This is a genomic window from Paenibacillus phocaeensis (genome assembly GCF_900021165.1).
Lineage (GTDB): Bacteria > Bacillota > Bacilli > Paenibacillales > Paenibacillaceae > Fontibacillus > Fontibacillus phocaensis.
Map to the genome: position 1 here is coordinate 1 of NZ_FCOQ01000008.1, position 57671 is coordinate 57671.

The window sequence follows — 57671 nt, forward strand, 5'->3', positions numbered from 1 at the left end:
TAAGTTAATCAAGAGCAAGCTCCTAATTAACTCCGCTCGACTTGCATGTATTAGGCACGCCGCCAGCGTTCGTCCTGAGCCAGGATCAAACTCTCCAATAAAGGATGGAAGGAATCTCGAACCCGAAGGCGCCGAGGTCTTCCATCTAAGGTGTTTGACTTGCTCATTTAAACAAACTGACGAGATTTAAAATCTCAGTTTATTACTCACTCGTTGTTCAGTTTTCAAAGATCAACTTCGTTCTTTCGTTCGTCGCTGCGTTTCAGCGGCGACTCAAATAATATAACACGTTGAGAAAAGAATAGCAAGCACTTTTTTATTAAGCATTATTCCAAGGTGACCTGCATCTCTTTCTCAGTGATTCCTCCTAAAACTTCTAGTAGTTTTGGGGACATTTAATATACCACAGATCACTATCCGGGCTCAAGTCCCTTCACCTGGTGAGTTTACAAAAATGCAGAACAGGGGGAGCTACTCTCCCCCTGCCTCGAAGCTTTTATGCGTTAATCCACGGATTCCGCCGTCCATTCGTTTTGCTGGAACGTGCCCGTTTCTTTGGTGCGGCCGTTCCCGTTCCGGATTTGCTTTGCTTTTTCGAGGTTGATGGCGAGTCAAGGCTGCCCGATATTTTTACGTTTTTTTTTGAAGAAGCTGGCGTTTTTGATTGGGGTTCCGTTTTTTGGAGGCCGATCTCTTCCGTCCCCTCACCGGCAACTGCAGCCTGTGCTTCGCGATCAAAATGTCCCTTCATGTTTTCGAGCCCGCCAACCTCACCCTTCAATGGCTCATTCGCAATTGGAGCTTGGTTGATGGCCTGTGAATAGGAGGGATACCCTGGCATCATTGAAACAGAATAAGAAGCCGGCATTACTCCGTTCGGAGACCCGGGGATCGGTCCAGGATGCCCCCAATCCATCGTCTGAGGATAGAATGTGTTGCCATACGATTCCGGGGATCCCCCCTGCGGGAAAGTCCCGTACGGTTGATATCCTGCATTGGGCATACCACCCAAATTAGGCATCTGCGAGATCGGCGCGTTTACGTTCGAAATTCCCGGGTACTCCCCTTCGGTCGGCGATACTGCGGTTGGCTGTTGTGGAATAAAGGTATTGTCGTGATAAGCCGATACGGGTTCAGCTGCAATCGGGTATTGATAAAATGGAGGATAGGCCTCTGGCATCGCATATGGATACGGGGACGGCCCCGAGCATCCGCAAGGCGACGGAGTGTAGCCCATGGCGGGAAGTATAGACGGAGATTGCTGCGTTTGATGGAACTGCGGCATCACATGGCTTGGATAGGAAGGCTGGGCATGCAAGTTTGGCTGTACATTTGGCCCAAAAGCGTAAGGACTGACTCCCGTCGGTTCACCTTTCATTGGCTCATATCCGTAAGGACTGACTCCCGTCGGTTCACCTTTCATTGGCTCATAACCATAGGGGCTGACTCCCGTCGGTTCACCTTTCATCGGCTCATACCCGTAGGGGCTGACTCCCGTCGGTTCGCCTTTCATCGGCTCATACCCGTAGGGGCTGACTCCCATCGGTTCGCCTTTCATCGGCTCATACCCGTAGGGGCTGACTCCCATCGGTTCGCCTTTCATCGGCTCATACCCGTAGGGGCTGACTCCCATCGATTCACCTTTCATCGGCACATTCGCAGCCGGGCTGACGTTCGGCGGTCCGTAATTCGCAGGGGCGAGATTTACCGGTTCATAGTGATAAGGTCCTACCTTCATCGGTTCATGCTTTTGCGGTTCGTAATGAATCGGCTGGAGCTTGGTGGTTTCGTATTGGATTTGCTCCACTTCGACTTTGATCTCCATCGGCACCGTCTTTGGCGGCTCCACGTGCACGGGTTGCTGCTTCGGCGGCTCCGGCTTGACAGGTTCCACTTTCTTCGGTTCTTCCTTAGGTTTCTTCGTTTGAATCGGCTCTACATTCGGCATCTCCACATTCGGTGGCTTCGGCGCAGTCATCTCCGGCTTGACGCCCGTAGGGGCTTTCGTTCCTGTGCCTGCAATAGGTGCCGTGTTTTTCTTGCCGGTTTGTGCCGGCGACAGCCCGGTATTCCCCGCCGACGGATTCTCGCCTCCATCCGCCGGCGCTCCTGAACCCGTGGGAATATTCACGATATCCCCCACCTTCAATTGGTTCGGATCGCTAAGCTGGGGATTGGCCGAGATCAGGGTCTGCAAAGGCAACCCCCAAGCTTTGGACAGCTTCCACAACGTATCCCCCTGCTTGACGACGTGCTTGTAGATGTTGCCCGGTTCGCCGCCGATCGGTACGGCCATGGCCGGAATCTTCACCTTGTCGCCGACGTTCAACTGATCCGGATTCGCGATCTGCGGATTGGCTTCGATCAATTTTTCCAGAGGCACGTTATACTTTTTTGAGAGCTCAAACAAAGTATCGCCACTTTTCACAATATGGATTTTCACGCGATAAAGACCTCCTAGGTTTCTTCTCCGGTACGTGATGATCGCCCGGGGCCCATTTATTACATCCTATGCAGAAGCCCGGTTTTTGACATCCTGGAAAAGAAAAAATCCTATCTCCCTCCAAGATCGAGGAAAATAGGATTCATACTTGCGTCTATCCGATGTTTTACCAAACTTTCAATCCGTCCTGATCCACGATCGCACGGAACTCCTCCAACAGCTTCAGCGTGATCGGGCCGGCATGTCCTTCGCCAATGATACGGCCGTCGACTTCGCGTACGGCGATAACCTCAGCAGCGGTTCCCGTCAGGAACACTTCGTCAGCGACATAAACATCATGCAGCGTAAACGGCTGTTCCTGGATGGAATAGCCTTTTTTGCGGCAAATCTCGATAATCGCCTGACGGGTAATCCCGTCCAAAGCCCCCAAATAACATGGCGGGGTGGTGATCATCCCATTTTTGACGATGAAAATATTGTCGCCCGAGCCTTCGGTCACGTACCCTTGGGCGTTCAACATGATCGCTTCGCCCGCTCCGGACAAGTTCGACTGGATTTTCACCAAAATGTTGTTCAAATAGTTCAGCGATTTAATTTTCGGATTCAAGGCGTCGGGGATGTTACGGCGCGTCGATACCGAAACGGTTTTCAACCCGGTCTTGTAGGCTTCTTCCGAATAGATCGCCAGTTGCTCCACAATAATAATGACCGAGGCCTTCGGACAGCGGTTCGGATCTAAGCCTAAGTTGCCGGCACCGCGGGAAACAATCAGACGGATGTAACCGTTGCGCAGTTCATTGCGGCGGAGCGTCTCGACAAGCGCATCCTCCATTTCCTGATACGTCAGCGGAATGTTCAGCATGATCGATTTAGCCGAATCGTACAGACGGTCCAAATGCTCCTTACATTTAAAGATATTCCCGTTATAAATGCGGATGCCCTCAAAAATACCGTCCCCGTACAAAAAACCATGATCATATACGGAAACTTTTGCTTGATCTTTAGTTACGAATTGTCCATCTAAATAAATCCATTGCTCTGCCATTATTTAGGCACCTCCGCTTTATGTTCTCCAAACGATAGGCTGGGATAACTCCCCAGCACGCGTACTTGACATCCCAACGCCTCGATCTCTCCAATCGCTGAGCTAAGCAGCACCGCGTCAATGGATTCAAGCACATCCATAATAAAATAGTAATTGCCGAGCCGTTTCTTGGTGGGGCGCGACTCGATGCGCGACAAGTTCAGTTTGCGCCACGCAAACGCCGACAATACCTGATGCAAAGCCCCCGGGAAATCCTCCGGCAGCGTCACCAGCAGGCTCGTTTTGCGCTGGGAAGCCGGGATCGCCGGGTCAAGCGGCGAAGGGCCGATCAGAACAAACCGTGTGTAGTTGTTGTCGTGGTCCGTCACTTGGCGAGCCAAGACATCCAACCCGTGCTGCTTGGCGCCGAGGGCCGTGCCGATCGCGGTCCAGCCTTGTCCCGGATTCTTCTTCACCCATTCTACCGCTTCCGAAGTGCTGCCCGTATGCTCCAATTCCGCCTTCGGCATACGCGTGCGGATAAATTGGAGGCATTGGGCCATCGCGACCGGATGGGACAATACCTTCGTCACTTTGGCGTAATCGAGTTCTCCCGGTTGGTCCGCCGATTGAAACTCCTCCCGCTTGCCGATTAAATTCTGGATGGACGGGTACACCCATTCCATCTGCATCGGAATATCCACCTCATGAACTAGCCAATCCATATGCAGGCTGACGGAGCCTTCGATCGTATTCTCCATCGGGATCACGCTGTAATCGCTGTGGCCGCTGGCCGTAGCCAGAAACACATCGGAAATCTGCTTGAAATGGAGCAACTCTACCGGCTCGTCACCGAACAGGTGCAGCGCCGCTTCATGGGATACCGAGCCTTCCGGCAACAATGCTATTCGTTTCATCTTTATGCTATTCACTCCCCAGCTTCATCCAACCTTCTCGTGTGCTCCAAATCCGTTAAGCCTGAATGGAATCCAAAAATGAACCTTCATTCTCCATAGTAAGCTCCACAGCCCCCGTTGTGCAAGGTTGCAGCCGCATCGTTTGTGCAGGAATGCCTTGCTCCCCCAGCACCTCCAACAAGAATGCCTCAAGCCGATCGTTCGCTCCCTGGCGGCGATCCGTCAGGCAGAGCAGCGTCGGCCCGGCCCCGCTTAAGGCGGCGCCTAACGCTCCGTGAGCCGTCGCTTCCTCCAGGATCCGCGTCATGCCCGGCACAAGCGAAGCCCGGTAGGGCTGATGCAGCCGATCGCGCATGGCGGCCGGGATCAAGTCCAGCCGCCCGGCGGCCAGCGCCGCCGTGAGCAGGGATGCGCGGCTGACGTTGTACACCGCATCCTGCAAGCTAATCTGCTTGGGCAGCGCCTCGCGCGCCTTCGACGTAGACAGCTGAAAGTCGGGGATCGCCACAAGCACCTCCAGGTCCGCCGGCGGCTCAATGCGGAGGACATCCGCATGCAGTCCGTCCCAGACGGCGGAGATAATTCCGCCGAACAGGGAAGCGCCAACGTTGTCGGGATGCTTCTCCAGCGCCGTGGCCATGTCGAACAGCTTCGCCTGGCTCAAGGGCGAGCCGATCAGCAGATTGGCGGCAAACAGCGCCCCGACGATCGCCGAAGCGCTGCTGCCTAGCCCCCGGGTCAGCGGAATCTCCGATTTCATCGAGATTTCCAGCTCCGGCAAGGTCACGCCGGCTTCTTCAAACACCGATTGCGCGACTTGGTACACCAGATTGCTTTTATCAAGCGGCAGCCCTTCCAAGTTCCCGCCGTGCAGGCGGAAAACCGTGGAAGCGGCCGGTTTCATTTCAATCCAGCAATAGAGATTCAGCGCCATGCCGAGGGTGTCGAAGCCGGGCCCTAAATTCGCCGTGCTTGCCGGTACCTTAACCCGAACCCCTTCCCGGCGAATCATGCCCGCGCTCCTTGCAGCTTAGCGATCGCATCCAGTACCGCTTCTTCCGTGTCTTGCACGACGAGCGGCTCGCCGCCAATACTCTTGATGGCGATGTTCGGGTCCTTCAGACCGTGCCCGGTCAATACGCAGACGACCGACTCGCCGCCTTTGAAATAGCCTTCACGATGCAATTTATATACACCGGCGATGGAAGCAGCCGAAGCCGGCTCCGCAAAAATACCTTCCTTCGCAGCGATAGTGCGATACGCGTCAAGGATCTCCTCGTCCGTGACATAGTTGATCTGCCCGCCAGACTCCTCCGCTGCCGCGACGGCCGTCTTCCAACTGGCCGGATTCCCGATTCGAATCGCGGTCGCAATCGTCTCCGGCTCCAGGATGGGCTCGCCTTTCACAATCGCCATCGCGCCTTCGGCTTCAAACCCGACCATCCGCGGAAGGGAAGCTGATTTGCCGCGCTCGTGATACTCCTTGAAGCCTTTCCAATAAGCCGAGATATTGCCGGCATTGCCGACCGGAATAGCCAACACATCAGGCGCCTTACCCAACTGATCGCAGACCTCGAACGCCGCCGTTTTCTGGCCCTCGATGCGGTACGGGTTCACCGAATTCACCAGCGTGATCGGATGTTTGGCGGTAATGTCGCGCACGATTTCAAGCGCGCGGTCGAAGTTCCCTTCGATGGCGATCACCTTCGCGCCGTAGATCATCGCCTGGGCCAGCTTGCCGAGGGCGATGTTGTTGTTCGGAATCAGCACGATGCAGTCGATCCCTGCCCGGGCGGCATATGCCGCTGCTGCCGCTGAAGTATTCCCTGTGGAAGCGCACATGATCGTCCGGCTGCCTTCCTCGACCGCTTTGGCGACGGCCATAACCATCCCGCGGTCCTTAAACGAACCGGTGGGATTTAACCCTTCATATTTGAAATACAGGTCCAGGCCCAGCTCCTTCGACAGGTTCTCTGCGCGAACCAGCGGGGTATTTCCTTCCTGCAGCGTCAGTTTCGGCGTCTTATCGTTGACCGGCAAATATTCCTTGTACGTTTCCAGCAATCCGAGATATCTCATGCAAAAATGACTCCTTTTATCTGATTTAGGTTTTATCCCTCTACGCGGTACACGCTTTTGATGCGATGAATGACGTCCAGCGATTCGAAATGGGCCAGGACCTTGTTCATGCTGGCTTTGCTGGCGTTGTGCGTCACGATCATGATCTCTGCGCCGTCCAGGCTGGTGTTCGGTGACTGCACAACCGATTCCAGGCTGACCTCGTATTCGGCGAATACCTGGGTGATTTGGGCCAGAACACCGGCTTTATCATCGACGTGAAGCAACAGGAAGTTTTTGAAGGCGATTTGTTCATCCGTCTTCAGCTTCTTCGGCTTATAGGGAACGATCGCCTTCAAGCCGTTGACGCCAAGCTTGAGGTTCTTGACCACGGCGACCAGGTCCGCGACTACGGAGGTTGCCGTTGGCATCTCCCCGGCGCCCGCACCATAGAACATCGTCTCGCCAACCGCTTCCCCGTGCACGTACACCGCGTTGTAAACGCCGTTAACGGCCGCGATCGGGTGTGTCTTCTTCACCATCGTCGGCTGTACCGTAATGCTGAATTCGTCATCCTGCCGTTCGGCGATGCCGAGCAGCTTCATCTCGTATCCGAGGCGCTTGGCATATAAAATATCTTCCCTCGATACCGAAGAAATCCCTCGGACATGCACATCGGCCAGCTCTACGTTCGTGCGGAAGCCCAAGGTCCCAAGAATGGTCATCTTGCGGGCCGCATCCAGTCCCTCTACGTCGGAGGTCGGGTCGGACTCCGCATAACCCAACTGCTGCGCTTCCTTCAGCACATCCTCGTAGGAGGCGCCTTCCTGGCTCATTTTGCTCAAAATATAATTGGTCGTTCCGTTGACGATCCCCATGATTTTCATAATCCGGTCGGAAGAGAAGCCTTCAATCAATGTGCGGATGATCGGAATCCCGCCGGCCACACTGGCTTCGTAAAATACGTCGCATTGATGCTCCATCGCCTTGTCCAGAATCTCCGAGCCGTACAACGCCATCAAGTCCTTGTTGGCGGTCACGATATGCTTGCCGCGCTCGAGCGCCTCCAAGATATAGGCTTTGGTCTGATCCACACCGCCCATCACTTCCACGATGACGTCGATCTCCGGATCGCGGATCACCGACCAGGGATCCTCCGTCAGCTTGCGCGGATCAACCTCGATGCTGCGCGGTTTGGCTAACGTCTTAACGGCGATTTTCTCGATGACGATCGGTGACCCAACCTGACTGCTGAGATCCTCCTGATGTCCTTCCAAGATTCGGACGACGCCGGTCCCTACCGTGCCGAGTCCGAGCAGTCCTACCTTCACAGGCTTCACAGCCGTCCCCTCCTGTTATCCAATAGCGGGTGTTCCCGTTTGGCTTCTTCTCTTATCCTTGCCCAACGATCTGAGTTCTTCTGACCCCCGGGATGCCTTGCAGCGAGTTCAGTATTTCATCCAGCTCCTCGGTTAATCGCGAGGTTTCTACAGAGATCACCACATTGGCTTTGCCCTGCAGCGGAATGCTCTGATTAATCGTCAGGACGTTGCCGCCGGAACCGGCGATCAGCGCGAGCACCTTCGACAAAATTCCCGACCGATGCTCCAGATCAAAGGAGATGGTCACAATGCTTTCCCGTTCGATTTGATTTAATTGATGAATGCCGTCCTTGTATTTATAAAAAGCGCTGCGGCTCAACCCCACCTGAGCAACGGCCTCGTGAACCGTCTTCGCGTCGCCGGAGGCAAGCAGCTGCTTCACCTGCAAGGTCTTAACTACCGCTTCAGGCAAAATATCTTCACGAACCAAATAGTAGTGTTCCTTCACGAACGTCCTCTCCTTAGAGACTCTTGTTTTCGTATAGTGGACATTATAACGGAAATGCGGCAGGGTGGCAATGTTTTTTTGTCCCGCTCGATAGAAAAAAAAGCACCCGAAAGGTGCTCTTTTCCCTTAATAGTAATAGCTGCTGCCTTCCACGAATTCAAACTCGAAGTCTCCGATGCGAACCGGTGTGCCGTCCGTGGCGCCCCGCTTGCGCAGCTCCTCGTCGACGCCCATATGCCGCAGCGTGCGGGCAAGCTTCAGAATCGCATCATGGGAATTCAACTGCATTCGTTTCATCATCCGCTCGATTTTCACACTTTCCACCACAAACGTCTCATTTTCGCGGCGGATCGTAAAGCCTTCGTCCTCCGTGTTGTCCAATTTGAAAATTTTGCGCTCTGTCAGCTCGGTCACTTCTTCGATGGCCGGCGCTTCCGGGATTTGCTCCAGCAAATCGGATACCCGGTACAACAGCTCCTGAATGCCCTGACGGGTTAACGAGGATATCGGCATGATTTCCAGATCTCCGCGCACCTTGGCGACCTCCTCGCGGAATTTCTCCAAATGCTCCGCCGCTTCGGGCATATCCATCTTATTGGCCGCTACGATCTGCGGGCGTTTCTCCAGATCCGCATTGTATTGCCGCAACTCATCGTTGATCTTCTGCCAATCGTCAAACGGATCCCGACCTTCCGAACCGGCCATATCGACGACATGAACGATCAACCGTGTCCGCTCCACGTGCCGCAAGAACTCATGCCCCAGGCCAACGCCTTCATGAGCGCCTTCAATCAGTCCGGGCAGATCGGCCATCACGAAGCTGCGCCCGTCGCCCACATCAACAACCCCAAGATTTGGGGTGATGGTCGTGAAATGATAGGCGCCAATTTTCGGCTTGGCTGCCGATACGACCGACAGCAACGTCGATTTCCCAACGCTCGGGAACCCGACCAGTCCAACATCGGCCATGACCTTCAGCTCCAGCACAACCCAGCGCTCCTGGCCTTCTTCCCCATGTTCTGCTAACTCGGGCGCCGGGTTGTTAGGCGTGGCGAACCGGATGTTGCCCCGCCCTCCGCGACCGCCGCGGGCCACAACAATCTGCTGTCCGTGACGCGTCAAATCGGCGAGCACCTCCTGGGTGTCATCGTCAATCACAACGGTTCCCGGGGGAACTCGCACGATCATATTCTCCGCATTCGCCCCATGCTGGCTTTTGTTCCGGCCCTTCTCCCCGCGCTGCGCCTTGAAATGCCGCTGGTAGCGGAAGTCCATCAGCGTTCTCAGGCCCTCGTCGACGCGGAAGATCACGTCGCCGCCTTTACCGCCGTCGCCGCCGGCCGGGCCGCCCTCAGGCACGTACTTCTCCCGGCGAAAGGCCACGAGCCCGTCTCCGCCGTCGCCTCCCTTAACGTAAATTTTCGCTTTATCTACAAACATGCGTTCACCTCGTTTATTTTTCCGCAAGGCACCCGAAGTCGCAGCGAACCGCTCTCCGCGTCGCCCCGGTCCGCTCGTACCCGAATTCCCGTAATCCCTTCATCGATATGCCGGGCGAGTGCCTCCGGATTCCCTACGGAACCAACCTGCTCAAATCGTACCAGCACTTCGCTGTCTTCGCGGCACATCGACATTTTTAATTGCAACGTCTCTCCCCAGGAAGAACGTCCGTTAAACTGAAACACCCGTACCGTCTCAACGATGGCTTGCGTCAGTTCTTCCGCCTCTTCCAACGTAAGCAAGCTGTCCAGCTGCAGTTCATCTTCAATCTCAACCTCCAGCTGTATCGACCTGTTCACCTCACGGAACGATTGCAGATAGAAGACCAATGCGGGAATGCCAAGCCTGGCAATCTTGCTCTCTACGGCCATTCTTGCTTTTATTCTTTCCACGCAATCGGCCAGTTTATCAATTTTCCGCAGTTGGATATATCCGTACAAGATCTGCAGATCGTTCATCCAATCGTGGCGATGATGGCCCAGCGTGGCGGTGGCTGTGCGTTGGACCGATTCCAGCAAGTGCTTCCGCTCGGTTTCGGCCGTCTTCCGAAGATGCCGAACATAACCCCAAAACAACGCGAAAAGAGCTCCGCACAGCAGAACCTGTCCGATCGGCGATTTCAGGAAATAAGCAAGTGTCAGGCTAACGGCCGCCAGCAGCACGAACATTGCCCTCACCATGAACCGATGTTTCATATTTTCCCCGTTCCTCTAACAAATTGGGCGGACCCAAGCTCCCACCCTGGCATCATTACCCAGTATAACATACCCAACCCAAGTTCGCTCTCGTTAAATATGTAAAAAAAAGACAAGCCCTGACACTAACGTGCCAGGGCTCTTGCTTATACACTCTTAAGCTTCGACTGTAGCCGCTACAGGAGCGGTTTCCACAGGGTAGACGCTCACTTTTTTGCGATCGCGACCCCAACGTTCGAATTTCACAACGCCGTCCACTTTGGCAAACAGCGTGTCGTCCGAACCGATGCCTACGTTCGTGCCTGGGTGAATTTTCGTTCCGCGTTGACGAACGAGAATGCTTCCGCCCGTTACAACTTGACCGTCAGCCCGCTTTACGCCAAGGCGCTTCGCGATGCTGTCGCGTCCGTTCTTCGTGGAGCCTACGCCCTTCTTGGAAGCGAATAACTGGAGATCCAATTTCAACATTGTAGTCTACCTCCTTCTTCAAATAATGACGTCCTGTATCTGAATATACTTCCCGTATGATTCTTCGATACTCTTCAGCATAACGACAAGCGAGGCAAGCAGCAATTGCGCTTGTTCTTCGGCTTCCGCCCGGGTCACAGCAGGAAGATTCGCGCTGAGAAAGCCGTTCTTCATCCTGGAGTCCATCACAATGCCCGTCAACGCTTCGATCGAATTGACCGTTCCTACGGTCACGGTCGATACGCCCGCACAGACGATGTCCTCACCAGCCTTGGCATAACCCGCATGGCCTTCCACCTCAAAACCTGCGATGCCGTTATCCTTCCGACGCAATATGGAGACGATAATCAAATTATCGCACCTTCTTACGCTTGGATTTTCTCGATCGTTACTTTCGTGTAAGGTTGACGATGACCTTGCTTCTTGTGGTAGTTCTTCTTCGGTTTGTATTTGTATACGATCACTTTTTGGCCTTTGCCGTGCTTCTCGACTTTCGCCGTTACACTAGCGCCGGATACCAATGGAGCTCCCGTTACCAATCCATCACCTTTCGATACTGCCAACACACGGTCGAACGTTACGCTTGCACCGTCTTCTGCGTTCAATTTCTCGATGTAAAGCACATCGCCTTCTTGAACACGGTATTGTTTACCGCCGGTTTCGATAATTGCGTACATTTGCTTGCACCTCCTCATGTCTCAGACTCGCCTGATTCAGGTGCCGGTAGACGCCAAGGTCCAACGGACTTGTCAACCCGATCGGAGCGGTTGCAGCATGTGCACAAGCTAACTTATGACACATACCCTAATATACTATCATGGGCCCTGCAAAAAATCAACTGATTACCGTGTTCTCTTCCCGCATTCTTTTTCGTGTCATTTCCAGCAATCCAAGCTTGGTCCAGCCCAAGATATGATGCTGCGTCCGATCGCCGGACATCGCCTGCTCCAGCCGTTCGCAGACGGCGGATCGGTGCTCGTCGCTGGCCATGTCGATGAAATCGACGATAATAATGCCGCCGGTGTCCCGCAGCCGGATCAACCGAGCCATCTCTTGCGCAGCCTCCAGATTCGTGCGAAATACCGTGTCCTCCAGGCTGTCTCCCCCGGTGAACTTGCCGGTATTCACATCGATAACCGTCAGCGCCTCTGTCGTATCCCACACCAGATAGCCGCCGCCCGGCAGCCAGATTTTCCGCTGAAAATCCTTCTCCAGCTGCGGCTTTACATCATAATGATCAAACAAAGGCACGGCGCCCTCATGTACGATGATACGCGGGTTCTCTCCCGGCAGCATCGCCTGCAGGAAGGCAAGCGCCTCCTCAGCCTGTTCTGGACCATCCATAATCAGCTCGTCCGTTTCCGGGCTGTACACGTCCCGCATCAGTCGCTGGATCATGCTCAGGTCCTGGTGCAATACAACCGGCGCCGCAGCAAATTTCGCCTTCTCCAGAATGGCGGCCCACTGCCTTCGCAGCAGCTCGAGATCTTCCGCGATCGCTTCGCCGTCCTCTTCTTCGGCGACCGTCCGCAAGATCAGCCCTTCCTCTTCACTGCGCAGTTCCTCTCCAAGCTGCTTCAGGCGGTATTTCTCCTCCTCCCGCCCGATCTTCTTGGAAACGGCAACATAACCGGCCGTCGGCATGTAAACAATCCAGCGTCCCGGCAAGGAGTAGTGGGTCGTCACCCGCGCTCCTTTATTTCCGATCGCTTCCTTTACAACCTGCACAACAAGCTCTTGGCCTGGCTTCAGAAGCTCGGCGATCGACGGCTTCTGCTTCGGCTGCTTCTCCAAATGGGGGTGCAACACGTCGTCGATATAAAGAAAAGCGTTCTTTTTTTGTCCGATATCCACAAAGGCGGCCTGCATGCCCGGAATGACATTGACCACCTTGCCTTTAATAAAACTGCCAACCAGTCCTCTGCTCTGTGAACGCTCTGCCGCATACTCCACCAGTTTGCCGTTTTCCAGAAGCGCGATCTCGGTAGAGCCGGGTCCGCAGTGAACAATCATCCTCTTCATGATCTCACCCTTCATACGTTCGTCATTCCATGATCATGAACTCGCATTATCAAGTAACATGCCCGTTCCATTATATCACGACTTTTGCGCTTCAAGCCCCGGAACTCCCCTGTAAGAAAGAGGAAATCACCCGCTGTTCCGGCACGACCGCCACAATGTTCCCCTGGTGGTTCATCACATAAACGAAATGGTATTTTTCTCTTTTAAATAGACGCAAAATATGATCCAAAGGTTTCGTTTTCTCGGCAATGATCGGCAGGGCTAAGGAGCCATTAAGCAGATGTCTGGAGAAGCTGCGGTCCCGGTTCACCAGAAAACGCAAAAAACGATAGGGAATGTTCCGATAATCCATCAGGTTGGAATAGAACAGAAACAGGCCGATCATCAGCAGGTTTAACTGCATTCCCCCGAGCCCGAGCAGCAGCGGCAAGCAGGAATAACCGAGAAGCATGAGGCTGAACAGCAGACTGATGCGATAAGACCAAGTCAGCGTGGCGTAATAAGGCAAGGCCAAACTGCATATCGCCTGTGAAATTTTCCCGCCGTCGAGCGGCAGAATGGGGAGCAGGTTAAATAAGGCAATGAGCAGGTTGCTCTGGATAAAATAGTCCAAAAACGGCCCGTCCCATAATCCGGCAGCATGGAGCAGCAGCGAAGCGCCGATCAGTAGAACGTTCTGCAGCGGCCCCGCCAAAGCGATGGCGATTTCCCTTCCGGCCGTCAGATCCCCTGCGTCCTCCATGACCGCTACCCCGCCGAAGGGAAGCATTTGCACGGACAGGACCTTAATGCCGTACATGCGGGCGGCGAACACATGGCCCATTTCATGAATGAATACGATCGCGAACAAGGCTAGCAGCTCCAGAAAGTGACCGGTCAGCACCGACATCAGCATGATGATAACAAAGAAAGGGTGGAAGGAAATCGCGATGCCGCGCCATTTAATCAAACGGAATCACATCCGCCGGATCGATATACCGGTCATCTTTTTTCATCGCAAAATAAAGCGTAGGCAAGGGCGATTGCGTTCGCGGCGGAAGGCTGCCCAGAACATCGCCTCCTTCCAGCCAGTCCCCTTTTTCGACGGAAATCTGCTCCAAATGTCCATACACCGAGACGTAACCGCCAGCGTGTTGGACCGTAACGGTCTGGCCGGTGACGGCATCCCGAGCGATGCGAAGCACCCGTCCGGTTTCAATGGCTTTCACCTGCGAGCTTCCCGCATCGGGGATAATTTCCACCCCCTTCAAGCTGAGCGCAAAAGGGCTGGCCAAACTTCCGGAAATCGGTGGAGAGAAGCCGGCCGCCCCTCCGACCCGGAGGCCCTGATCTTCCTTCGTTTGGAATATCGGAATAAACGACGGGGCCCCGCCGAAATAACGCTCATACCAAGCCTGGGCGGCCTGAAAATCCATCTCCACGGTCAGCGACTTGGCTATAAAGGCACGGATCGGCGTTGACCAGGAAGGCTCATAGCGATTGATCCCCCAGATTGCCGCAAATAGAAGCGCGCTGATGACCAGTCGGACGAACATCGCAGACCAGAACGTAGACCGTCTCTTCGGCCCGGGAACGCCGGGTTCTTCATTCCGGCTTCCATAGGCGTTCCCGTAGGGATCTTCCCAGCGGCCTTGTCCGCGTTTCCACAACAGCTCGGGGTCGGGTTCGGATAAGGTGATGTCCGCACGTTCTCCCTTCACCTTCCGTCCCGCTTGATCCCTGTGCGGAATCGCCGCATGGCCTGGTACCGATTCCCATCCATGTTCCGTCCGCCGCGGCCCCGGGCCCGCAGCATCTTCCAGGGTCAACTGGCGGATCCGCTCGGCTCTCCGTTTCTTGACATTTGATTTCACGTCCATTTTCTCATCCCTCCGGTCCGATCCACGGTTTGTCCTTGGCTTGTACTTCATACTTATGAACCAGAAGGATGGAATATGAACAAGCTCCTGCCGCGAACGGCTTCGGCTCAGTCTAAACATTGTCCACGCATGACTCAACCACTCCCGAGCTCTTGAAGAAAATAGCGGTGATTTTTCACCTCTATTGGTTGGACAACGCCTTCCGCAACGCCGACCAAAAAAACCGATGCCCTCCGGCACCGGTTAATCCTATTCCACCTTATATTTCTCCTGATGCAGCTTGATGCTGAACACCAGTCCGATACATACCATATTGATCAGGAGCGAGGTTCCCCCGTAGCTGATGAACGGGAGCGTAATCCCGGTGATCGGCATCAGGCCGATCATCATCCCGACGTTCTCGAAGATTTGAAACAGGAACATCGCCACGATCCCGACGATGATGTAAGCTCCCCGTTTATCAATGCAATGCAGCGCGATTAAGATCATCCTATAGATAAATAAGAAATAGAGCAGCAGCAGCACCGAAGCCCCAATGAACCCAAACTCCTCGCCAACGACAACAAAGATCGAGTCCGAATACGGATAAGGCACGAATTTCTTATTCTTCAACTCGCCTTTCATGTAGCCGTCGCCGAGCAGTCCCCCGGAGCCGATCGCGATCTTGGCGTAGTTCGATTGGTGTTTGTCGTCACTCGAAGCTTGATCCGGGTTGATAAACGTATTGATCCGCTGATACCAATGCAGCTTCTGATGTTTCCCTAAGTAGTCCTGAATCTGCGTATTATAGGTGTTAAACAACGTGACGAACAGGATCAATGCCGCCACCGCAGCGGTCAATGCAATCAGAACATGGCTGTACCGGGCATTGCCGATCCAGAGCATGCCAACCAGTACCACCAAATAAATGATCGCATTTCCCAAGTCCGGTTGAATCAGTACCAAAAAAAACGGCAGCAGCGTCACCAGCGTAATCGGGATGATGTCGCGCCGGAATTGAAGCGGTTGGCCCATTCTTTTGCCTAGGAGATATCCCGTTGTCAGGATCAGGATCACTTTGACCAGTTCAGCCGGCTGAAATTGCAGCCCGCCGATCCGGAACCAGCTGCGCGCCCCGTTGATTTCGGGGGCAAACAGGTACACCAGTACCAGCAGCACGCAGCCTGCCCCGTAAGCAAACCAGCTGTAACGAAGCAGGGTACGATAGTCCACGATAGCCATGCCGAACACAACCACAAACCCCAGCAAATAAAATAGGATCGTCTTGACATCATACCCCTGGAATTCCGTCTCATAGGGAGCGATGGCACTGTGCACCAGGAGGGTACTGAACAGCATAAACAAAGCGAGGATCCCTACCATCAGCCAGTCCACTTTTCTAAGTTTGAAGAACAACGGTTATCCACCCATTCCAAAAAACTTCTTGAAGCGCGTAAATACGCCCTTCTTCTGATCCAGCAGCATCAGCGGCACGGTATCCCCCAAGATCCGCCGCGCAATGTTGCGGTAGGCGATCGCTGCCGAAGACTCGGGATTCATCACCGTCGGTTCACCGCTGTTGGCCGCTTTGATGACCTGTTCGTCGTCCGGCACAATCCCGATCAGATCGATGTTCAAGACCTGCAGGATCCCTTCGATATCCAGCATATCCCCGGCCTTCATCATGTTGATCTTGATCCGGTTCACAACCAGCTTCGGCGAATCGATATGCGAGTTCTCCAACAGGCCGATAATCCGGTCCGCATCACGTACGGCGGCATGCTCCGGCGTCGTAACGACGATCGCCTGGTCAGCTCCGGCAATGGCGTTCTTGAAACCTTGCTCGATCCCAGCCGGGCAGTCGATAATGACGAATTCAAACTCCTTCTTCAGCTCCAGGATGATGTCCTTGACCTGCTCTGGCGATATCGCGTTTTTGTCTTTCGTCTGCGCGGCCGGCAGCATATACAGCTCATCGAACCGTTTATCCTTCACCAGCGCTTGATTCAAACGGCAGCGGCCTTCGGCAACATCAATCAAATCATAAATGATTCGATTCTCGAGCCCCATGACCACATCCAAATTTCGCAAACCGATATCCGTATCCACTAAACAGACTTTTTTCCCCAGCAGCGCAAGCGCCGTTCCGATATTGGCCGAGGTGGTCGTTTTGCCGACCCCGCCTTTGCCGGACGTAATTACGATAGCTTGTCCCATGATTCACACCCCTTTAAACACGTTAAGGTCCGGTCTTACCCGGGTCATATGAATGATTTTGTCGATCTGCATCTTTCCTTCCCGTAGAAAAGCGAACTCCATGCTCGTTTCCCGGTTCTCCCATTCATCCGGAGGCCGGCTGATCGTTTCCGCTATTCGCAGCTGCGTTGGAGACAGATACGAGGCCGCAATAATCGAATTCTCGTTCCCCTCAAACCCCGCATGGGCGATGCCCCGCAGTGCACCAAGAATGAGAATATCGCCGGTACAGCGAATCGTTCCCCCGGGATTCACGTCCCCGATAAAGAGCAGATTGCCTTCATGATGCAGCACCTGCCCCGAGCGGACAATCCCCGCCATCGTTGTTAGCGACCCGGGCGCATCCGCGCGTACGATTTCCGGCATCTCGAAGGAGCGGACAAGTAGATTGCCTTTTTGCTTCAATATATCAAGAATCATTTCTTTCTGATCCTCGGTGACGAGCCGCATCCCGAGCTTCACGTCGACGTGGATGATCGGCCCGGTCAAAATATGTTGATGGCTAAACTCCAATTTATACTTCAATTCCTCCAGAAGACTCGAAAAGTCGCACTTGTCGTCCAGCAGGAAAACCAGGCCATCTTTTACGCCTTTAATCGTCACGTGGTTGGATTTCACTGTCATTAGCCTGTCCCTCCCCCCTAATCAATTCGCGCCGGAGCGGGAAAGTTCCTGCTTCCGGCAAGCAAAATAAGCGGGAAGTCAAGCATTCTCCTCGGGAGAGCGACGGCGGGTGATCCTTTCGAGCTGTCGCCGCAGCGGCACGTAAATCGCCAGGGCAAATACGAACTGGACGAACACGTTCGGGATAATGTGATTTTTCAACGCCCATGTATACGGCTGATGAATCAATTCAAACAGTGAATAGGTGCCGAACAGAATCGAATCCAGCAGCAGGCTGCCGAGCAGCACGACGATCATCATCAGCGGCAGAGGTGCCCGCTGGTTGCGGGACAGGAGCCCGAGCAGATAACCGGACAATCCCATGGCGAAGGAATAGGTTCCAATCAGTGCGCCGTAAAAAACGATATCGTGCAGCATCCCAAACACCAGGCCAAGGATAAGCCCTGTGTGCCGATTCTCATAAACGGAGAAATACAGAATAACTACGTAAACCAAATGCGGAGCGATCCGCGACTGCCAAGCCGATGGAACCAGCCAGGGAACCAGCGTCCCCTCCAGAATGAACAACAGGAACATCAGCAGGAACAGAATTATTTTGCGTCTGTTCACTCGCCATCACCTTCCGGGGTAAACACGATAAATAGTTCCTTCCAGTCGGTAAAGTTAGCGGCCGGTTCCACTGTAGCGGTATACGTCAATCCGTATTCGCCAACCTGGATCTCTTTCACGGTGCCGATCACCATTCCGCGAGGGAAAACACCGCCGATTCCGGAAGAAACGATCAGATCCCCCGCCTTCAACGGCGTGGCGTCTTCGATGCGCGTCATGAGGAACATCCCCTGCTCGCGATCAAACGTCTCGATCATGCCGAAAACGTCGTTCTCCTTCCCCTGGGCCGTAACAGCGATGCCGTTGGAGTTCGGGTCCTTGGCGTCCATTGAGGTAGCGAGCCGGACGGTAGACGTAAAGTTGCTGACATGGCTGATCACGCCAACCAAACCTTTTTCGGAAGAGACTGCCATCCCCTCCTTGACGCCTTCCCGTGCCCCAAGGTTGACGACGATCGTGCGATTGACGGGGTCATCATTGACGCTGACCACTTGGGCGATCTTCCAGGTGTAATCGTAGATCCTTTTCTGGGCTTCCGTAAAATCAAGCTTATCCTGCAACCGTGCATTTTCTTGAGCGATCCAGTTATAAGTCGCCTTGTCCCGAGTATAGTGCGCCAGCGCGATCTTGAGCTGTTCGTTCTCCTCCTGCAGCGCGCGGAGGTTCGAAATATCTTCAAACAAGCCCGCTACATAGCTAGCGGGCTTGTAAAACACGTATTGCACGAAGCCAACCGTGTCCTTGATGAATTTCTCCGGCCAGGACAAGTTGGTTCTTGGCCCCAGCGTAAACCCCATCACCGCAATAAACAAAATAAGTCCCATCAACAAAATAAATAATCTTTTGTTGCCAAGCAGCTTAAACAGTTTTCGCACCCTCCAACCATACATTTTTCTTGGAAAAACGGCTTAGGCCGTCCATTTCAGGACGGCGCCGCTTTAATATCAGGGGTGCCTTCTCCCGCGCGAAATTATCGTCTGGAACGAAGGGCTGAACTACTTTTCGATTTGAATAAATGAATATTATCCAAGGCCCGGCCTGTGCCGATCGCCACGCAATCCAGCGGATTCTCCGCCACGATGACCGGCATCCCGGTTTCGCTGGCCAGCAGCTTATCCAGGTTGCGCAGCAACGCGCCGCCGCCGGTCAACACGATTCCCCGGTCCATAATATCCGCGGCCAACTCCGGCGGACATTTCTCCAAGGTCACCTTCACGGCGTCAACGATAGCGCCGACCGTATCGCTTAACGCATCGGAAATTTCGTCGGAGGTAATCGTAATCGTCTTCGGCAGCCCCGTCACGAGATCGCGTCCGCGGATTTCCATCGTTTCGACCTTCTCGAGCGCAAGCGCGGAGCCGATATCCATTTTGAGCTGCTCGGAAGTTCTCTCGCCGATCATCAGATTATATTGGCGTTTGATGTATTGAATGATCGCCTCATCCATTTCGTCGCCCGCCACACGGACGGATTTGCTGGTGACGATCCCGCCAAGGGAGATGACCGCAACTTCCGTCGTCCCGCCGCCGATGTCTACGACCATACTGCCGGTCGGTTCCCAGACGGGCAGATCTGCGCCAATCGCTGCGGCGAAGGGCTCCTCGATCGTATAAGCTTCACGTGCGCCCGCTTGCTTCGTCGCGTCTTCCACGGCCCGCTGCTCAACGGCCGTAATCCCCGACGGAACGCAAACCATTACGTTCGGGTGGCGCTGAAACAGCGAACGCTGCTTTTGTGCCTGACTGATGAAGTATTTAATCATCGTTGCTGTGGTATCGAAATCCGCGATCACGCCGTCCTTCATCGGACGAATCGCCCGGATGTTGCCGGGAGTTCTCCCGATCATTTTCTTGGCGGATTCGCCGACGGCCACAATGTTCTTTGTATCGGTATGAATCGCTACGACCGAGGGTTCGCGGACGATAATGCCCTTGCCTCTCGTGTATACCAGCGTATTTGCCGTTCCTAAGTCAATTCCCAAGTCTTTTGTAAAGCCACCTAACATGCTGCTTCTTCCTTTCCTTCTGTATCTAACCCATTATATTAGAGGTTGTTCAAAAAGTCATCTTCCGATCACGAAGTTTCATCAGTGAAGCGAATGCGGCGGCGAATCTTGAATTCAGCCGGAGCTTCCGTTGCTCACGTAGATCCGTCTACGCTCCGCTACTCACCCCCTAGCTTCATCCAATCTTCTTGGTGCTCGAAACCTGACTTGTTGAACCTTCATTGAAACGGTTGTTCAAAAAGTCATCTTCCGATCACGAAGTTTCATCAGTGAAGCGAATGCGGCGGCGAATCTTGAATTCAGCCGGGGCTACATCAAATCCCGCTCCTTCAAGCTGACGAACTTTCCATCCCCGATGACGATATGATCGAGCACGTCGATGCCTACGATATCCCCCGCTTCGCACAGCCTTCGCGTCATCCGGATGTCCTCCGGACTTGGCGTGGGATCGCCGCTCGGATGATTGTGGGCACACACGACGGAAGCGCTGCTGCATTTGATCGCGGCGCGGAACACCTCGCGCGGATGAACGATCGAGGCGTTCAGGCTCCCGATGGAAAGGGTCTCCTGGGCTATAATATGATTCTTCGTATTCAAAAAAAGACAAACAAAATGCTCCTTCTGCAAATACCGCATTTGTTCCATCAACAGTTCGGCCGCATCCTGAGGACTGCGGATGATGCCTTGCTCCGGCAGCCGTGTCTTGGCCAGCCGCTGCCCCAGCTCGATCCCCGCCTTCAGTTGGATCGCTTTGGCCGGGCCGATGCCTCTTAGCTTGATCATTTCGTCCAGGCTGACATCAACCAGCCCGCGAAGACCACCCAAGCCCGCGAGCAGCCGCTGCGCCATATGAACCGCTGACTCCTGGCGCGTACCCGTGCGAAGCAGAATGGCCAGCAACTCGGCGTGGCTGAGCGCACCTGCTCCATATTTGATCATTCGTTCCCTTGGCCGCTCCTCAGAGGGAAGATCGCGCAGCATATAGGGAGTCTGTTCCATCGTTATCCCCCGCTTCCGAATAATATTAGGGCCGTGTCCGGAGCTTCCGGCCGACCGTCCTAAGTTCGGAAGGATATGCTTTATCACTTCCCAATGTGATGAACTGCCATCGCTAGCAGGCCTTGCATCCCGTCTAGAGCACCTGAATATCGAAATCGCTCAGGATGTCCACGAGCAGCGACAAAGGCAAGCCTACGACAGTAAAATAACAGCCCTCGATCCCGGTTACAATCGTAGCGCCCAGTCCCTGGATCGCATACGCCCCGGCCTTATCCAACCCTTCACCACTGCGGGCATAGGCCTGGATTTGGGCTTCGGACAACGCCTTCATCGTGACGATGGTCGCCCGGTAATCTACATGGCGTCGGCCGGTTAAGGCGTCTACGCAAGCCACGCCGGTATACACCTTGTGCTCTCGTCCTTGCAGGCTGCGCAGCATGTCCGCCGCCTCTTGCACATCCCGCGGTTTGCCCAAGACATCGCCGTCTCGGACTACGATGGTATCGCTCCCGACAATCACCGCATTGCGGTCTGCTGCCGGATCCAGCCCACGGTGTACAGCATCCGCCTTGCGCCCGGCAAGCTCCATCACGATTTGCTCCGGCGATAATGACGCTTCGTAAGACTCGTCCGAATGGCTGGGTACCACCTCAAACGGAACCGCCAGAGATGCGATTAATTCACGCCTGCGAGGTGAAGTCGAGGCTAGGATAATCCGGCGCAAATGTGCGGTATCCAATGCGGAACTCTCCTTTGTAAAAGACGATTTCATGTCCTGAATGGTTACTAGCCTAGATTAGTAAAAAATGGATAGGAATTCGACAGCGGATTGCTGTCATCCCCGCCATTTTTTGACACTAACCTATTATAAGATTATTATGGCCCCGGGCGCAAACACAAAAAAGACAGGGGGAACTTTTACCAGTCCCCTGCCCTGCTTTACTTCGAAGAGTCTGATTCTCAGGCTCCGGTATCAACCAGCGACTGCTCTGCCATGATGAACCGCATCATCTCGTTTTGGACTTCCCAGAGCAGCGTTTTTGCGCCGCTTTTTTGGAATTCGCCCATCGCCTCGACCGCCCCGTTGATCGCTTTCTCCATTTCGCCGGCCAGCGGCGCTCCCGCCGATGACCATTTCCCGCGAATGGCCGAAGCGCTTTCCGTCCAAGCCTGATGTTTGGCGCCCAACTGTTCCAGTTCCGCATGTTGCTGCGGCTGCGCTTCAGTGAGCAGTGCTGCAGATGCGGTGCTAAGCAGACGAACCAGCTCCGCGCTTTGCGCCATAAATCCCTCTAAGGCCTCTGGCTCCCCGGCAAATTCAACGTTGGCTTCTTCCGGGAAGGAGATCTCATGCAAGATGAGGTTAACGCCCGCGGCCTTGAGTTGGCCGCTCAACAGTTTTGACTGTTCGCGGTCCGGCGAGACCCCTGCGTACACCCGTTTCTCATCGACGGTATCCCGGGCGGCGGCAATGCCCGAGGCCTGCAGCTCCTCCTGCGCCAACTGCACGCCTTGCGCCGTGCTGAACACGCCATATTGCAGGAAATAATACGTTTGCTCCGGCAGCGCAACACGGATGAGCGGGAGGTTCTCTTCCGGTTCGGTTACCGCCTCTTCAATCTCACCCATGGCCGGCAGGCTTGCCGCTTCTCCGCTGTCGGCTTGCTGCGCCCCGCCGATCCCCGGAAGAGGGAGTTTGACTTCCTGATTAAATAAGGAAAGCACGACGAATCCGAACAGTGCGCCCGTAACAATGGCTCCGGTCAAGGAGCCGGCGACCTTCCACCACGAGGTTCGGTGCGGGCGGGAATAGTGGGGCGGAGTTTCCTCCAAATATTCGGTTTGCCACGGGTCTTTGCCGTAGATTTCCTCCCAGTCGTCGGCAGCAGGGCCGGCATCTTCCGCAGTAGGGTTCAAATCTCGATCCGCCGGGTAAATCTCTAGCGCATCCGGTTTCCGATGGTTGCGGTCCATCCCGCCCGGGAATACGGTCAGTCCCATTCCCGTGTGATCCGTAAAAGGATCGCCCCATTCCTCCAACGTTTCGACCGCTCGATATCGGGTTGTCGTCTCCCGTCTGGGCGTCTTATCGATTTCCTGCGGCAGCTCCGGTTGGATTTCCCGGCCTTCCCCGTCAAACCGGAATGTCATTTTCGCTTTGTTCACGGTCCGCACGCTCCTTGTCCATTCTTCTACCCTATCCATATGAGCGCGAACCGCCTGATATGCCAAGCCTGCAGGTCAGCAAGCAAAGTTCATGAAGCAACGGCAAAAACGGCCCTCCCGGGTACCAATACCCGGAAAAGACCGCTTCATCCGCTTCGATTTCATCTGCAGGATTTAACTGGACAACCCTTTGGTCAGCTCATATCCCACTTTATAGATGTCGCCTGCGCCCATCGTCAGCACAAGGTCGCCAGGTTTGAGCCGATGCTGCAAATCGGCAAGCACCTCCTGCTTCGATGGCAAATAACGAGCGCCGGCATTGCTGTTCTCCTTGATCAATTCGACCAGCTTGGAGGAATTCACGCCTTCAATGGCCTTCTCGCCCGCCGGCGAATAAATATCCGTGATGATCACTTCATCGGCTTCTCCAAATGCCCGGCTGAACGCATCGAGCAGGAAGAAGGTCCGCGTGTAGCGCTGCGGCTGGAATACGGCGATGATTCGCTTGCCCGTCGCTTTGGCCGCTGCGATCGTCGCCTGGATTTCCGTCGGATGGTGAGCATAGTCGTCGATAATCAGGATGCCGTTCTGTTCCCCAAGCACCTGGAAGCGGCGCTTCGCTCCATGGAAGTGACGCAACGCCACCGCGATCTCATCGAAAGGAATGCCTGCTTCCATACAGACGATGACCGTGGCCATCGCGTTGTAGACATTATGGCGGCCCGGCACCGACAGTTCCACCGTACCAAGCTCCAAGTCACCCTGCTTCATTTTGAAGATGACGCAGCGGTCGCCAAGATCGATCTCATGGGCCGTGTAGTCACATCCCGATTCGATGCCGTACGTAATGACCCGGCTCCGAACCTGCGGCAATAATTCCCGTACATTGTGATCGTCGCCGCAAACCACGGCTTTGCCGTCCGGTTTAATCTGGTTCAGGAACTGCACGTAGGCTTCCTTCAGCCGACTGAAATCCCCGCCGTAGTTCTCCAGATGGTCCGCCTCGATGTTGGTCACTACCCCCAGCGATGGGTAGTACTGCAGGAAGGAACCATCGCTTTCGTCGGCCTCCGCAACCACGCATTTTCCTTGCCCGGCTTTGGCATTGGTGCCCATGTCCATAATTTCCCCGCCGATAATGTAAGTCGGATCGGTTCCGCAATGTTCCATAACCAGCGCGATCATCGATGAGGTCGTCGTTTTCCCATGGGCTCCGGCCACCGCAACCCCCGTCCGTTCATTTAATAGCCGGGCGAGCATCTGCGAGCGGTGCAGCACCGGAATGCCTTGCTCTTGAGCCTCCAACCGCTCTACGTTGTCCTTCGGCAGCGCCGTCGAATATACGACGAGGTCTGCTCCATGAACGTGTTCAGCGGTATGGCCAATGTAAATTTTCGCCCCCTTCGCAGCGAGCTTCTCCGTCAACTCTTGGGAGGCAACGTCCGATCCCGTGACGGTATAACCCATTTCCAGCATCACGCGGGCAATGGCGCTCATGCCATAACCGCCGATACCGATAAAATGTACATGCTGTTCGGTCGTATTCAACAAAATGGTCACCAGCCTTTTTCAGAATCGGTTTGATGCAAAAGGGTCGCCCGCACGTCCGAGATCAGATACAACGTGCCGGTTACCACCCCAAGATCGTCCCGTTCCGTCCGTGACTCCAAAAGCGTAAGGGCTTTTCTCCAGTCACGTTCCACGATGATTTCCAAATCCGCCTTTGCTTCCGTCCCCTGTAGTTCGGCCACGAGTTCGTATAATGCATCGGCGTCCATTTTCCGGCGAAAATCGGGCTCGGTGAGAATAAGCGTATCCACTATTGGTAATATATGCTTCAAGTAGCCGTGATGATGCTTATTGGCCAGCATCCCCATCATCAAATGCAGCTTCCGGTATTGAAAGGCCTCCGGCAGGCTTTGCGCCAGCGAAGCGGCACCTTCCGGATTATGCGCACCGTCCAGTACCAGACGCGGCTCTTCCCGCACCACTTCCAGCCGTCCTGCCCAAAAAGCAGTGCGAAACCCGTCCTGCACCTGCTCATCCTCAAGGAGGAACGCCATATATTGACGCAGCACTTCCAGCACCATCATCACGCCCGCGGCGTTCTTGCATTGATGTTCTCCAAGCATACGGATCGTCAAATTCACGTCCCGGAAGGGACCCTTGAAATGCAATTGCTGTTCCCTGGCATCTACTGCAAGCCGCTCGTACCCAAACTGCTCGCCCATCAAATAGAGGGTTGAATGCTTGGATGCGGCCGTTTCCTTCAGCACAGCGACCGCCTCGGGCTGCTCGACGCAGCTGATTACCGGCACACCCGCCTTGATAATGCCCGCCTTCTCACGGGCAATTTGTTCAATTGTATCGCCAAGGACATCCATGTGATCGTAGCCGATATTCGTAATCAAAGAGACGATCGGAGTCACGATATTGGTCACATCCATCCTTCCCCCAAGACCGGTCTCCCATACTACAACATCGGGGTAACACATTTCCGCAAAATACAAAATCGCGATCGCCGTGCTCACTTCGAACATGGTTGGAGATCCCAGTTCGGTCCCGGCGATTTCCTCCACCAGCGGGGCCACACGATTCGCCAGCTCCAGCAGCGCGGTCTCGGGAATATCCTCCTCGTTATACTGGAATCGGTTGGTGAACTTCGTGATGTAAGGGGACGTATACGTCCCCACCTGATAGCCGCATTCACGCAACGTCCGGGTCAAAAAAGCGCAAGAGGAACCTTTGCCATTCGTCCCCGCTACGTGAATAAACTTCAGCCTCCGCTCGGGATGGCCCAATTTGTCCATCATCCGTTCGATCCGTTCCAATCCCGGCCGAATGCCAAACGGCAGCAGCCCGTTAATCCAATCGACCGCTTCAGCGTAGCTGTTCAACGGCAGCGGCCGTATTCCTTCGTCTGTACGATCCCCCATGTCTGTCACCTTCATCATTTACTCAACCCTTCAGCTCCGCGATCCGGGCCAGCACCTTGTCGCGTTTCTCGGAATAATCGGCCATCTTGGCTCGTTCTTCCTCGATTACCTTGGCCGGCGCTTTGGCCACAAAGCCTTCGTTGGCCAGCTTCTTCTCAACGCGTTCCACTTCCTTGTTCAGGTTGTCGAGCTCTTTCGTCAGCCGTTCGATTTCCTGGCTGATGTCAATCAGGCCCGACAGCGGCAGGAACAACTCGGCCCCGGTCACGACAGCCGTCATTGCCTTATCCGGAACCGCCGCATTCAGCGCTGCCTCATACTCCGAGGTGTTGCAGAACCGGCGAACGTAATGCTCGTTGCGTGCCAACACCTCCAGCACTTCCGCGCTGCCCGGCTTAATCACCAGCTCGATCTTTTTGCTCATGGGCACGTTCACTTCCGCGCGGATATTCCGCACGGCGCGGATGACGTCGATCAGCAGGTTCATTTCTTGAACAGCGTCCGGCGCTTCCAGCGAAGGCTCGTATTCCGGCCAAGCTGCCAGCATAATCGTCTCGCCGTCATGCGGCAAATGCTGCCATATTTCCTCGGAAATAAACGGCATAAACGGGTGGATCATGCGCAACGTCCGATCGAGCACATAGGCAAGAACCGATTGGGTTTTCTTCTTGGCCGCCGCATCTTCCCCGTACAGAGACAGCTTGGCGAATTCGATATACCAGTCGCACAGATCGTCCCAAATGAAGTTGTACAGCAGCCGGCCGGTTTCTCCGAATTCGTAAGCATCGATCAGGCGGGTGATTTCCTTGGCGGTCTCGTTCATCCGGTGCAAAATCCAACGGTCGGCCGTCGACAGATTACCGCTGATATCGATATCCTCAAACGCAACGCCTTCCAGGTTCATCAGGGCGAAGCGGGAAGCATTCCAAATTTTGTTGGCGAAATTACGCGCTTGCTCAACACGCTCCCAGCGGAAACGCAAATCCTGACCCGGCGTATTGCTGGTAGACAGCATGTAGCGCATCGCATCCGTGCCGTATTTCTCAATAACCTCCAATGGATCAACGCCATTGCCCAGCGACTTGGACATTTTGCGCCCTTCGCTGTCGCGAACTAGACCGTGCATCAGCACGTCCTTGAACGGTACCTCGCCGGTAAATTCCAGCGAAGTAAAGATCATCCGGGCCACCCAGAAGTAAATGATGTCGTAACCGGTCGAAAGCACTGACGTCGGGAAATAACGCTTGAGATCCGCGCTGTTCTCATCCGGCCAGCCGAGTGTGGAGAACGGCCAAAGCGCAGAGCTGAACCACGTATCCAGCACGTCTTCATCTTGTCTCAGATCGTCGCGACCCAGCTTGGCCCGCGCTTCTTCCTCACTGCGGGCGACCACCATTTCACCGGTCTCGTCGCAATACCAGGCCGGAATGCGATGTCCCCACCATAATTGACGGGAGACGCACCAGTCGCGTATGTTCTCGATCCAGTTCAAATAAATTTTCTCAAACCGATCCGGCACGAAATTCACGCCGTTCCCCGATTTTTGGGCTTCAATCGCCTTCTCGGCGAGCGGCTTCATCTTCACGAACCATTGGGTCGACAAATAAGGCTCAACCACCACGCCGGTTCGCTCACTATGGCCGACTTGATGCACGTGATCCTCGATTTTGATCAGCACGCCCATCTCCTGCAGGTCCTTGACGATTTGCTTGCGGCATTCGCTGCGATCCAGGCCTTGATATTTGCCGGCTTCGCTATTCATCGTCCCGGTCTCATCCATGACGTTGATCTGCGGCAGATTATGGCGCAAGCCGACTTCAAAGTCGTTCGGGTCGTGTGCCGGTGTAATCTTAACGGCGCCGCTGCCGAACTCTTTCTCAACATACTCATCCGCAATAATCGGGATTTCGCGGTCTACGATCGGCAGACGGAGCGTCTTGCCCACCAGATGACGGTAACGTTCATCCTCCGGATGAACGGCGACAGCGGTATCGCCAAGCATCGTTTCGGGACGTGTTGTCGCCACGGTGATGTGGCCGCTTCCGTCGCTCAACGGATACTGAAGATGGTACAGATGCCCATTGACCTCTTTGTACTCCACTTCGATGTCAGAAAGCGCGGTACGCGCCGCAGGATCCCAGTTGATAATATATTTGCCGCGGTAAATCAAACCCTTCTCATAGAGCTTGACGAACACCTCGCGAACCGCCTGAGACAATCCCTCGTCCAACGTAAACCGCTCGCGCGAATAGTCGAGTGAAGCGCCCATCTTGGCCCACTGCTCATGTATCGTTTCCGCATACTGGTCTTTCCAGGCCCATACTTGTTCGAGGAACTTCTCGCGCCCGAGGTCGTACCGCGACACGCCCTGCTCTCTAAGCCGCTGTTCCACTCTCGTTTGGGTGGCGATTCCGGCATGGTCCATTCCGGGCAGCCACAAGGCATCATAACCCTGCATCCGCTTGGTACGGGTCAAAATATCCTGCAGCGTCAAATCGAGCGCATGCCCGATATGCAGCATTCCGGTTACGTTGGGCGGCGGAATGACGATCGTATAGGGTTTGGCATCCGGGCGTTGTCCGGCCTTAAAGAAGCCGCTCTCCAGCCAATAGCGGTACCATTTCTGCTCCGCCGCTTTCGGATCGTATGTCGTCGGCATCTCCGCCGACGAGGGTTGTTGACCTTGATTTTCTGTCATCCTCTTCAACCTCCGTTACAAATAAGCATAGCCTTGGCGATCCCAAGATCGCCGTCTGGCGCCATCGCCTTAGCCCCTTCGGAGCCCAAGCCTAACGCCTTTTACCTGCAGCATTAGAAAAACAAAAAAAGCCCTTCGTCCAAAGGACGAAAGGCTTTGCTTTCGCGGTACCACCTTTGTTTCGCACATCGGCATTCGGCCTATCAGGCAACCGATCCAAAATATGCGACACTCATGCAGATAACGGTTGCTGCCGATCCGTTCTAACCCCATATGCCATGCGGCTCAAACGGACAACTCCCGGGCGACTTCGGCCAGCTACATATCCTGCGGAATCTCTCAGCCATGGGTTCCGCTCTCTGAAGGGTATGCTGTCTACTCTTCCCGTTCCAAGTCTTTGCCATAGATCTTATTACTTTAATCTATATTATCATAACTTGGAAAGGAACGGGAGTCAACAATCCGCCTTTTTTCGCGGGTTAAGCGTTAAGGAATGTACAAAATTTGCCCCTCATTCACCTGGTGCTCAGGCAGTCGGTTATACAGCTGCAGCTCCCGTGAGCTCAAGTGGTAGCGTTGGGCGATGTCGTCCAGCGTTTCTTCGCGCTGCACGATGACCAACCGGACTTTGCGGAATGGAGTTTGATCTTCGCTGCTGATGAACAGGTTCTTCCATCGAAGTTCTTCTCCTTCTCCTTGTTCTCCGCTTGCGCTCAAGCCAAGCAGCTCCGAGGTTTCGTCCGGCGTCCCCTCGGTTACCCGCGAGGAGGAGGAGATCAGCTTCGTCAGGCCGAAGCTCTCTCTTCCGCTCTCGTCGCCCTTTTTGGCACCCAATGCGATCTTCATTTCCTTCTTCTCTTCAGGCTGGGCATTCGGCCCTTGATCGGCTTCAGAGACCACTACCGTCTCGGCATCCGCTTCGCCTACCGCTTCATTTGGTGCAGCAGCCGCTTCTTCGTTCGCTTCATTCGAAGCGGGTTCCAGCTCCGCCGCCTCGACCCCTAAAGCTTCGCTGGCACGTTCATTCAGCTCGAAGTCGTTCGAAGGGCGGACCTCTTCCTTAAACCATATATCCGCGTCTGACGCCTCTGCGGAATCGGCAAAAGTTTCCACCGCGGCGCCAAAGTCGGCAGCGGATTCCTTGTCCGCCCATGGATTGGACTCCTGGAAGGCGGAGACATCCTCCGTCCAGGCCAGAACCTCCTGCGGCTCGTCCGCATTTCGTTTTTGTGCGTTGAGCACATCCTCCGGAAACGCCTGCCAGGAAGCGAATTGAGGAACTTGCGGAACCCCTTCTTCCTGCGGTTCCAGTTCCGATACCGCCTCGGGCTTGGCTCCTTCTGCTTCTTCAGCTTCGCGGGTTAACGAGTTCCAGGAAAATACCGGCTCGTGACGGATTTCGTCCGCGAGCAAGGGTGTCGCCGTCGTCGATTCAACGGGATCAAAGTCTTCCGGCTCCGAAGCGGCTAAATCCGTTTCCGATTCCGGTTCGTCTCCCCGGATTGCGGATACGACATGTGCCGTTGTGAACTCCCGATCCTTCCAAGCCTCTTGCTCGGACAGCAGGGAGGACGTTTCCACGCCCTGAAGCGACAAGACCCCCGTAATGTTTAGACTGCGCGAGCTGAGCAGGTCGACGTCGAAATTTTCGATTTCCACGGTGATATCCTCCAACCGGTTCACCCGGCTAAGCGGTATCGTAATTTCAACGGGAATATAATGCGCAAGCTCCCTCGTCTCCCCTTCTCCCCGGTACTGCCCCGACAACAGCAAATGGCCGCGCAGCGCGGCATACTCCTCCCCGGGAATCACCTGGATTTTCGGATAAAGCTCAATTTCCTCCAACTCTTCAATGCCGATCACATCTTCAGAAAGATGGATGCGCTCGTAAATATCAAACCTGAGACCATAGGATTGATCAGCCAACACGTTACCTCCTTTCAGCATATCCAGACCTGATTAAAAATCGATGGATCATGATCGAAATCATCCTCGTTTAATCTATATGCTTTAAAAAGGAGTGCATGCCTGCTTTTTGCCTCCGCGGCGATCACACTGCACTGTTCTACCGGCACGCCCGTTAACGGAGGCGCTCACGCAAACGAATCAGATCCGGGGGCCAGGGATCGTCGATCTCTACCGTTTCTCCGGAGAGCGGATGCGGGAACAACAGCCGCTCGCCATGCAGCGCTTGGCGCGGCAGCCATTTCGCGCTTCCGCCATATAGCGAATCGCCTGCAAGCGGGTGACCCGCCGCGCTTAGATGGACGCGAATTTGATGGGTCCGGCCGGTCTCCAGAGTCAGCCTCACGAGGCTGATTTCGTGCCGCGGATAGACCTCCAGCAGCTCCACGTGCGTGATCGCCGGCTTGCCGCCGGGGGATACCCGGCGCCGCTGGGGATGATGCCGGTCCCGGCCGATCGGCTGGTCGATAACCTTAAGCCGAGGGCTGACGATGCCCTGCACGAACGCGATGTAGGTGCGGCCGATTTCCTTGCGGCTCATCGCTTCGTCCAGCTTCAACTGAGCGTATTCATTTTTGGCGAACAGCACAGGCCCGGACGTATATTCATCAAGCCGGTGAATATGGGCTGCGGCGATCGGCTCGCCAAGGTTGGCATACCATCCGGCTACGCGGTTGGCAAGCGTGTCCGACGAAGCCGCTGTCTCGCGGGCAGCTCCCCTCGCATTCTCGCCGCCGTCCGGATGGACTTTTAGCCCTGCCGGCTTGTGCACGACAAGGCAAAAATCATCCTCGTATAACAGTTGAAGCTCCGCCTCATGCGGAGCATACTGCGAAGCTCTGGGCGGAAAGGCCCGCAATCGCAAGCGGTCCCCGGCAAGCTTGATCCCGCCTTCCGCGAGCAGCTTGCGTATGAGCTTGGGAGGAGCCTGCAGCCCCTCCCCCAGCCAAGCTGCCGCTGCATCCAGGCGGTCTTGCCCTTCGCGCACAGACAGCTTGCCGGGCATCAGCTCGAGCCATTCGCCGCGCCGCATCCAGGTCAGCTTGGCGCTCACAGCTTTTGCAGCGCCAAGCGATGCGCTTCGACGGTTAATTCGATATCTTCGTCCGTATGCACGCCGGAGACGAACATCCCCTCGAACTGCGATGGCGCCACGTTGATCCCCTGTTCAACCAATGCCGCGAAGTAACGGCGGAACAGGTCGAGGTCACTCGTTTTGGCCGTATCATAGTTGATAACTTTCTCCTCGGTAAAAAACGGACAAACCATCGAACCCACACGATTGATCGTGCACGGAATCCCCCGTTCTTTGGCGTTGCGTGCCAACCCTTCTTCAAGTTTCGCTGAAAGGCGCTCCAGCCGATCGTACACCTCCGGCGTGAGCAGCGACAGCGTCGTATAACCGGCAACCATCGCCAGCGGGTTCCCGCTCAGCGTCCCGGCTTGATAAATCGGCCCGTTCGGCGCGATTTGCTCCATGATTTCGCGTTTCCCGCCGTACGCTCCAACGGGCAGCCCGCCGCCGATGACTTTGCCGAGGCAGGTCAAATCCGGCGTAATCCCGAAGCGTCCTTGCGCACAGTTCAAATGAACGCGGAAGCCCGTCATCACTTCGTCGAAAATCAGCAAACTGCCATATTGCTCGGTAATACGGCGAAGTCCTTCCAGGAATCCCGGCAGCGGAGGGACAACGCCCATGTTCCCGGCCACCGGCTCAACGATGACGCCGGCGATCTCCTCGCCGAAACGCTCAAATGCCAATTCGACAGAGGCCAAATCGTTATACGGTACCGCAATCGTATTCGCGGCGACGCCCTCCGGCACCCCGGGGCTGTCCGGCAGCCCTAGCGTAGCGACACCGGAACCCGCCTTGATCAGCAGACTGTCGGCATGGCCGTGATAGGAACCTTCGAATTTCATAATTTTACTGCGGCCGGTATATCCCCGCGCCAAGCGAATCGCGCTCATCGTCGCTTCCGTTCCCGAGTTGACCATTCGCACGACATCGATCGATGGAACCCGCTCTGCGACCAGTTGGGCCATTTGCGTCTCCAGCAGCGTGGGCGCTCCGAAGCTTGTCCCTTTGGCGGCCGTCTCCTGCAGGGCACGAACCACTTCCGGATGAGCATGCCCCATAATCAGCGGGCCCCAGGAACCCACATAATCGATAAAGCTGTTGCCGTCGATATCATAAATCCGGGAACCGCTCCCGTGCTCGATGTACATTGGCGTTAAGCCTACGGATTTAAACGCCCGCACCGGGCTGTTGACCCCGCCGGGCAGAACCCGCTTTGCTTCCTCGAAAGCCTGCCGCGATTGTTCCTCGCTGCGCCGGCCAATCGTGTTATTGCTCATCGATACCCCTCCTCTGATGTCCCTCAAGGTCGCCCTTCGCACGATTATCCCTTTGATTAAGGGGAGCTGGGACCGGATTGAGGCGAGCTCTTCTCCCGTAACCTGGCTCTCTGATCAAAAGGGATAATCGTGTAAAGCGTCCGACCCGTATGTGTATTGATTTTCCGATCCCCTGCTGAGCTTACGATTGCTCGCGCAGCCAACGAGCCATATCCTTGGCGAAATACGTAATGATGATATCCGCACCTGCCCGCTTCATACCAAGCAGCATTTCGGTGACGATCGCCCGCTCGTTGATCCAGCCTTGCTGTGCAGCCGCTTTAACCATCGAATATTCCCCGCTCACGTTATAAGCGACTAACGGCAGATCAAATTGATCCCGCAGCAGGCGCAGGATGTCCATGAAGGCCAGCGCCGGCTTAACCATCAGCATATCCGCGCCTTCCATCACATCGGATTCCGCTTCCCGCAAGGCCTCCCGGACGTTCGCCGGGTCCATTTGGTACGTCTTCCGGTCGCCGAACTGCGGCGCCGAGTCAGCCGCCTCACGGAAAGGCCCGTAGAAAGCGGAGGCATATTTCACGGAATACGACATGATCGGCACATGGCTGAAGCCGGCTTCATCAAGCCCGGAACGGATCGCTTGCACGAATCCATCCATCATATTGGACGGGGCGATGATGTCGGCGCCTGCGCGCGCTTGAGAGACCGCTGTTTTCACCAGCAGCTCCAGCGACTCGTCATTCATCACATCGCCGCACACCTGCCCGTCGCGTTCAAAGGTATGCACCATGCCGCAGTGGCCATGGTCGGTAAATTCGCATAAGCAGGTGTCGGCAACAACCAGCAAATCCGGATACCGCGACTTAATGACCCGCGTCGCTTCCTGCACGATGCCGTCCTCCGCAAAACCCGAGGTGCCCACACTGTCTTTCGTTTCCGGAATCCCGAACAGCAATACCGCTGGTATGCCCAGATCAACGATCTCCTTCACTTCCTCCTCCAGCGTATCCAGCGAGAAATGAAACACGCCGGGCATCGACGAAATTTCATTTTTGACGCCGCTCCCGTAGGTTACGAAGATCGGTTGGATGAAGTCGTCCACCGTCAGGACGGTTTCACGCACCATCCCGCGAATCGCAGCCGACTGACGCAGCCGGCGATGTCTTACAATCGGAAAATTCATGATTGATTCCCTCCTAAGTATGCAAGCACGGGGTCAAGCCTCCGTGTTAAAAAAACTTCCGTCCACCGAAGCCGTCCGCGCTTTCCAGGCGCACAACGCTTGAATCAAGCTCTCAATCGTCGCCTCTTCCGCAAGAATTGACACATTCAGGCCGGCTTCTTCCGCCGTTTTTGCCGTGACCGGGCCGATACAGGCGATCGCCACGCCCCGGAGCGCAGCGGCCGGATCGGCTACGCCCATCCCGGCCAACGCAGCCAGCAAATTCGTCACCGTCGACGAGCTGGTAAAGGTCACGGCGTGGATGCGGCCCTTCTCGAGCAGCTTCAGCAGCTCGTCGTCCGCTTCCTCTGCCGGCACCGTCCGGTACATGACCGCCTCGGTGACGGTCAGCCCCTGCTCACGCAAGGCGGCGGGCAGCCAGGCCCGGGCGAGATCGCCGCGGGGCAGCAGCACCTGCTGTCCCGGCTGCAGCTCGCCGCCGTACGTTTCCATCAGGCCCTCGGCCTGGAACTTGCCCGGCAAGCCTTCCGCTGCGATGCCGCGCTGGCGCAGCGCGGCCTGCGTTGCCGGCCCTACGGCGGCGATCCTCGCCTTGTGCAATGCCCGCACATCTTTCCCCAGTCTCTCCAGGTGCGAGAAGAAATACTCCACGCCGTTCACGCTCGTGAAGAACACCCAATCGTACCGTTCGAGCTGTGCCAGTGCATCGTCGGTCTCCGCCATCACGCGACCCTCCGGCATCACGATGTCGATCACGGGGAACTCATACGGCTCCCCGCCGAGATCTTCGATGCCGCGTACCAATTCGCTGGCCTGCGAACGGGAGCGGGTCACGAGAATCCGCTTGCCGAACAGCGGCAGCGATTCCGACCACTGGAGCTGCTCTCGCTGGCTCACCACTTCGCCGACAACCGTGACGGCCGGCGGCTTGAAATCCGCCTCGCGCACCTTCTGCTCAATGTCCGCAAGCGTACCGATCAGCGTCTCTTGCTCGGCTCTCGTTCCCCAGCGGATGAGCGCAACCGGCGTTTCAGGCGGCCTTCCGTAATGCATTAGCTGCCTGCTGATGTGCCCAATGTTGGCCACGCCCATCATGAACACCAGCGTGCCGGTCGCGTTGGTCACCTTCTCCCAGTTGATGGACTCGTCGAGCTTGTCCGGGCTCTCATGGCCCGTAATAATCGACACGGATGACGCCATGTCCCGGTGGGTGACGGGAATCCCGGCATAAGCCGGCACGGAGATGGCAGCCGTAATTCCCGGCACAATTTCATAAGGAATACCGTGCTTGCGCAGCAATTCAGCTTCTTCGCCGACGCGGCCGAATATCGTCGGGTCCCCGCCCTTCAAGCGAACGACCGTCTTGCCCGCGAGCGCCAAATCGACCAGCAGCTGATTGATATGCTCCTGCTTCATCGTGTGGCGGTCCGTACGTTTGCCGACATAAATTTTCTCCGCCCCGGCTTTCGCTCTTCGCAACAGGCTGGGGTTGGCAAGTCGATCGTAGACGATGACATCGCCTTTCATCAGGCAATCAAGCCCTTTCAGCGTAATCAATCGCGCATCCCCGGGGCCTGCGCCAACCAGATAAACTTTACCGGCCATTCTCTCCATCACTCCCCGGTTTCTTGTAATAAGGCAGCCGCTCCCAGGGAGATCAGCCGTCCGGCAACCTGCTCTCCCAGCTCGACCGGATCCGTCCCCTCAGCACTTTCCTTCAAAATCGTTCCCCCGTCCGGCGAACCAACCATTCCCGTCAATTGCAGACGCGGTTGACCGCTAGATTCAGATCCGCCTTCCTCCGGCAGCAGAGTTGCGTAGGCTCCAATCGGCACCTGGCAGCCCCCGTTCAGAACGCCGAGGAATCGGCGCTCCGCCGCAACCGTCACCGCGGTGTCCGGGTCATTATATAAGGATAGAAGCCGGCGCACCTCGGCATCTTCTTCGCGGCATTCGATACCAAGCGCCCCTTGGCCAACCGCAGGCAGACAGACCTCCGCAGGAAGAAAAGCCGTAATTCGATGCTCCCAGCCCATCCGGTATAACCCGGCCGCGGCCAAAATAATCGCATCGAAACCTTCCTCCTCCAGCTTGCGCAAGCGGGAATCAATATTGCCGCGGATCGGCTCCAGTACGAGATCTGGACGATAGGCCTTCAGTTGGCTGGCTCGGCGCAGGCTGCTGGTCCCGACCTTGGCGCCTTGCGGCAGCTCATCGAGGCTCAGACCGCTTCTCGATATCAGCGCATCCCGCGGGTCTACCCGCCGTGGCACCGCGCCGTTGATTAGCCCGTCCGGCAGTACGGACGGCATATCCTTCATACTATGTACCGCCAAGTCGATTTCCTTATCCAACATCGCTTGCTCGATTTCCTTGACGAACAACCCTTTGCCGCCCACCTTGGATAACGTCACATCCAGGATTCGATCTCCCTTGGTCACAATCTTGCGGATTTCAAAATCAAACGGCAGCTGATGCTCCCGGCAAAGCGCCTTCAAATCGTCGATGACCTGTCCCGTTTGCGTTAAAGCCAACTGGCTTTGTCTCGTCCCCACCACGATCGTTCGTTTCGTCATGCTTATTCCTCCGTCTGTTCCTGGATCCAGGCCGCCATCGCCGCTTCGCTCCACGGGCGGAAGCTCCCTTCCCGAATCGAGGTCAAAATATCGGTCTCGGCCAATCTTCTGAGCAGGTGCTTCCGCTTGTCGGGATCGCTGATCTGCTCTTTGATATAAGCCCGTGCAGCGCTCAAATAATCGATATACTGTTCATAATCCTCGCCAAAATGTTCGTCCATCTCCCGAATCAGCTCCCGCGTTGCCGCAGGTCCTGCTCCCGATGTCGAAACGGCCACCACCAGTCCGCCGCGACGCCATACGCCGGGCGTAATCATGCTGCCGCGCGCGCCGTCTCCCGCATCATTTACGGGAATGCCCAACGCTTCAGCTTCGGCGGTAACCGCCGCATTGACCTCCGGCCGATCCGTCGCGGCGAAGGCAAGGAACGCTCCGGCAAGATCCCCCTGCCGGTATTCGCGTTGCATCCAATCGACCAGACGCCGCTCACGATGGAGGCGCTCCAGGCCTTCGGCAAGCACAGGACTGACCACGACGGTATGCGCGCCCGCTTGGATTAACATCGTCGCCTTCCGCTCAGCTACCGGCCCGCCACCGATCACAACGCAGCGCCGGCCGGCCAAATTCAGCAGGACGGGCACGTAATAAGGCATGGCGTTCCCTCCCAAACCCTTATTTCAACTGTTAATAGCATACCCTACCCTGCCGCATTTTTCCATGTCTCATCCCCTCAAAAAAAGCCCTTCCCCCTCGGCTTCAGCATCGAATCAGCCATGCGATTCGGGTGCATCCGGCAGAGGGCTCAGGGCGTTCTTGAGGCCTGGCTTATAAAGTTTATACGGACACCTTGGCCAGCGGGAGCGAAGGCTCCGGATCAAAAGAGGCCCGGCTTTGAACCACATCCGGGAGATCCGGTACGTCATCGGATGATTCCCGGGGCGGCAGCATCGCTTGGGATTCCGAGGAGGAGGCCGCCTCCTCTCCGGAAGACACCTCTTTGTCAGCATTCAGACGATCCTCGAGCGCAAAGATCTGCGTAAACAGCTGCAAAGCTTCCGTGCCTTGGCCTTCACCGGCCAGCTCCTTGATTCGATTAATCGGGTCATGCATCATTTGGTTCAGAATGCTCTTGGTCAAGCGGCGGATCACCTTGCGCTGCCGGTCATCCAGCTCCGGCAGCTTGTTGAAGAGACTGTCCAGCGTGCTCTCGTGAATATCGGATGCCTTCTCCTGCAGCGCTCGAATGACCGGCTTCACGCCAAGGGTTTGCAGCCACGTTGCGAAGGCGGCCATTTCCTCTTCGATCATCGCTTCGATCTTGACCGCTTCCGCGCGGCGCATCTCCATATTGCTCTCGACGATCCCTTCCAGATCGTCAATATCATACAGGAATACCTGTTCCAGCTCGCCGATGGCCGGCTCGATGTCCCGCGGCACGGCGATATCGATCATAAACAACGGGCGGTTCGGCCGCCCTTTCATGCTCCGTGCAACCTGGGCCGAAGTGATGACATACCCCTCCGCTCCGGTTGAGCTGATCAGGATGTCGACCTCTTCCAGGCGTTCCATCGCTTCCTGCATCGTGCAAGGGACACCGCCGCATTTCGCGGCGAGCTCTTGGGCGCGGGCATACGTCCGATTGGCCACCAGCACTTCTTCCGCGCCGCCGCCGCTCAGATGCTTCGCCGTCAGCTCGCTCATTTTGCCGGCGCCCAGGATCAACACGCGTTTTCCTTCGAAACTGCCGAAAATGCGTTTCCCCAATTCAACGGCAGCGTAGCTGACCGATACGGCGCTTTCGCCGATCGCCGTCTCGGAATGAGCCCGTTTGCCCAGCGTTACCGCTTGCTTGAACAGCATATTAAACCAAGTTCCGGTGCCTTTCTCGCTTTGCGACAGCAAGAACGCATTCTTGACCTGACCGAGGATTTGCGTTTCCCCCAGCACCATGGAATCCAAGCCTGCAGCCACTCGGAATAGATGGCGAATGGCTTGTTCATCCTCATACATATATAAATGGCGGGTAAATTCTTCGCGCGGAACCCCAAACCAGCGTTCCATAAAGCTGCGAACGAAAGCCCCGCACATGTGCAGACGATCGACAACGACGTAAATTTCCGTACGATTGCAGGTGGCGATAATCACGCCTTCCAATACACTCTTGGTGCGTAAGAGCTCCTGCAGCGCTTGCGGCATGTCCTTGTCTGTAAAAGAAAAACGTTCCCTGACTTCCACAGGCGCCGTCCGATAGTTTAACCCAACTACGACGATGTGCATTGCAAGTTCACCTGCCTTGAATAGATGTCGATAACATTTATCGCAAATAAACTGTGTTAATTATATCACAGTCACCCCCGGCTCCCCGGGGATTTATATGAGTTTTTTATGAATTATTTATGAAATTCAATCATTCAAAACAAATAACCATGGAAGCCCCATGGTTATCCTATTTTGCCCAATTTTTCAAAAAATCTATCCCTGTCTAAACGAATTCCGCTTGATTCGAGCCCGGTTCGGCGACTTCCAGTTCGCCCATCCCCCGAATCAGCTTCTTCGCATACGTTTTCTCCGGATTCAAGACGGACACCAGGTAATCGATCGCCAGCTGCGGATCCACCATCTCCCCGCAGGTATAGCAATCAATGGCAGCAAACCCTCTCTCAGGATACGTGTGAATCGAGAGATGGCTCTCCGACAACATCACAAGCACAGTGGCTCCCTGCGGTTCGAATTGCCTGGACTGAATGGACAGAATGGTAGCTCCGCAAGCTTCCGCCGCTTCTACCAAGTGGGCTTCCAACAACCCGGCGTTGTTCAGCACCTCATAGTCGACTCCCCAAGCATCAACCGCAACGTGTCTTCCGAAAGTTGAATATTCCATCTTCCGGCTCCCCCTTCCTAGGAACAAAATGTTTGAACAAATTTCATCCGCTAGGACCTACGTCATTCACTTCCCGAGGGAAAACTCTCTCGCAACATCTCCATGTCCTGAGTGAATCCTGGTTCCTATATTCTTTTCAACGTGATTAAAAGTAACATCTATCCCGTACAAATGCAATACTTTTTTACTTTTTATCCCGGTCCTATCCTATTCACGGCTCTGCAATTTGGATATAAGAAAATCAGGCACTGAGGAGCGATAGTATATCCTAACGCGTCCACAGTGCCAACATTCTGCAAAGTTATTGTGCCGATCACCCTGCGCTATTCCCGTTCAAGCAAAATTACTCCGCGCTCTGAGGCTCCAAACAGAGCCGAATCAAATCATCCACATCTGCTGTAGCAAGACATTCCACCGTATCGGCAGCACCGTAGTAAATCTTCACCTCGCCGGAATCTTCGAGCAGCATGCCCCCAGGGAAGATGACATTATTGCGGAAACCGCCTGAGACCTCATAGTCTACCTCGGGTACGAGGAGCGGTGACTTGTAAATCCCGCGCACGCGGCTCGGATTGTCAAGCTCCAGCAGCATGATCCCTGCTGTATAGCGCTTCTTCCAAGAAGGCTCCCAGCCGTTCTTGCCGCGTGTCGGGTCCAGATCAACCGCATGGAACGTGGTAAGCCAGCCTTGCTCCGTCTTGATCGGAGGAGCCCCTGGGCCGATCTTGTCATTCGCAAAGGGGACCTGCTCCACGGTCAGAAGCAGCTCTGCATCCCCCCAATAGCGTAGATCGTTCGAGCGGCTCAACCACATATCGAACCGATCCCTGCCGCCCCGGCTATATACCGTGAACGGGCGCTCCAAACGTACATACTGACCGCCAATCCTCTCCGGAAACAGGACCATATTTCGATTATCCGGCACGGACAGACTAAGTACCTCGAACGAGTGGAAATCATCCGTAACGGCAATTCCGCCACGTATACCATGCTTGGTATCTACTGCAAAGCAAAGATAGCAGCGACCCTCAATCACGGTAAGCCGCGGATCGTATACTCGCTGAACCTCCTCATCATGCCAGCTCCAGCATGGAGTCGGCTCGACCGTCCAGTTTACCCCGTCCTCACTGAAAGCCAGCCCCAGATTCGTAGTATGGCTCGGGTATACCTGTTCTCCCTGTTCATTGCCATAGTCATTGCGGAATACCATCACATACTTGCCCTGAAATTTGGCAACCCCCGCATTGAAGACCATTGCCGGATGATAAGGCACATCCTTGGGGGCAAGGACCGGATTAGCTGGATGGCGATAAATGAGCTTGCTCGATTCGATTGGAAATCCAAGATTGGCTTGCATCGGTTTCTCCCCTTCTCCCCTCATCACTAAGCTGCCTGCATGGCAGTTTACTGCTGAAAATCGCTGATATAAAGCACATTGTCCGCCTTCTCCTTAAGCCAATTGCTGAAGTATTCATCAATTTTGGTCCCGCCCGCATTGTTCCACAGCGCCTGTACATCAGCGAGCGCCTGATCGGTCGTATATTTATCCCCGCTGACAATCGACTTTCTCCAAATATCACCGATGGTTTCCGTATTTTTGGCAATCACTTGCAGATCGGACGGCAATCCTGGCCAGTTGATAATCGGATGTGCGTATGGTCGATTCGGATTAAGAAAAGCGGCATGTGCAGCATCAATCAGTTCACTAAACGCCTTCTCTTCCGGGAGATCCAAGTTCAGCTTGACCTCAGCCTGCTCCTTCTCCGGCAATGTCCCGATAAAGCTCAGCATATTGAAATCCAGCATGCCTACGAGTTCAGCCTTATTCTTCTCCGCATCAATCGGGATCGCAACACCGTCTGCATCCTTGTTATAGTGAACACCCTCAATCCCGTTCTTAAGCGTCATGGCCGTGTCTTGATCAACCAGGAAATCAATATATTTCATAACCGCTTCCGGATCCTTGGCATTGGCATTGATAGCGCCCGTCATCTGAACCGGTGATTTATATTTGGGATTAAATGCGCCAAATTGGCTTTCTGGCAGTGGAACCGGCTCAATCACCGCTCCGGGATCATTCTTCAACAAGGATTTGTACGCTTCCAGCAGCAAGGCATTGTCAATCCCGCTGCTCGACAGATAAATGCCCAGCTTTCCGCTTACCCAGGTTTGCTTGGCAACTTCGCCCGTCTTGTCCGTCAGGAAATCCTTATCCACGATACCTTCTTCAAACAAGCGCTTCTGGAAATCCGCTGCCGCCTTAGCCTGCTCGCCTACCGTTGGATTAACCAGTTGACCGTCCTGTACAAAACGGCTGCCATTATTGAACATCGCATTGATGACCGATTCTGCATTATTGCCGCCCATGTTCATCCCGAATGTGTCTTTCTCTCCGTTCCCATCCGGATCTTGCTCCCGGAATGCCTTAGCCACCTCATAGAGTTCCTCCGTCGTGGTCGGCATTTCCAACTTCAGCTTATCCAGCCAATCCTTGCGAATCAGCATGTAGTCATTCGTCTTCATCCCCAGGATTCGGCCGACTAAATAGGTACCGCCATCATCCATCTTTCCAAGCGTGAGCAACTGCGGGTATTCCTCCGTCATCTTCTTGTAGGTGGTGCTGTGATTAGCAATCAGGTCATCAAGCTTGAGCAGTTGCTTCTGCCCATACAGCTGATTGAGGAAGTTGCCGTCATACTCCAGAATCAGATCCGGCGCATCTCCCGATGCAAACAACAGATTCAGCTTCTGCACCTGCTCTGAGCGCGGGAATGGAATGAAATCAACGCCTACAGGACTATGTTCATTAATCCATTTGGACCAGATGTTATTGTCCACCGTACCTGCTGCTGGCGGCACATTCCCACGATCATACAAAGTCACGGTAATTGTGCTGCGATCCGCAGCTGATTTGTCCCCATTCGCAGACTTATCTCCTGCAGCCGATTTCTCATTCCCTGTTCCGCATGCCGCAAGCACCAGGGTGATCAGCATAGTCGTTGCAATCAGCAGCGCACTTTTGTTCCTCATCTTCATCTTACAACCCCCATTTAATTAATAGGCTTTACCGTAACAACAGCAAGACAATTCCTGCCTCTAACCCTTGACCGCACCAATCATGACACCCTTAACGAAATACTTCTGCAGAAAAGGATATACGACCAGCATCGGAATGAGCATCACGAACAACGCAGCGGCCTTGATGGATTCCGGGGTCATCTGCTGCACGCTCTCCGATTGGAGATTATTCATCTCCTGCAGCATCGTCTGGCTCTGCACCATCTGTTGAACCATCACTGCAAGATTATATTTGGTCGTATCGTGAATATAAATCATCACACTGTAGAAGGAATTCCAATAACCGACCGCATAGAACAGCGTTAAGGTTGCAATGACCGGCATGGATAATGGCAATACGATTCGCAGCAGCTGTCTGTACTCTCCGCAACCATCGATCTTGGCCGACTCAAGCACCTCGTCAGGGATGCCCTCGAAGAAGGTTCGCATGACCAGCATGTTGTACGTGCTGACCAGCCCCGTCAGCCACAATGACCAATAGCTGTTGATCAGCCCCAATGCCTTCAGGACGAGAAAGGTCGGGATCGTTCCGCCGCCGAATAGCATAGTGAAGACAATAATCAACGTAAAGGTTCTCCGTGCATAGAAATGCCGCCTCGATAACGGATAGGCCGCCATCACCGTAAAGAGCATACTTAGACTTACCCCAACAACGGTGAGGGTGACACTGTTCGTAAACGCTTCCAAGATTCGCGTACCCACAAACAGCGAACGATAAGTCTCGAAGCTCCAGCCCACCGGCCACAGCGTAACAATCCCGGACAGGATCGCATGATTATCACTCAAGGATACAGCCATCAGATGAATCAGCGGCAGCAAGCAACTAAGTCCAGCCAATGTCAGTATCACGTAGTTAAATGCATAAAACCATCTCTCACCTCGTGTTGTTCTCATGGCCCCACTCTTCCTCCCTCTGTATCAGCAGCTTTCTGATTGCATAGGGTCTTGTTTACCACAGGCCGTTGCCGAATCTCCGAGCAACCAGATTGGCGCTGAACACCAGCACAAAGCCCACAATGGATTCGAACAAGCCCATAGCCGAGGTTAAGCTGAACTGTCCACCTTGAATACCTACCTTGTAGATATAAGTACTGATAACCTCCGATACGTTGTACACCCCGGAATTCTGCAGGACATACACAGGATCGAAGCCTACACTCATCACATTGCCCATCTGTAAAATCAGCAGCAGAACGATTGTAGCGCTAATGCCGGGCAAGGTGATATTGAGGATCTGCCGCCATTTGCTGGCACCATCCATACTCGCCGCCTCATAGAGGGAAGGGTCGATGCTTGTGATCGCAGCCAGGAAAATAATCGTGCTAAATCCGGCCTCTTTCCAAATCCCCGCTCCGAGGAAAATGGCAATCCAGGATCCCTCATCGTAGAGGAAGGGAAAGGTATTGCCCGTCATCCGCTCCAGAACGGCATTGATAATCCCGTGTTGCTCGGCAAACATCGTCACTACGATCCCGCCAACGATGACCCATGAGAAGAAATGCGGGAGATAAACGAGGGTCTGCACCCATTTCTTGAACCATTGTCTGCGTACTTCATTCAGCAGAATAGCGAGCAGGATCGGGATCGGGAAGCCGACAACAATATTCAAGACGCTAAGCACCAGCGTATTACGAATAATGTTAATTGTCTGCGGGTTGCTGAAAAGAATCTTGAAGTTGTCCAACCCGATCCAAGGACTATGAAGAATGCCGTCTGTAAAATTGTAGTTCTTGAACGCCATAATTGCGCCGAACATCGGTACATACTTGAAGATCAAGTAGAATAGGAGTACAGGCACAAATAATGAGAGCAACGGCAGGTTTTCTCTGAATCTCCGCTTGGCCTCACGTCGGCGCTGACCCTTACGCAACTCCAGTGCACCGCCAGTTGAGTCTGCCACAGGCAACCTCCTTCAATCCTTAATCAATCAAAGAATGAATAACCATTTTGCTTATGATGTGGTACCACCCATACCTCGACTATAGGTCAGCGGCTTCTAGAGGGGCAATCGTCAAGTTTCTGCTGATCTCCATTTGGTAGAATATTGACCCAATTTATCATTGCGTTAAATCCAGATGATCGACGTTTTTACGAAAAACGGCAGACTCGCGAAAAAAAGGCCTGTATCCGTCATCCAAATCGGATAACTGAACAGGCTCAAAGCGATTGATTTTCCTGCTTGCGATAATCACCGGGCGTCATGCCATAATGCTTCTTGAAGCTGCGAATAAAGGTCATCGGGTTCGTATACCCTACTTGCAGCGCAATCTGCTGAATCGCTTCACTCGTCTCCAGCAGCAGACGCTCCGCATGGTTCAAGCGAATCTTGGCCAGGAAGTCAACAAATTTATCACCGATTTCTTCACGAAACAAGGCGCTCATATATTTGCCGCTGATCCCAAATTGCTCCTCCAGCATGCTCAATGAAAGGTCCGGATTCGCATAGTGCTGCTCAATATATTGCCGCACCTCTTTCATTCGGCTATGATGCTTGCGCGACTCGCGGTATTCCGCGAGCCGGCCGTCCATCTCGGTCAAGAGAGCTGTGAGTTGCTGCCGGGTCTCTTCAATCGTCTCCATCCCCTGCAACATACGTTCCAAAACCGGGTACAAATCATGATTCCATAGCGATTGCCCCCCATCCGAGAGCTCCATCAATTCTCTGCGCAGCATTCGGGTCATCTGATTAATCAGATAGTATACATCGCTCTTGGCAAAGCCGCCGGCGCTCAGTTCCTGGAACAACAGATGAAGCTCGTCTTTCCAGCGTTCTTCGCCGATCCGATAGGCGTGAGTAAGAGAACGAATCTTGGGAATCAGTCTATAGACCTCTCGCTGACTCTCAACCTGCAGTTCTTCATAAGCTATCACACGTCCGCTGCCCTGAATGAACTTGTCATTCAGAGCCTCCTGAGCTTCCGCGTGAATCAGATACAGCTGCTCCGGATCCGAGATCACCCTGCCGAGTCCAATCGAGACCGTGAAATCAAGATTGCTTCTGACCCAGTCTGACAGCTGAGCCGCAATCGCATGGACCTTCTCCTGGAGCCCTTCTCGTTCCTTCCTATCCAACGAATCCTCTTCGGCTAGTCGCTCGGTACCGTCCGTGTCGACCAGCAAAATCGTCAGCCTTGGACCCTCCAGCCACTCCGCCCAAATATTCACCGCATGTTGACCCGAGAGTTCTCGTACTACACTGTTCATAACAAACTGAAATAGAAACTGATCCCGTGTAGAATAACGATCGGCGAATTCCCCATAATGGTCGATCTCAACAATCCCCACCGACAGCTGTGTGGAAAAATCACATACTTTCAGCTTGGCAGCTTCCTTCTTCCATTCATCCCGATTCCAGATTTCGGTGCCGGCTACCAACTCACGCAGCTTATGCCGACGCTTGAAGATCAAGCTTTCTTCCTGTTCACGCTCATATTCGAGTACCTGTGCAGTGAGATACTGGAAGGCCTCTTCGATAATTTTCAGCTCATCTTTGGTCGGCTGCGACTGCGGCTGAAAGATCTCATGCTGAGCGGAGTGAAAGTAAATAATCCGCTGCATGATCGTATGAATGGGCTTGTATTGATTGCGTGCGGTATAGACGATCCAGGCAATGCCTAATATCAACAAAATCACGGATATCCCAATCATCAAGGTGAACAGCCCCGAGGTGAAGGTATACACCGAGCCATCCTGGATGCCCGTGGCAATCGTCCAGCCTGTATAGTCCGATACAATGCGATGCAATTCCTCCATCTTGTCCGGGAGCGAAGATTTGAAGATTTCCTCACCATTGCTGCCAATTAATCTGGCGCTGCTAATATCCGCCGCCTGGTTCATTTCTGCAATCAATTGCTGCAGCTTGGATACTTTCACATTGACAACAATAAGTCCGCTCTCCCCTTTGGGAGGAGGGTAAGCGCTTACTAAAGAAACCACATCTCCAAACTGGTCCGAATATTTGTTATAAGGGGAGCGTGCATTCGACCATTTGTGATCCCGCTCGCTGTGTTCCAGCCAATTTCGAATAAACGCCTGATCGCCATGCTTCTCCAGCGGTAAATTCATCGTATCCGACAACACGGTGTCATCCGCGGAGCGATACAGATAAATCGAATCAATTAACGGTAATGATAGCTTGATCTTATCCAGTTCTCTAGAGATTTCATATTTATAGAAATATCGTTCGCCCAGTTCCTTCTCATAAAAATAAGCCGCGAGCTTCTCATTCTGCAGCGCCGCATTCAACACCTGCGTCTCAACTGCCTTGAGATTGAAATCAATGATCTGCTGCACATGCTCTGCAAATACCCCATTGGCACGAACAACATCTTGTTTGGATTGCTGGACCGTCGACAGGATGGTCGCGCCTAACAGCACAAAGATGATGAACAATAACAACGGCAGATACGAAAGTATCTGCTTTTTGAACCACCATCGACTCATGATTCGCCTCCAATCATCCTGCCGTTCAGTCATGTTATCCTTATGTACCCCTACTTTTCAAATTATTGTAGGTTATTTGGACTACATCCGTCAATCCGGCTGCCTCAATCGATCCTCGATTCAACTTTAACAGTAGTTACAGCAAAAAAAGATCCTTCAAGGATCTCCCTGAAGAATCTTTACGCTGAATAACTGTACCGGTTAAGCTTCAAGTGCAAAGAGCCGGCGCGAGCAATTCCGAAGCTCGTCGTCAATCTGGCCAAGGACTGTCGGCTGGCTTGCTACAAACCGCTGATCCAGAAGCTGATTGATCCGGGTATGGATCGACTCGATTTCCTGCTCAACGGCTTCATTGCGATATATGCTCTGAAGTTCAGCAAGGGTATCCTTGAGCTCGAATACTAATTTGTACGATTCTCTCGAATACTCGACGATCTTACGCACTCTGCCATTCTCGTAATAATACATCATCATGAATCCGTTATAAATTCGGGTAACCATTCCGGATCCTTTAAACGCTGCGAACAACAGTCTCATCACATTCGTCAAATGGGGCTTCTCCAAGCGGAAAGACATTTCGCAGACATAAGAACCGTCCATACGTTCAAACGGCAGATGGACTTCCTCCCCGCCGTCATCCTCCAGTACGACCTCTTGCCCGCCATTGTCAAGCACCTTGACTCGCTGGCGCACGTGAGGATCGTATACTTTATGAACAAACTGCGACATCTGGACTTCCGTTAAACGCATACGGGCATTGACATACTCTGTGGCTAACCGCTGAGCCATACAAATCTCCTCAATTCTTCATCGCTTTATCATAATTATACACTACGATTCCCGTCGTACGCTCAGCGGCCAAAACGTGAATTCTTGCCATTTTCCAGAAAAAACGGCATTAAGCCGTTTTTAACCTGAACAATCCCGCTGCATGCTCACTTTCCTGCTAAAACTGCTTCAAATCCCTTCTGCATCCATCGAATTCTTAACTTTTTCCATTTTCTGTTTCAGTGACATCGGGACTTCCAGTCGGGGTCTCCTCCGCAAGCTCCGCATAACGCGCAATTTGCGCCCATAACTCGTCCTTCCCAATCCCCTCTTCCGCGGAAAAGAGAATCAGCGGATCGCCCGCCCGCAGCACCAGACCTTCCTTAATGATCTTGAGATGCTTCTGCCAGCGCGATTTCGGAATCTTGTCGGCCTTGGTGGCGACCACGCAAACGGGCAAATCATACGCCTTCAGCCAATCGTACATGAGCTCGTCGTCTTTGGTTGGCGGATGCCGTAGATCGATAATCTGCAGGACCAGCTTGAGGGTCTCCCGCTCCTGCAAGTATTTCTCGATCATTTTCCCCCAGACTTCCCGCTGCGACTTGGACACCTTGGCATATCCGTACCCGGGCACGTCCACGAAATACAGCTTGTCATTGATCCGGTAGTAGTTGAGGTGCTGGGTTTTGCCGGGGGTCGAGCTGGTACGCGCCAGGTTCTTGCGGTTAATCATCCGATTGATCAACGACGATTTGCCCACATTGGAACGCCCTGCCAGAGCGATCTCCGGCAAGGCGTCCTCAGGATATTGGTTGGGACCGACGGCGCTGATGATAAATTCAGCCTTGGTTACCTTCATCATTCAATTCCTCTCTTGGCGATGGCGCGGACCCGCGCCTCACCTTTCATGCTAATGCAGTTCAGGATGCTCCACGAGCGCATGCTCAAGCACCTGGTCCATATGGGACACCGGCACGAATTCCAGGTCTTCCTTGACGCTGTCCGGAATATCGCGCAGGTCGCGCTCATTGTCCTTCGGCATCAGGACCTTGCGGTAGCCTGCCCGATGCGCGGCAAGCGATTTCTCCTTCAACCCGCCGATCGGCAACACGCGCCCGCGCAGCGTAATCTCGCCGGTCATCGCCACGTCCTTGGAGACGTGGCGATTGGTTAACGCAGAAATCAACGCCGTAGCGATCGTAATCCCCGCCGATGGACCGTCTTTCGGGATCGCCCCTTCGGGGATATGGATGTGAATATCGTTCTTCTCATGAAAATCAAGCGGAATCCCAAGCTCAGCAGCCTTAGAGCGGGTGTAACTGAAGGCGGCCTGCGCCGATTCCTTCATGACGTCGCCCAGCTTGCCCGTCAGCGTCAGCTTTCCGGTTCCCGGCACAACGGTGACCTCAATCACCAGCGTCTCTCCGCCGACCTCCGTCCAGGCCAGCCCGGTCACGGTCCCGATCTGATCCTCCAGCTCGGCCAGGCCGTAGCGGAATTTCGCCGCGCCAAGGAAATCCTTCAGCGTGTCCGGTGTGATGGTAATCTGCTCCTTGTCTTCGGACACGATCTGCTTCGCGGCTTTACGGCAGAGCGCGGCCACTTGCTGCTCCAGATTGCGGACGCCGGATTCGCGGGTATACTCGCGGACGACCTTCAGCAACACGTCTTCGCCGATCGCCAGTTGCTCCGGTTCCAGCCCGTGCTCGCGTTTTTGCTTCGGCAGCAAGTAACGATTGGCGATTTGCAGCTTCTCCAGCTCGGTGTATCCGGGAATAAACAACGTCTCCATCCGGTCAAGCAGCGGCCGCGGAATATTGTGCACCGCGTTGGCGGTCGTAATAAACATGACGTTGGAGAGATCGAACGGAACTTCGATAAAATGATCGGAGAACGTATTGTTTTGCTCCGGATCCAGCACCTCCAGCAGCGCCGAGGAAGGATCGCCGCGAAAATCGGAAGCCATCTTGTCGATTTCATCCAGCAGGAATACGGGATTCAGCGTGCCTGCCGTCTTCATGCCTTGAATGACCCGACCCGGCATGGCGCCGACATAGGTGCGGCGGTGTCCGCGGATCTCTGCTTCATCCCGTACGCCGCCCAGCGAGATGCGAACGAACTCGCGTCCCAACGAACGGGCAATCGAGCGGGCCAGCGACGTTTTCCCAACCCCCGGCGGTCCAACCAGGCACAGAATCGGCCCTTTCAGTTTCTTGACCAGCTTCTGCACCGCCAAATATTCCAGGACCCGCTCCTTCGGTTTATCCAAGCCGTAATGGTCGTCATTCAACACCTGTTCTGCCTTGGCCAGATCAAGGTCGTCTTCGGTTTTGTTGCTCCACGGCAAGCTGAGCAGCCAATCCACGTAGTTGCGGATAACGCCGCCTTCCGCCGAGCTGGCCGGCATTTTCTCCAGGCGATCGATTTCCTTCTCCACTTTCTCCCGAACGTTCTCCGGCAGCCCCTTCTCCTCGAGCTGGGCTCGCAGCTCATCCGCCTCCCCGGCCCGTCCTTCCTTCTCGCCCAGCTCCTTCTGGATCGCTTTCATTTGCTCGCGCAAATAATATTCCTTCTGCGTCTTCTCCATCTGTTTCTTGACGCGTTGGTTGATTTTGCGTTCCAGCTCGAGCACTTCGCGCTCGTTATTCAAGATGTCGAGCAGCTTCTCCAGCCGCTTGCGGACATCGATCGTTTCCAGAATCTCCTGTTTATCCTTGATCTTCAAAGACAGGTGGCTGGTAATCACATCGGCCAGACGTCCGGCTTCTTCGATGTCCGATACCGCCGCCAGCGTCTCCGGCGTGACCTTCTTGGATAAATTGATATAATGTTCGAATTGGGTTAACACCGTACGCATCAGCGCATCAACTTCCGGATCAACCGTTTCTTCCTCCGGGCGCTCCATGGCCATAACCTCATAATATTCGTCATTATCCAAATATTCGATAATTTCCGCTCGTTCCATGCCTTCTACCAGCACGCGGATAGTGCCGTTGGGCAGCTTCAGCATCTGGCGCACCTTCGCGACAGTGCCGATACGAAAGATATCTTCCTGGGTCGGTTCTTCTATGTTCACTTCCGATTGAGAACAGAGGAGAATCAGATTATCTTCGACCATGGCTTTCTCCAGCGCCTTCACGGATTTCTCCCGTCCCACGTCCAAGTGCAGCACCATGCTTGGATAGACGAGCAGACCGCGCAGCGGCAGCAGCGGGAAACGCCGGCCTTTGGATTTATGGGGTCCCATCGCTTATGCACCTCCAAACGTTCTCTGTTGATATCATTGCTATTTTAGCAAATGTTACATAAAAACACCAACGAGGAGCGGCTGCTTCAGGCAGCCGCCCCCCGGAAAGCAAACGAGCAGGGCGCATGGGTAACCTTGTTCTGTTCCGGCTACATCGCCCCGCCTTGCGTAGGAGACTCTGCGTGCAGGAAAGGCGCAGGAGCCGTTGCCGGCGCAAACAACTCGCCGCCGATCGGCAGCTCCAGGTTCTTCTCGGCTTCGGGCCCAAAGACGTGCCGGAACACATCGCCTAACGTTTCAACGGCAATGACCCGCAGCCCCTCCAGACCTTCGAATAACGTTTGCCAGTTATCCTTCGGAATCAACACCGTCGTTGCCCCTGCCTGGAACGCCGCCTCCACCTTAGCTACAACGCCGCCGACCGGCTTGACTTTGCCGTGAATCCCCAACTCGCCGGTCATGGCGATCTGATGATTCACCGGCACTTGCTTGATCGCCGACGCAATCGCAGTAGCGATGGCCAGCCCGGCGGAAGGACCGTCGATCGGAGTTCCGCCCGGGAAATTAATATGAAGGTGATAGTTCGACGGGTTCAGACCGATCCGCTGCAGAACGGTCAGGACGTTCTCCACCGACCCTTTGGCCATGCTCTTGCGGCGCAGCGTACGGCTGCCCCCGCCGATCTCCTCTTCATCCACAACGCCGGTAATGTTGTAGGTGCCTTTGCCTTTCTCAGCCGGAACGGCCGTCGCTTCAATCTCCAGCAGCGTACCCATGTTCGCGCCGTACACGGCCAGGCCGTTGACGACGCCAACCGCAGGCTGAGCCGGAATTTTACGATCCGGACGAGGTGCAAGCTGGCTGCTCGTCGCCACCCACTCCAGATCCGAAGCCAGCAGATGATCGCGTTTCTCGGTAAGGGCAAGTCCGGCGGCCAACTGAACCATATTTACAGCTTCGCGGCCGTTGGTTGCATATTTCTTGATCACCTCTACCGCTTCCGGGCAAGGCTGGAAGCCGATTCGTTTCACCGCATCTTCCGCGATTTGGGCAATTTCCTCCGGCAGCAGCGGCCGGAAATAAATCTCCATACACCGCGAACGCAAAGCGGCAGGAATCTCTTGCGGCGAACGGGTCGTCGCGCCGACCAGACGGAAATCCGCAGGCAGACCGTTCTGGAAAATGTCATGGATATACGCCGGCGTGTTGGAATCCTCTGAGTTATAATACGCACTCTCCAGGAATACCTTGCGGTCCTCCAGGACCTTCAACAGTTTATTCATTTGAATCGAATGCAATTCCCCGATCTCATCGATAAACAGAATCCCGCCATGCGCCTTCGTGACGGCGCCGGGCTTGGGCTGCGGGATACCGGCAACGCCCATAGCCCCCGCGCCTTGATAGATCGGATCATGTACCGAACCGATCAGCGGGTCGGCGATACCGCGTTCGTCAAAACGGGCGATGGTCGCGTCAATTTCCATAAATTTGGCGTCGGATTTAAACGGGGATACCGGGTTTTTCTTCGCTTCCTCCATCACGACGCGCGCTGCCGCCGTTTTGCCTACGCCCGGCGGTCCGTAAATGATCACATGCTGCGGGTTGGCGCTGCAAAGCGCTGCTTTGAGCGCGCGCAGCCCGTCCTTCTGCCCGACAATGTCGTTCATCGAGGCCGGACGGGTCCGCTCCGCAAGCGGCTTGGTAAGCGAGACGGCCCGCAGCTTGCGGAGCTTCTCCATTTCCTTGCGCGATTCCCGATCCACCGCCAGCCGGTTCCCTTTCTGACTGCGCAGCTGATTCCAGAAATAAAGCCCGATGACCACGGCAAAAAACATTTGGACCGCCATCAGGATAACATTCAAATCCATACGCGTTACGCCTCCCACACTTAGACTGCGTGTTCAAACCGCCGGGATTAGTCGACGGCCTGAACAGCCTCATTATCTGATACTTGGTAGTATAGCCTTTTCGCTCCAAGGTAAAACAAGGAGTTTCAAGTGGGGATATTGTTGTACATTTATCCTTCGTTCACCTCGCGTGCCGGACCAAAAAAAGCCGCACCCTGCATGGAGCAGGTTGCGGCTCTGATCAAATCCAATCAAGACTGCGCGTGGGCACGGTGCTCCTTGCGTCCCGGGATCTCGCCGGTCGCTTCGTACACCTCCACGATATGGTCGATCTCTTTCTTCAATTCGTTCAGCAGTTCGGCTTCCGGGACTTTGCGAATCATTTCCCCATAGCGGAACAGCAGCCCCTCGCCGCGAGCGCCGGCGATCCCAATGTCGGCTTCGCGCGCTTCCCCCGGTCCATTGACGGCGCAACCCAATACGGATACCTTGATCGGCACCTTCAGGTTTGCAATGTAAGCCTCTACCTCATTGGCGATGGAGAACAGGTCGATATCGAGCCGGCCGCAGGTCGGGCAGGAGACGAGCGTCGCTGCGTTGGTGATCAAGCCAAACGTCTTCAACAGCTCGCGTGCCACCTTCACTTCCTCGACCGGATCCGCGCTCAGCGAGATCCGGACCGTCGAGCCGATGCCCATCGACAAGAGGGCGCCGATGCCGGCTGCACTCTTGACCGTGCCGGAGAACAACGTTCCGGCTTCCGTAATTCCCAAATGCAGCGGATACGGAATGACCTCCGCCGCTTTGGAGTAAGCCGCAATCGCCATCGGGACGTCCGATGCCTTCAATGACACGATGATGTCATGGAAGTCGAGCTCCTCCAGAATGCCGATATGGTACAGGGCGCTTTCCACCATCGCTTCCGGCGTCGGATAGCCGTATTTCTCCAGCAAATGGTTCTCCAGCGAGCCGGCATTCACTCCGATCCGGATCGGGATGCCGCGCTCCTTACAAGCCTTCACAACCGCTTCAACCTTCTCCCGGCGCCCGATATTCCCCGGGTTGATCCGGACTTTATCGATGCCGTTTTCGATCGCCAGCAGCGCCAGCTTATAGTTGAAGTGAATGTCAGCGACCAGCGGAATATGAATCCGTTTCTTGATTTCCTTGATCGCCGCAGCCGCTTCCTCATTGTTCACCGTCACACGTACCAGTTGGCAGCCTGCTTCCTCCAATCGGAGGATCTCCGCCACCGTTGCTTCGACATCTGCCGTCTTCGTCGTACACATGCTTTGGATGATCACTTCGTTGCTGCCGCCGATCGTCAAATTCCCCACTTTGACCGGCCGCGTATCTTGTCTCAAGAATGTCATGTCTGGTCTCTCCCATAACGATCAAAGCTCCACCCCCGCGGGCACGCGCCTTATTGAAGGGGGCGACAACGCAAAGGTGGAGAACCTTGACCTTTATTTTACCGCGAAGAAGCGGCTTCCCGCCTTACGCGCTTTCTTCTTGTTTCTTGTTCGGCTTGGCGGCCAATTCAGGAACCGTCTTCTCCTGAACGACCTTCTCGGTAATGACGCAGTCCGAAATATCGTCGCGAGACGGCACTTCGTACATTACGTCAAGCATGATGCCTTCAATAATCGCACGAAGTCCGCGGGCTCCGGTATTGCGCTTGATCGCTTCTTTAGCGATGGCTTCCAGCGCCTTCGGTTCGAACTGCAGATTGACATTATCCAGCTCAAGCAGCTTCTGATATTGCTTCACCAAAGCGTTCTTCGGTTCGGACAAAATACGCACCAGCGTTTTCTCATCCAGCGGCTCGAGGGTCGAGATGACCGGCAAGCGGCCGACGAATTCCGGGATCAACCCGAATTTCAGCAGGTCTTCCGGCAAGACCATCGACAGGTATTCGCCAGGTTTGAGTTCTTTTTGCCCGTCGCTGCCTGCGTTAAAGCCGATGACTTTCTTGCCGATCCGGCGTTTGATCATTTGCTCCAGACCGTCAAATGCCCCGCCGCAAATGAACAAAATGTTCGTCGTATCGATTTGGATGAATTCTTGATGCGGATGTTTGCGTCCGCCTTGCGGAGGAACGGAAGCGACCGTGCCCTCCAGGATTTTCAGCAGCGCTTGCTGTACGCCTTCGCCGGAGACGTCGCGGGTAATCGAAGGATTCTCCGATTTGCGTGCCACTTTATCGATTTCGTCGATGTAAATGATACCGCGTTCCGCTTTTTCCACGTCATAATCGGCAGCTTGAATCAGCTTCAGCAAAATATTCTCCACGTCTTCACCGACATAGCCGGCTTCCGTTAGGGAAGTTGCATCAGCGATCGCAAACGGCACGTTCAGGATTTTAGCCATCGTTTGCGCGAGGAGCGTTTTCCCTGAGCCTGTAGGGCCCAGCAGCAAGATATTACTCTTCTGCAGTTCGACGTCCTCAATCTTGCTTTGCGTGTTTACCCGCTTGTAGTGATTGTAAACCGCAACGGACAGCGATTTCTTCGCTTGCTCCTGACCGATGACGTACTGGTCCAAAATATCGCGGATTTCCTTCGGCTTCGGAATTTCCTTCAGATCCAGCTCTTCCTCGTGGCCCAGCTCCTCCTCCACGATTTCCGTGCACAGCTCAATGCATTCGTCGCATATATAAACGCCGGGTCCGGCAACAAGCTTGCGTACCTGCTCTTGCGATTTGCCGCAGAACGAGCATTTCAGTTGTCCTTTTTCATCGTTAAACTTAAACATGTAAACACCCCTTTATAGATTAGTGGGCTTGGAGATAACCTGGTCGATAATCCCGTAGGCCTTGGCCTCTTCCGCGCTCATGAAAAAATCGCGGTCCGTATCGCGCTCGATTTTTTCAAGGGGTTGACCCGTCCGATCTACATAGATCTGGTTCAGCTTCTCTCTCGTTTTGATGATCCAATCGGCATGGATCTTGATATCCGTTGCCTGACCGCGAACGCCGCCAAGCGGCTGGTGAATCATCACTTCGCTGTTCGGAAGCGCAAACCGTTTGCCGGGGGCCCCCGCCGTCAGCAGCAGCGATCCCATGCTAGCCGCCATCCCCACGCAGATCGTGGACACATCGGGTTTGATATATTGCATCGTATCATATATACCCATCCCCGCGGTAACGGAACCACCCGGAGAATTGATGTACAGGTGAATATCTTTCTCAGGATCTTCAGCCGCCAGAAACAACAGTTGGGCAATCACGAGATTGGCAACTTCATCATCAATCGCGTTGCTGAGAAAAATAATTCGATCTTTCAGGAGTCTCGAATAGATGTCGTACGACCGTTCTCCTCGATTCGTTTGTTCTACGACCATAGGTACCAGACTCATGCCGACCAACCTCTTTTCCTTTTCAATTTCCCTTGCGCTTACGTAAAACATTCTATCATGTTCGAAGCCCCATGTCATTTTTCGCCCAGTACAGTTTATGTTGGCTTTTACACATTATATAACCTTAGGCTTGTCCCGTGCCCGATGGAAATAAATGTATCGTGCGAAGATGAAAAATTAAGGCACGCATTTTATCATACGTGCCCTAACTTTTATCCTGATGTATACAAAGAAGCGGGATTCAAGGCTGGAGCGAATTACTCTTCGTCTTGGGCTTCTTCGGCTTCGGTTTTGTCGGCGTCGGCTTTCGATTCTGCTTTCGTCGATTTTTTTGTCGTTTTCTTTGCGGCCGGTTTGGATTCCTTGGATTTATCTTCGGCTTGCTCGGCTGGAACTTCCTTGCTGTTCTCCAGCAGGAACTCGATCGTCTTACGGATCAGGATTTCCTCGTTCAAGCTGCCCAAAGAACCGTTCGCCGCCAAAATGTTGCGGATCTCTTCCGGCGTGCGCTTGTAAGCTTCCGCCATATCGTTCAGCTCTTTGTTAATCTCGTCCTGGGTGACTTCGATCTTCTCGGCTTTGGCGATCGACTCAAGCACCAGGTTGTTGCGAACGCGTTTCTCTGCATCTCCCTGCATTTGTCCTCTGAGGTCGTCTACCGTTTGACCGGAGAAGCCCAGGAACATGTCCAGGTTCATGCCTTGCGAGCGAAGACGGTTGTCGAAGTCGCGAACCATGTTCTCCACTTCGCTGTTAATCATCGCTTCTGGAATTTCAACTTCTGCGTTTTCGCCGATTTTATCGACGAGCGCACCTTCGCGGGCCGCTTTGGCTTCTTGCTCCTTGCGGGCGCTAAGCTGCTTCTTCAGATCTTCCT

The 57671-nt window shown here is 54.4% G+C and carries 49 protein-coding genes, 1 rRNA gene and 2 other annotated features (1 of these 52 running past the window's edge); all 50 genes read right to left on the reverse strand.

The genetic code is table 11. The annotated features are described in order from the left end of the window. Nucleotides 1–101: ribosomal RNA gene (locus tag BN3795_RS02005) — 16S ribosomal RNA — on the reverse strand; the annotation flags it as partial. A 395-nt stretch (nt 102–496) separates the two neighbouring features. Continuing rightward, nucleotides 497–2443, reverse strand: coding sequence for a LysM peptidoglycan-binding domain-containing protein (locus BN3795_RS02010; protein WP_068783089.1), 1947 nt, complete (start codon nt 2441–2443; stop codon nt 497–499). Between the two features lie 166 nt (nt 2444–2609). Beyond that, nucleotides 2610–3488 (reverse strand): branched-chain-amino-acid transaminase, encoded by an 879-nt coding sequence (gene ilvE, locus BN3795_RS02015; protein WP_068783090.1) that lies wholly within the window; start codon nt 3486–3488, stop codon nt 2610–2612. Further along, nucleotides 3488–4384, reverse strand: coding sequence for a prephenate dehydratase (gene pheA, locus BN3795_RS02020; RefSeq protein ID WP_068783091.1), 897 nt, complete (start codon nt 4382–4384; stop codon nt 3488–3490). The genes ilvE and pheA overlap by 1 nt, the downstream gene beginning before the upstream one ends. Nucleotides 4385–4439: 55 nt before the next feature. Then, nucleotides 4440–5396 (reverse strand): homoserine kinase, encoded by a 957-nt coding sequence (thrB, locus tag BN3795_RS02025; RefSeq protein ID WP_068783092.1) that lies wholly within the window; start codon nt 5394–5396, stop codon nt 4440–4442. After that, nucleotides 5393–6463 carry a threonine synthase gene (gene thrC, locus BN3795_RS02030; protein WP_068783093.1) on the reverse strand — a complete coding sequence of 357 codons (1071 nt, stop codon included), beginning with the start codon at nt 6461–6463 and terminating at the stop codon, nt 5393–5395. Before thrC ends, thrB begins: the two co-directional genes overlap by 4 nt. A gap of 32 nt (nt 6464–6495) precedes the next feature. Then, nucleotides 6496–7782, reverse strand: a complete 1287-nt coding sequence (locus tag BN3795_RS02035) for a homoserine dehydrogenase (protein ID WP_068783094.1) — start codon at nt 7780–7782, stop codon at nt 6496–6498. Nucleotides 7783–7834: 52 nt separating this feature from the next. Further along, a complete protein-coding gene (locus BN3795_RS02040) occupies nt 7835–8272 on the reverse strand; it encodes an ACT domain-containing protein (RefSeq protein ID WP_068783095.1) in 438 nt (145 codons plus the stop codon). Nucleotides 8273–8398: 126 nt separating this feature from the next. Next, nucleotides 8399–9712 (reverse strand): GTPase ObgE, encoded by a 1314-nt coding sequence (gene obgE, locus BN3795_RS02045; RefSeq protein ID WP_068783096.1) that lies wholly within the window; start codon nt 9710–9712, stop codon nt 8399–8401. After that, on the reverse strand, nt 9703–10467 hold the full coding sequence (locus tag BN3795_RS02050; RefSeq protein WP_068783097.1) for a Spo0B domain-containing protein: 765 nt from the start codon (nt 10465–10467) through the stop codon (nt 9703–9705). Before BN3795_RS02050 ends, obgE begins: the two co-directional genes overlap by 10 nt. Nucleotides 10468–10623: 156 nt before the next feature. Continuing rightward, nucleotides 10624–10935, reverse strand: coding sequence for a 50S ribosomal protein L27 (gene rpmA / locus BN3795_RS02055; RefSeq protein WP_036620517.1), 312 nt, complete (start codon nt 10933–10935; stop codon nt 10624–10626). Between the two features lie 18 nt (nt 10936–10953). Further along, nucleotides 10954–11286 (reverse strand): ribosomal-processing cysteine protease Prp, encoded by a 333-nt coding sequence (locus tag BN3795_RS02060; RefSeq protein WP_068783098.1) that lies wholly within the window; start codon nt 11284–11286, stop codon nt 10954–10956. A 14-nt stretch (nt 11287–11300) separates the two neighbouring features. After that, entirely contained in the window at nt 11301–11612 is a 312-nt protein-coding gene (rplU, locus tag BN3795_RS02065) for a 50S ribosomal protein L21 (RefSeq protein WP_068783099.1), read from the reverse strand. Nucleotides 11613–11625: 13 nt separating this feature from the next. After that, nucleotides 11626–11714 (reverse strand) — a sequence feature (ribosomal protein L21 leader region). 55 nt (nt 11715–11769) lie between these two features. Next, nucleotides 11770–12957, reverse strand: a complete 1188-nt coding sequence (locus tag BN3795_RS02070; protein ID WP_068783265.1) for an Rne/Rng family ribonuclease — start codon at nt 12955–12957, stop codon at nt 11770–11772. Between the two features lie 91 nt (nt 12958–13048). After that, on the reverse strand, nt 13049–13906 hold the full coding sequence (locus BN3795_RS02075; protein WP_068783100.1) for a M50 family metallopeptidase: 858 nt from the start codon (nt 13904–13906) through the stop codon (nt 13049–13051). After that, the gene (locus tag BN3795_RS02080) at nt 13899–14816 is read right to left on the reverse strand and encodes a M23 family metallopeptidase (protein ID WP_068783101.1); all 918 of its coding nucleotides are present in this window, start codon (nt 14814–14816) and stop codon (nt 13899–13901) included. The genes BN3795_RS02075 and BN3795_RS02080 overlap by 8 nt, the downstream gene beginning before the upstream one ends. 249 nt (nt 14817–15065) lie before the next feature. Then, nucleotides 15066–16211, reverse strand: coding sequence for an FtsW/RodA/SpoVE family cell cycle protein (locus BN3795_RS02085; protein ID WP_110944949.1), 1146 nt, complete (start codon nt 16209–16211; stop codon nt 15066–15068). A gap of 3 nt (nt 16212–16214) precedes the next feature. After that, complete coding sequence (gene minD, locus BN3795_RS02090) at nt 16215–17012, reverse strand: septum site-determining protein MinD (protein ID WP_068783102.1); 798 nt, start codon at nt 17010–17012, stop codon at nt 16215–16217. 3 nt (nt 17013–17015) lie between these two features. Continuing rightward, nucleotides 17016–17675 carry a septum site-determining protein MinC gene (gene minC / locus BN3795_RS02095; RefSeq protein WP_068783103.1) on the reverse strand — a complete coding sequence of 220 codons (660 nt, stop codon included), beginning with the start codon at nt 17673–17675 and terminating at the stop codon, nt 17016–17018. A gap of 78 nt (nt 17676–17753) precedes the next feature. Next, nucleotides 17754–18284, reverse strand: coding sequence for a rod shape-determining protein MreD (mreD, locus tag BN3795_RS02100; protein ID WP_110944950.1), 531 nt, complete (start codon nt 18282–18284; stop codon nt 17754–17756). Continuing rightward, on the reverse strand, nt 18281–19159 hold the full coding sequence (gene mreC / locus BN3795_RS02105; RefSeq protein WP_068783104.1) for a rod shape-determining protein MreC: 879 nt from the start codon (nt 19157–19159) through the stop codon (nt 18281–18283). Before mreC ends, mreD begins: the two co-directional genes overlap by 4 nt. Before the next feature lie 95 nt (nt 19160–19254). Next, complete coding sequence (locus tag BN3795_RS02110) at nt 19255–20289, reverse strand: rod shape-determining protein (RefSeq protein ID WP_068783105.1); 1035 nt, start codon at nt 20287–20289, stop codon at nt 19255–19257. 309 nt (nt 20290–20598) lie between these two features. Continuing rightward, the gene (gene radC, locus BN3795_RS02115) at nt 20599–21288 is read right to left on the reverse strand and encodes a RadC family protein (RefSeq protein WP_068783106.1); all 690 of its coding nucleotides are present in this window, start codon (nt 21286–21288) and stop codon (nt 20599–20601) included. Nucleotides 21289–21421: 133 nt separating this feature from the next. Next, nucleotides 21422–22027 (reverse strand): Maf family protein, encoded by a 606-nt coding sequence (locus BN3795_RS02120; protein ID WP_232729831.1) that lies wholly within the window; start codon nt 22025–22027, stop codon nt 21422–21424. 221 nt (nt 22028–22248) lie between these two features. Further along, on the reverse strand, nt 22249–23454 hold the full coding sequence (locus BN3795_RS02125) for an SPOR domain-containing protein (protein WP_232729832.1): 1206 nt from the start codon (nt 23452–23454) through the stop codon (nt 22249–22251). Nucleotides 23455–23628: 174 nt separating this feature from the next. Further along, nucleotides 23629–24951: a UDP-N-acetylmuramate--L-alanine ligase gene (gene murC / locus BN3795_RS02130; RefSeq protein WP_408634998.1), complete on the reverse strand. Its 1323-nt coding sequence runs from the start codon at nt 24949–24951 to the stop codon at nt 23629–23631. Between the two features lie 59 nt (nt 24952–25010). Beyond that, complete coding sequence (locus BN3795_RS02135; RefSeq protein WP_110944972.1) at nt 25011–26405, reverse strand: bifunctional folylpolyglutamate synthase/dihydrofolate synthase; 1395 nt, start codon at nt 26403–26405, stop codon at nt 25011–25013. Between the two features lie 7 nt (nt 26406–26412). After that, the gene (locus tag BN3795_RS02140; protein ID WP_068783109.1) at nt 26413–29088 is read right to left on the reverse strand and encodes a valine--tRNA ligase; all 2676 of its coding nucleotides are present in this window, start codon (nt 29086–29088) and stop codon (nt 26413–26415) included. A gap of 139 nt (nt 29089–29227) precedes the next feature. Beyond that, nucleotides 29228–29489: a binding site (T-box leader), on the reverse strand. An 85-nt stretch (nt 29490–29574) separates the two neighbouring features. Next, nucleotides 29575–31014, reverse strand: coding sequence for a LysM peptidoglycan-binding domain-containing protein (locus BN3795_RS02145; RefSeq protein ID WP_068783110.1), 1440 nt, complete (start codon nt 31012–31014; stop codon nt 29575–29577). A gap of 154 nt (nt 31015–31168) precedes the next feature. Then, nucleotides 31169–32107 (reverse strand): RluA family pseudouridine synthase, encoded by a 939-nt coding sequence (locus tag BN3795_RS02150; protein WP_068783111.1) that lies wholly within the window; start codon nt 32105–32107, stop codon nt 31169–31171. Continuing rightward, on the reverse strand, nt 32104–33408 hold the full coding sequence (hemL, locus tag BN3795_RS02155) for a glutamate-1-semialdehyde 2,1-aminomutase (protein ID WP_068783112.1): 1305 nt from the start codon (nt 33406–33408) through the stop codon (nt 32104–32106). The genes BN3795_RS02150 and hemL overlap by 4 nt, the downstream gene beginning before the upstream one ends. Before the next feature lie 181 nt (nt 33409–33589). Further along, nucleotides 33590–34594: a porphobilinogen synthase gene (gene hemB, locus BN3795_RS02160; RefSeq protein ID WP_068783113.1), complete on the reverse strand. Its 1005-nt coding sequence runs from the start codon at nt 34592–34594 to the stop codon at nt 33590–33592. A gap of 33 nt (nt 34595–34627) precedes the next feature. Further along, the gene (gene cobA / locus BN3795_RS02165; RefSeq protein WP_068783114.1) at nt 34628–36199 is read right to left on the reverse strand and encodes a uroporphyrinogen-III C-methyltransferase; all 1572 of its coding nucleotides are present in this window, start codon (nt 36197–36199) and stop codon (nt 34628–34630) included. A gap of 8 nt (nt 36200–36207) precedes the next feature. Then, a complete protein-coding gene (gene hemC / locus BN3795_RS02170; protein ID WP_068783115.1) occupies nt 36208–37170 on the reverse strand; it encodes a hydroxymethylbilane synthase in 963 nt (320 codons plus the stop codon). Nucleotides 37171–37172: 2 nt separating this feature from the next. After that, nucleotides 37173–37823, reverse strand: a complete 651-nt coding sequence (locus tag BN3795_RS02175; RefSeq protein ID WP_068783116.1) for a precorrin-2 dehydrogenase/sirohydrochlorin ferrochelatase family protein — start codon at nt 37821–37823, stop codon at nt 37173–37175. A 181-nt stretch (nt 37824–38004) separates the two neighbouring features. Next, on the reverse strand, nt 38005–39447 hold the full coding sequence (gene hemA, locus BN3795_RS02180) for a glutamyl-tRNA reductase (RefSeq protein ID WP_068783117.1): 1443 nt from the start codon (nt 39445–39447) through the stop codon (nt 38005–38007). A gap of 205 nt (nt 39448–39652) precedes the next feature. Further along, on the reverse strand, nt 39653–40051 hold the full coding sequence (gene speD, locus BN3795_RS02185) for an adenosylmethionine decarboxylase (RefSeq protein WP_068783118.1): 399 nt from the start codon (nt 40049–40051) through the stop codon (nt 39653–39655). Between the two features lie 343 nt (nt 40052–40394). Then, nucleotides 40395–41408: a glycoside hydrolase family 130 protein gene (locus BN3795_RS02190; RefSeq protein WP_068783119.1), complete on the reverse strand. Its 1014-nt coding sequence runs from the start codon at nt 41406–41408 to the stop codon at nt 40395–40397. A 47-nt stretch (nt 41409–41455) separates the two neighbouring features. Then, nucleotides 41456–43087, reverse strand: coding sequence for an extracellular solute-binding protein (locus BN3795_RS02195; protein WP_068783120.1), 1632 nt, complete (start codon nt 43085–43087; stop codon nt 41456–41458). A 60-nt stretch (nt 43088–43147) separates the two neighbouring features. After that, nucleotides 43148–44023 carry a carbohydrate ABC transporter permease gene (locus BN3795_RS02200; protein WP_068783121.1) on the reverse strand — a complete coding sequence of 292 codons (876 nt, stop codon included), beginning with the start codon at nt 44021–44023 and terminating at the stop codon, nt 43148–43150. A gap of 55 nt (nt 44024–44078) precedes the next feature. Further along, nucleotides 44079–45029: an ABC transporter permease gene (locus BN3795_RS02205; RefSeq protein ID WP_110944951.1), complete on the reverse strand. Its 951-nt coding sequence runs from the start codon at nt 45027–45029 to the stop codon at nt 44079–44081. A 257-nt stretch (nt 45030–45286) separates the two neighbouring features. After that, nucleotides 45287–47572 carry a helix-turn-helix domain-containing protein gene (locus tag BN3795_RS02210; protein WP_068783122.1) on the reverse strand — a complete coding sequence of 762 codons (2286 nt, stop codon included), beginning with the start codon at nt 47570–47572 and terminating at the stop codon, nt 45287–45289. A gap of 201 nt (nt 47573–47773) precedes the next feature. Next, entirely contained in the window at nt 47774–48361 is a 588-nt protein-coding gene (locus BN3795_RS02215; protein WP_068783123.1) for a non-ribosomal peptide synthetase module, read from the reverse strand. 196 nt (nt 48362–48557) lie between these two features. Further along, nucleotides 48558–49202 (reverse strand): ribosome biogenesis GTP-binding protein YihA/YsxC, encoded by a 645-nt coding sequence (gene yihA / locus BN3795_RS02220; RefSeq protein WP_068783271.1) that lies wholly within the window; start codon nt 49200–49202, stop codon nt 48558–48560. A gap of 51 nt (nt 49203–49253) precedes the next feature. After that, a complete protein-coding gene (lon, locus tag BN3795_RS02225) occupies nt 49254–51590 on the reverse strand; it encodes an endopeptidase La (RefSeq protein ID WP_068783124.1) in 2337 nt (778 codons plus the stop codon). A gap of 149 nt (nt 51591–51739) precedes the next feature. Then, nucleotides 51740–53458, reverse strand: a complete 1719-nt coding sequence (lonB, locus tag BN3795_RS02230) for an ATP-dependent protease LonB (protein ID WP_068783125.1) — start codon at nt 53456–53458, stop codon at nt 51740–51742. Nucleotides 53459–53688: 230 nt separating this feature from the next. Then, nucleotides 53689–54810: a flavodoxin-dependent (E)-4-hydroxy-3-methylbut-2-enyl-diphosphate synthase gene (gene ispG / locus BN3795_RS02235; protein WP_068783126.1), complete on the reverse strand. Its 1122-nt coding sequence runs from the start codon at nt 54808–54810 to the stop codon at nt 53689–53691. A 124-nt stretch (nt 54811–54934) separates the two neighbouring features. Then, nucleotides 54935–56191 carry an ATP-dependent protease ATP-binding subunit ClpX gene (gene clpX, locus BN3795_RS02240; RefSeq protein WP_068783127.1) on the reverse strand — a complete coding sequence of 419 codons (1257 nt, stop codon included), beginning with the start codon at nt 56189–56191 and terminating at the stop codon, nt 54935–54937. A 12-nt stretch (nt 56192–56203) separates the two neighbouring features. Continuing rightward, nucleotides 56204–56794: an ATP-dependent Clp endopeptidase proteolytic subunit ClpP gene (gene clpP / locus BN3795_RS02245; protein WP_068783128.1), complete on the reverse strand. Its 591-nt coding sequence runs from the start codon at nt 56792–56794 to the stop codon at nt 56204–56206. 257 nt (nt 56795–57051) lie between these two features. Further along, on the reverse strand, nt 57052–57671 hold the end of the coding sequence (gene tig / locus BN3795_RS02250) for a trigger factor (RefSeq protein ID WP_068783129.1). 802 nt of this gene lie beyond the right edge of the window; the window shows 620 of its 1422 coding nt (coding positions 803–1422); its start codon lies off the right edge, out of view — the gene reads right to left on this strand; it ends in the stop codon at nt 57052–57054.

Coding starts and splice junctions, on each gene's coding strand:
- lon (WP_068783124.1), bottom strand. CDS start 51,590: ATGGGACCCCATAAATCCAAAGGCCGGCGTTTCCCGCTGCTGCCGCTG.
- cobA (WP_068783114.1), bottom strand. CDS start 36,199: ATGGCCGGTAAAGTTTATCTGGTTGGCGCAGGCCCCGGGGATGCGCGA.
- rplU (WP_068783099.1), bottom strand. CDS start 11,612: ATGTACGCAATTATCGAAACCGGCGGTAAACAATACCGTGTTCAAGAA.
- lonB (WP_068783125.1), bottom strand. CDS start 53,458: ATGGATTTGAATGTTATCCTGATGGCGGTCCAAATGTTTTTTGCCGTG.
- radC (WP_068783106.1), bottom strand. CDS start 21,288: ATGGAACAGACTCCCTATATGCTGCGCGATCTTCCCTCTGAGGAGCGG.
- BN3795_RS02110 (WP_068783105.1), bottom strand. CDS start 20,289: ATGTTAGGTGGCTTTACAAAAGACTTGGGAATTGACTTAGGAACGGCA.
- thrC (WP_068783093.1), bottom strand. CDS start 6,463: ATGAGATATCTCGGATTGCTGGAAACGTACAAGGAATATTTGCCGGTC.
- BN3795_RS02070 (WP_068783265.1), bottom strand. CDS start 12,957: ATGAAGAGGATGATTGTTCACTGCGGACCCGGCTCTACCGAGATCGCG.
- ilvE (WP_068783090.1), bottom strand. CDS start 3,488: ATGGCAGAGCAATGGATTTATTTAGATGGACAATTCGTAACTAAAGAT.
- BN3795_RS02210 (WP_068783122.1), bottom strand. CDS start 47,572: ATGAGTCGATGGTGGTTCAAAAAGCAGATACTTTCGTATCTGCCGTTG.
- speD (WP_068783118.1), bottom strand. CDS start 40,051: ATGGAATATTCAACTTTCGGAAGACACGTTGCGGTTGATGCTTGGGGA.
- BN3795_RS02200 (WP_068783121.1), bottom strand. CDS start 44,023: ATGAGAACAACACGAGGTGAGAGATGGTTTTATGCATTTAACTACGTG.
- BN3795_RS02135 (WP_110944972.1), bottom strand. CDS start 26,405: ATGAAGGTGACAGACATGGGGGATCGTACAGACGAAGGAATACGGCCG.
- BN3795_RS02140 (WP_068783109.1), bottom strand. CDS start 29,088: ATGACAGAAAATCAAGGTCAACAACCCTCGTCGGCGGAGATGCCGACG.
- BN3795_RS02195 (WP_068783120.1), bottom strand. CDS start 43,087: ATGAAGATGAGGAACAAAAGTGCGCTGCTGATTGCAACGACTATGCTG.
- yihA (WP_068783271.1), bottom strand. CDS start 49,202: ATGAAGGTAACCAAGGCTGAATTTATCATCAGCGCCGTCGGTCCCAAC.
- thrB (WP_068783092.1), bottom strand. CDS start 5,396: ATGATTCGCCGGGAAGGGGTTCGGGTTAAGGTACCGGCAAGCACGGCG.
- clpX (WP_068783127.1), bottom strand. CDS start 56,191: ATGTTTAAGTTTAACGATGAAAAAGGACAACTGAAATGCTCGTTCTGC.
- BN3795_RS02050 (WP_068783097.1), bottom strand. CDS start 10,467: ATGAAACATCGGTTCATGGTGAGGGCAATGTTCGTGCTGCTGGCGGCC.
- minC (WP_068783103.1), bottom strand. CDS start 17,675: ATGACAGTGAAATCCAACCACGTGACGATTAAAGGCGTAAAAGATGGC.
- BN3795_RS02215 (WP_068783123.1), bottom strand. CDS start 48,361: ATGGCTCAGCGGTTAGCCACAGAGTATGTCAATGCCCGTATGCGTTTA.
- clpP (WP_068783128.1), bottom strand. CDS start 56,794: ATGAGTCTGGTACCTATGGTCGTAGAACAAACGAATCGAGGAGAACGG.
- BN3795_RS02190 (WP_068783119.1), bottom strand. CDS start 41,408: ATGCAAGCCAATCTTGGATTTCCAATCGAATCGAGCAAGCTCATTTAT.
- hemB (WP_068783113.1), bottom strand. CDS start 34,594: ATGAATTTTCCGATTGTAAGACATCGCCGGCTGCGTCAGTCGGCTGCG.
- hemL (WP_068783112.1), bottom strand. CDS start 33,408: ATGAGCAATAACACGATTGGCCGGCGCAGCGAGGAACAATCGCGGCAG.
- BN3795_RS02080 (WP_068783101.1), bottom strand. CDS start 14,816: ATGGACGTGAAATCAAATGTCAAGAAACGGAGAGCCGAGCGGATCCGC.
- BN3795_RS02175 (WP_068783116.1), bottom strand. CDS start 37,823: ATGCCTTATTACGTGCCCGTCCTGCTGAATTTGGCCGGCCGGCGCTGC.
- ispG (WP_068783126.1), bottom strand. CDS start 54,810: ATGACATTCTTGAGACAAGATACGCGGCCGGTCAAAGTGGGGAATTTG.
- murC (WP_408634998.1), bottom strand. CDS start 24,951: ATGAGCGCCATTGCCCGCGTGATGCTGGAAATGGGTTATACCGTCACG.
- rpmA (WP_036620517.1), bottom strand. CDS start 10,935: ATGTTGAAATTGGATCTCCAGTTATTCGCTTCCAAGAAGGGCGTAGGC.
- pheA (WP_068783091.1), bottom strand. CDS start 4,384: ATGAAACGAATAGCATTGTTGCCGGAAGGCTCGGTATCCCATGAAGCG.
- hemC (WP_068783115.1), bottom strand. CDS start 37,170: ATGACGAAACGAACGATCGTGGTGGGGACGAGACAAAGCCAGTTGGCT.
- obgE (WP_068783096.1), bottom strand. CDS start 9,712: ATGTTTGTAGATAAAGCGAAAATTTACGTTAAGGGAGGCGACGGCGGA.
- minD (WP_068783102.1), bottom strand. CDS start 17,012: ATGGGACAAGCTATCGTAATTACGTCCGGCAAAGGCGGGGTCGGCAAA.
- hemA (WP_068783117.1), bottom strand. CDS start 39,447: ATGCACATCGTCGTAGTTGGGTTAAACTATCGGACGGCGCCTGTGGAA.